The sequence below is a fragment of the Chromobacterium sphagni genome (genome assembly GCF_001855555.1).
Taxonomy (GTDB): domain Bacteria; phylum Pseudomonadota; class Gammaproteobacteria; order Burkholderiales; family Chromobacteriaceae; genus Chromobacterium; species Chromobacterium sphagni.
This window is the reverse complement of sequence record NZ_MKCT01000031.1, coordinates 1-55,404: the sequence shown is the minus strand read 5'-3', so window position 1 is coordinate 55,404 and position 55,404 is coordinate 1. Positions and strand designations below refer to the sequence as shown.

General features: G+C 63.2%; 57 protein-coding genes and 2 pseudogenes. 19 read left to right on the top strand and 40 right to left on the bottom strand.

Annotated features, from left to right (window positions below):
* Positions 1-124: 124 nt before the first annotated feature.
* Complete coding sequence (locus BI344_RS13660; protein WP_071113449.1) at positions 125-838, top strand: substrate-binding periplasmic protein; 714 nt, start codon at positions 125-127, stop codon at positions 836-838.
* A gap of 50 nt (positions 839-888) precedes the next feature.
* Here the strand turns inward: BI344_RS13660 and accD are convergent, their stop codons facing one another.
* The 6 genes from accD to BI344_RS13630 all read right to left on the bottom strand — a co-directional run bounded on the left by accD (position 889) and on the right by BI344_RS13630 (position 7,876).
* The gene (gene accD, locus BI344_RS13655; RefSeq protein ID WP_071113448.1) at positions 889-1,758 is read right to left on the bottom strand and encodes an acetyl-CoA carboxylase, carboxyltransferase subunit beta; all 870 of its coding nucleotides are present in this window, start codon (positions 1,756-1,758) and stop codon (positions 889-891) included.
* 76 nt (positions 1,759-1,834) lie between these two features.
* Positions 1,835-2,623: a tryptophan synthase subunit alpha gene (trpA, locus tag BI344_RS13650; protein ID WP_071113447.1), complete on the bottom strand. Its 789-nt coding sequence runs from the start codon at positions 2,621-2,623 to the stop codon at positions 1,835-1,837.
* A 9-nt stretch (positions 2,624-2,632) separates the two neighbouring features.
* Positions 2,633-3,835 (bottom strand): tryptophan synthase subunit beta, encoded by a 1,203-nt coding sequence (gene trpB / locus BI344_RS13645; RefSeq protein ID WP_071113446.1) that lies wholly within the window; start codon positions 3,833-3,835, stop codon positions 2,633-2,635.
* A complete protein-coding gene (locus tag BI344_RS13640) occupies positions 3,822-4,442 on the bottom strand; it encodes a phosphoribosylanthranilate isomerase (RefSeq protein ID WP_071113445.1) in 621 nt (206 codons plus the stop codon). The genes trpB and BI344_RS13640 overlap by 14 nt, the downstream gene beginning before the upstream one ends.
* 33 nt (positions 4,443-4,475) lie before the next feature.
* Positions 4,476-5,264, bottom strand: a complete 789-nt coding sequence (gene truA, locus BI344_RS13635; RefSeq protein ID WP_071113444.1) for a tRNA pseudouridine(38-40) synthase TruA — start codon at positions 5,262-5,264, stop codon at positions 4,476-4,478.
* Positions 5,265-5,440: 176 nt separating this feature from the next.
* On the bottom strand, positions 5,441-7,876 hold the full coding sequence (locus BI344_RS13630; RefSeq protein WP_071113443.1) for a FimV/HubP-related protein: 2,436 nt from the start codon (positions 7,874-7,876) through the stop codon (positions 5,441-5,443).
* A gap of 468 nt (positions 7,877-8,344) precedes the next feature.
* On the opposite strand from BI344_RS13630, the gene BI344_RS13625 reads away from it, so the two are divergent.
* Complete coding sequence (locus tag BI344_RS13625) at positions 8,345-9,277, top strand: IS5 family transposase (protein ID WP_071113442.1); 933 nt, start codon at positions 8,345-8,347, stop codon at positions 9,275-9,277.
* A gap of 178 nt (positions 9,278-9,455) precedes the next feature.
* Here BI344_RS13625 and BI344_RS13620 read toward each other — a convergent pair whose 3' ends face one another.
* The 4 genes from BI344_RS13620 to BI344_RS13605 form a co-directional block, all read right to left on the bottom strand.
* Positions 9,456-11,696 (bottom strand): motility hub landmark protein FimV, encoded by a 2,241-nt coding sequence (locus BI344_RS13620; RefSeq protein ID WP_071113441.1) that lies wholly within the window; start codon positions 11,694-11,696, stop codon positions 9,456-9,458.
* Between the two features lie 147 nt (positions 11,697-11,843).
* The gene (locus BI344_RS13615) at positions 11,844-12,854 is read right to left on the bottom strand and encodes an aspartate-semialdehyde dehydrogenase (protein ID WP_071113440.1); all 1,011 of its coding nucleotides are present in this window, start codon (positions 12,852-12,854) and stop codon (positions 11,844-11,846) included.
* Positions 12,855-12,989: 135 nt separating this feature from the next.
* The gene (gene asd / locus BI344_RS13610) at positions 12,990-14,102 is read right to left on the bottom strand and encodes an aspartate-semialdehyde dehydrogenase (RefSeq protein ID WP_071113439.1); all 1,113 of its coding nucleotides are present in this window, start codon (positions 14,100-14,102) and stop codon (positions 12,990-12,992) included.
* Between the two features lie 441 nt (positions 14,103-14,543).
* The gene (locus BI344_RS13605) at positions 14,544-15,041 is read right to left on the bottom strand and encodes a GNAT family N-acetyltransferase (protein WP_071113438.1); all 498 of its coding nucleotides are present in this window, start codon (positions 15,039-15,041) and stop codon (positions 14,544-14,546) included.
* A gap of 269 nt (positions 15,042-15,310) precedes the next feature.
* On the opposite strand from BI344_RS13605, the pseudogene BI344_RS26180 reads away from it, so the two are divergent.
* A pseudogene (locus BI344_RS26180) lies at positions 15,311-15,987 on the top strand (ice-binding family protein).
* 72 nt (positions 15,988-16,059) lie between these two features.
* On the opposite strand, the gene leuB reads toward BI344_RS26180, so the two are convergent.
* From leuB to leuC, 6 genes are all read right to left on the bottom strand, one after another.
* Entirely contained in the window at positions 16,060-17,130 is a 1,071-nt protein-coding gene (leuB, locus tag BI344_RS13595; RefSeq protein ID WP_071113436.1) for a 3-isopropylmalate dehydrogenase, read from the bottom strand.
* 12 nt (positions 17,131-17,142) lie between these two features.
* Complete coding sequence (locus BI344_RS13590; RefSeq protein WP_139167026.1) at positions 17,143-17,448, bottom strand: hypothetical protein; 306 nt, start codon at positions 17,446-17,448, stop codon at positions 17,143-17,145.
* Positions 17,445-18,209: a class I SAM-dependent methyltransferase gene (locus BI344_RS13585; protein WP_071113434.1), complete on the bottom strand. Its 765-nt coding sequence runs from the start codon at positions 18,207-18,209 to the stop codon at positions 17,445-17,447. Before BI344_RS13585 ends, BI344_RS13590 begins: the two co-directional genes overlap by 4 nt.
* A gap of 36 nt (positions 18,210-18,245) precedes the next feature.
* Entirely contained in the window at positions 18,246-18,884 is a 639-nt protein-coding gene (gene leuD, locus BI344_RS13580; RefSeq protein ID WP_071113433.1) for a 3-isopropylmalate dehydratase small subunit, read from the bottom strand.
* A gap of 32 nt (positions 18,885-18,916) precedes the next feature.
* On the bottom strand, positions 18,917-19,102 hold the full coding sequence (locus BI344_RS13575) for a lipoprotein (protein ID WP_052878044.1): 186 nt from the start codon (positions 19,100-19,102) through the stop codon (positions 18,917-18,919).
* A gap of 144 nt (positions 19,103-19,246) precedes the next feature.
* Positions 19,247-20,662, bottom strand: a complete 1,416-nt coding sequence (gene leuC / locus BI344_RS13570; RefSeq protein WP_071113432.1) for a 3-isopropylmalate dehydratase large subunit — start codon at positions 20,660-20,662, stop codon at positions 19,247-19,249.
* A 111-nt stretch (positions 20,663-20,773) separates the two neighbouring features.
* On the opposite strand from leuC, the gene BI344_RS13565 reads away from it, so the two are divergent.
* Entirely contained in the window at positions 20,774-21,550 is a 777-nt protein-coding gene (locus tag BI344_RS13565) for a helix-turn-helix transcriptional regulator (protein ID WP_071113431.1), read from the top strand.
* Here BI344_RS13565 and BI344_RS13560 read toward each other — a convergent pair.
* The 4 genes from BI344_RS13560 to BI344_RS13545 all read right to left on the bottom strand — a co-directional run bounded on the left by BI344_RS13560 (position 21,545) and on the right by BI344_RS13545 (position 24,189).
* Positions 21,545-21,928, bottom strand: a complete 384-nt coding sequence (locus tag BI344_RS13560) for a nuclear transport factor 2 family protein (protein ID WP_158021068.1) — start codon at positions 21,926-21,928, stop codon at positions 21,545-21,547. The two genes, BI344_RS13565 and BI344_RS13560, sit on opposite strands and share 6 nt — an antisense overlap.
* Positions 21,925-23,073: an MFS transporter gene (locus BI344_RS13555; RefSeq protein ID WP_071113429.1), complete on the bottom strand. Its 1,149-nt coding sequence runs from the start codon at positions 23,071-23,073 to the stop codon at positions 21,925-21,927. The genes BI344_RS13560 and BI344_RS13555 overlap by 4 nt, the downstream gene beginning before the upstream one ends.
* A 61-nt stretch (positions 23,074-23,134) precedes the next feature.
* A complete protein-coding gene (locus tag BI344_RS13550; RefSeq protein WP_071113428.1) occupies positions 23,135-23,539 on the bottom strand; it encodes an RNA-binding S4 domain-containing protein in 405 nt (134 codons plus the stop codon).
* The gene (locus BI344_RS13545; RefSeq protein ID WP_071113427.1) at positions 23,539-24,189 is read right to left on the bottom strand and encodes a fumarylacetoacetate hydrolase family protein; all 651 of its coding nucleotides are present in this window, start codon (positions 24,187-24,189) and stop codon (positions 23,539-23,541) included. The genes BI344_RS13550 and BI344_RS13545 overlap by 1 nt, the downstream gene beginning before the upstream one ends.
* 340 nt (positions 24,190-24,529) lie before the next feature.
* Here BI344_RS13545 and BI344_RS13540 point away from each other — a divergent pair, with 340 nt between their 5' ends.
* Both BI344_RS13540 and BI344_RS13535 read left to right on the top strand, forming a co-directional pair.
* On the top strand, positions 24,530-26,224 hold the full coding sequence (locus BI344_RS13540) for a PHA/PHB synthase family protein (RefSeq protein WP_095210826.1): 1,695 nt from the start codon (positions 24,530-24,532) through the stop codon (positions 26,222-26,224).
* Positions 26,225-26,298: 74 nt separating this feature from the next.
* The gene (locus BI344_RS13535) at positions 26,299-27,477 is read left to right on the top strand and encodes an acetyl-CoA C-acetyltransferase (protein ID WP_071113425.1); all 1,179 of its coding nucleotides are present in this window, start codon (positions 26,299-26,301) and stop codon (positions 27,475-27,477) included.
* A gap of 73 nt (positions 27,478-27,550) precedes the next feature.
* Here the strand turns inward: BI344_RS13535 and rfbC are convergent, their stop codons facing one another.
* The 5 genes from rfbC to soxR form a co-directional block, all read right to left on the bottom strand.
* The gene (gene rfbC / locus BI344_RS13530; RefSeq protein ID WP_071113424.1) at positions 27,551-28,096 is read right to left on the bottom strand and encodes a dTDP-4-dehydrorhamnose 3,5-epimerase; all 546 of its coding nucleotides are present in this window, start codon (positions 28,094-28,096) and stop codon (positions 27,551-27,553) included.
* A gap of 71 nt (positions 28,097-28,167) precedes the next feature.
* Positions 28,168-29,055: a glucose-1-phosphate thymidylyltransferase RfbA gene (gene rfbA / locus BI344_RS13525; protein ID WP_071113423.1), complete on the bottom strand. Its 888-nt coding sequence runs from the start codon at positions 29,053-29,055 to the stop codon at positions 28,168-28,170.
* A gap of 75 nt (positions 29,056-29,130) precedes the next feature.
* A complete protein-coding gene (rfbD, locus tag BI344_RS13520; RefSeq protein WP_071113422.1) occupies positions 29,131-30,045 on the bottom strand; it encodes a dTDP-4-dehydrorhamnose reductase in 915 nt (304 codons plus the stop codon).
* Positions 30,042-31,109 (bottom strand): dTDP-glucose 4,6-dehydratase, encoded by a 1,068-nt coding sequence (rfbB, locus tag BI344_RS13515; RefSeq protein ID WP_071113421.1) that lies wholly within the window; start codon positions 31,107-31,109, stop codon positions 30,042-30,044. The genes rfbD and rfbB overlap by 4 nt, the downstream gene beginning before the upstream one ends.
* Positions 31,110-31,269: 160 nt before the next feature.
* Positions 31,270-31,728: a redox-sensitive transcriptional activator SoxR gene (soxR, locus tag BI344_RS13510; protein ID WP_071113420.1), complete on the bottom strand. Its 459-nt coding sequence runs from the start codon at positions 31,726-31,728 to the stop codon at positions 31,270-31,272.
* Between the two features lie 76 nt (positions 31,729-31,804).
* Between soxR and BI344_RS24915 the strand changes: the two genes are divergently transcribed.
* From BI344_RS24915 to BI344_RS13500, 3 genes are read left to right on the top strand one after another with little or no spacing between them, the layout of a single operon-like run.
* A complete protein-coding gene (locus BI344_RS24915; RefSeq protein WP_206600397.1) occupies positions 31,805-32,011 on the top strand; it encodes a flavodoxin family protein in 207 nt (68 codons plus the stop codon).
* 1 nt (position 32,012) lies between these two features.
* The gene (locus BI344_RS24910; protein WP_206600396.1) at positions 32,013-32,387 is read left to right on the top strand and encodes a flavodoxin family protein; all 375 of its coding nucleotides are present in this window, start codon (positions 32,013-32,015) and stop codon (positions 32,385-32,387) included.
* Positions 32,384-32,803: a VOC family protein gene (locus tag BI344_RS13500; protein WP_071113419.1), complete on the top strand. Its 420-nt coding sequence runs from the start codon at positions 32,384-32,386 to the stop codon at positions 32,801-32,803. The genes BI344_RS24910 and BI344_RS13500 overlap by 4 nt, the downstream gene beginning before the upstream one ends.
* 162 nt (positions 32,804-32,965) lie before the next feature.
* Here the strand turns inward: BI344_RS13500 and BI344_RS24025 are convergent, their stop codons facing one another.
* The gene (locus BI344_RS24025; protein WP_139167025.1) at positions 32,966-33,298 is read right to left on the bottom strand and encodes a hypothetical protein; all 333 of its coding nucleotides are present in this window, start codon (positions 33,296-33,298) and stop codon (positions 32,966-32,968) included.
* Positions 33,299-33,571: 273 nt separating this feature from the next.
* Here BI344_RS24025 and BI344_RS13495 point away from each other — a divergent pair, with 273 nt between their 5' ends.
* The 4 genes from BI344_RS13495 to ampH all read left to right on the top strand — a co-directional run bounded on the left by BI344_RS13495 (position 33,572) and on the right by ampH (position 38,401).
* Positions 33,572-35,359 carry an aminopeptidase P family protein gene (locus tag BI344_RS13495; RefSeq protein WP_206600398.1) on the top strand — a complete coding sequence of 596 codons (1,788 nt, stop codon included), beginning with the start codon at positions 33,572-33,574 and terminating at the stop codon, positions 35,357-35,359.
* A 69-nt stretch (positions 35,360-35,428) separates the two neighbouring features.
* The gene (locus tag BI344_RS13490; protein ID WP_071113417.1) at positions 35,429-36,334 is read left to right on the top strand and encodes a LysR family transcriptional regulator; all 906 of its coding nucleotides are present in this window, start codon (positions 35,429-35,431) and stop codon (positions 36,332-36,334) included.
* A 57-nt stretch (positions 36,335-36,391) separates the two neighbouring features.
* Positions 36,392-36,694 (top strand): hypothetical protein, encoded by a 303-nt coding sequence (locus BI344_RS13485; RefSeq protein ID WP_139167024.1) that lies wholly within the window; start codon positions 36,392-36,394, stop codon positions 36,692-36,694.
* Between the two features lie 378 nt (positions 36,695-37,072).
* The gene (gene ampH / locus BI344_RS13480; protein WP_083370214.1) at positions 37,073-38,401 is read left to right on the top strand and encodes a D-alanyl-D-alanine-carboxypeptidase/endopeptidase AmpH; all 1,329 of its coding nucleotides are present in this window, start codon (positions 37,073-37,075) and stop codon (positions 38,399-38,401) included.
* 1 nt (position 38,402) lies between these two features.
* Here ampH and BI344_RS13475 read toward each other — a convergent pair whose 3' ends face one another.
* Genes BI344_RS13475 through BI344_RS13465 form a run of 3 tightly spaced genes read right to left on the bottom strand, consistent with a single transcriptional unit; the run spans position 38,403 to position 40,621 of the window.
* Positions 38,403-39,377, bottom strand: coding sequence for a polysaccharide deacetylase family protein (locus BI344_RS13475; RefSeq protein WP_071113414.1), 975 nt, complete (start codon positions 39,375-39,377; stop codon positions 38,403-38,405).
* A gap of 12 nt (positions 39,378-39,389) precedes the next feature.
* Positions 39,390-40,097, bottom strand: coding sequence for an SDR family oxidoreductase (locus BI344_RS13470; RefSeq protein ID WP_071113413.1), 708 nt, complete (start codon positions 40,095-40,097; stop codon positions 39,390-39,392).
* Positions 40,094-40,621, bottom strand: coding sequence for an ester cyclase (locus BI344_RS13465; protein ID WP_071113412.1), 528 nt, complete (start codon positions 40,619-40,621; stop codon positions 40,094-40,096). Before BI344_RS13465 ends, BI344_RS13470 begins: the two co-directional genes overlap by 4 nt.
* Before the next feature lie 361 nt (positions 40,622-40,982).
* On the opposite strand from BI344_RS13465, the gene BI344_RS13460 reads away from it, so the two are divergent.
* A complete protein-coding gene (locus tag BI344_RS13460; RefSeq protein ID WP_071113411.1) occupies positions 40,983-41,351 on the top strand; it encodes a LecA/PA-IL family lectin in 369 nt (122 codons plus the stop codon).
* Positions 41,352-41,631: 280 nt separating this feature from the next.
* Here BI344_RS13460 and BI344_RS13455 read toward each other — a convergent pair whose 3' ends face one another.
* Positions 41,632-41,817 (bottom strand): putative motility protein, encoded by a 186-nt coding sequence (locus tag BI344_RS13455; protein ID WP_071113410.1) that lies wholly within the window; start codon positions 41,815-41,817, stop codon positions 41,632-41,634.
* Between the two features lie 125 nt (positions 41,818-41,942).
* On the opposite strand from BI344_RS13455, the gene trxB reads away from it, so the two are divergent.
* The 4 genes from trxB to BI344_RS13435 all read left to right on the top strand — a co-directional run bounded on the left by trxB (position 41,943) and on the right by BI344_RS13435 (position 45,538).
* A complete protein-coding gene (trxB, locus tag BI344_RS13450) occupies positions 41,943-42,896 on the top strand; it encodes a thioredoxin-disulfide reductase (RefSeq protein ID WP_071113409.1) in 954 nt (317 codons plus the stop codon).
* Between the two features lie 16 nt (positions 42,897-42,912).
* The gene (locus BI344_RS13445; protein ID WP_071113408.1) at positions 42,913-43,548 is read left to right on the top strand and encodes a Smr/MutS family protein; all 636 of its coding nucleotides are present in this window, start codon (positions 42,913-42,915) and stop codon (positions 43,546-43,548) included.
* Positions 43,549-43,625: 77 nt separating this feature from the next.
* On the top strand, positions 43,626-44,078 hold the full coding sequence (locus tag BI344_RS13440) for a peroxiredoxin (RefSeq protein ID WP_071113407.1): 453 nt from the start codon (positions 43,626-43,628) through the stop codon (positions 44,076-44,078).
* Between the two features lie 56 nt (positions 44,079-44,134).
* Entirely contained in the window at positions 44,135-45,538 is a 1,404-nt protein-coding gene (locus BI344_RS13435) for a PhoH family protein (RefSeq protein WP_071113406.1), read from the top strand.
* Positions 45,539-45,823: 285 nt separating this feature from the next.
* On the opposite strand, the pseudogene BI344_RS13430 reads toward BI344_RS13435, so the two are convergent.
* The 5 genes and pseudogenes from BI344_RS13430 to BI344_RS13410 form a co-directional block, all read right to left on the bottom strand.
* Positions 45,824-46,117 (bottom strand): annotated as a pseudogene (locus BI344_RS13430) (type I secretion system permease/ATPase); the annotation flags it as partial.
* A 93-nt stretch (positions 46,118-46,210) separates the two neighbouring features.
* Positions 46,211-47,071, bottom strand: coding sequence for a methionyl-tRNA formyltransferase (locus BI344_RS13425; protein ID WP_071113404.1), 861 nt, complete (start codon positions 47,069-47,071; stop codon positions 46,211-46,213).
* A gap of 218 nt (positions 47,072-47,289) precedes the next feature.
* Positions 47,290-47,505: a sigma factor-like helix-turn-helix DNA-binding protein gene (locus BI344_RS13420; RefSeq protein ID WP_071113403.1), complete on the bottom strand. Its 216-nt coding sequence runs from the start codon at positions 47,503-47,505 to the stop codon at positions 47,290-47,292.
* 302 nt (positions 47,506-47,807) lie between these two features.
* Positions 47,808-49,475, bottom strand: a complete 1,668-nt coding sequence (locus tag BI344_RS13415) for an ABC-F family ATP-binding cassette domain-containing protein (RefSeq protein WP_071113402.1) — start codon at positions 49,473-49,475, stop codon at positions 47,808-47,810.
* Positions 49,476-49,741: 266 nt separating this feature from the next.
* Positions 49,742-50,230, bottom strand: coding sequence for an Lrp/AsnC family transcriptional regulator (locus BI344_RS13410; protein WP_071113401.1), 489 nt, complete (start codon positions 50,228-50,230; stop codon positions 49,742-49,744).
* Positions 50,231-50,354: 124 nt separating this feature from the next.
* Here BI344_RS13410 and BI344_RS13405 point away from each other — a divergent pair, with 124 nt between their 5' ends.
* Positions 50,355-50,972 carry a LysE family translocator gene (locus BI344_RS13405; protein WP_083370213.1) on the top strand — a complete coding sequence of 206 codons (618 nt, stop codon included), beginning with the start codon at positions 50,355-50,357 and terminating at the stop codon, positions 50,970-50,972.
* 528 nt (positions 50,973-51,500) lie between these two features.
* Here BI344_RS13405 and BI344_RS13400 read toward each other — a convergent pair.
* From BI344_RS13400 to BI344_RS13380, 5 genes are all read right to left on the bottom strand, one after another.
* Entirely contained in the window at positions 51,501-52,352 is an 852-nt protein-coding gene (locus BI344_RS13400) for a 3-hydroxyacyl-CoA dehydrogenase family protein (protein ID WP_071113400.1), read from the bottom strand.
* A 45-nt stretch (positions 52,353-52,397) separates the two neighbouring features.
* Entirely contained in the window at positions 52,398-53,078 is a 681-nt protein-coding gene (locus tag BI344_RS13395) for a GNAT family N-acetyltransferase (RefSeq protein WP_206600395.1), read from the bottom strand.
* 61 nt (positions 53,079-53,139) lie between these two features.
* Positions 53,140-53,964 (bottom strand): thioesterase II family protein, encoded by an 825-nt coding sequence (locus tag BI344_RS13390; protein WP_083370212.1) that lies wholly within the window; start codon positions 53,962-53,964, stop codon positions 53,140-53,142.
* On the bottom strand, positions 53,957-55,057 hold the full coding sequence (locus BI344_RS13385; RefSeq protein WP_071113398.1) for a cupin-like domain-containing protein: 1,101 nt from the start codon (positions 55,055-55,057) through the stop codon (positions 53,957-53,959). Before BI344_RS13385 ends, BI344_RS13390 begins: the two co-directional genes overlap by 8 nt.
* Before the next feature lie 13 nt (positions 55,058-55,070).
* On the bottom strand, positions 55,071-55,404 hold a 334-nt coding region (locus BI344_RS13380), incomplete at its 5' end, for a condensation domain-containing protein (RefSeq protein WP_139167023.1).

Here is a 55,404-nt window from a genome sequence, read left to right as displayed (position 1 = left end):
GCCCCCCGCCTGACCATCAAGAACAATGCGCGCAGAAAAGCCTTGTACTTTCCATCTTCCGCTCCTTAATCTGCATAAAGACAGCCCCCTCGCCGCTTGCGGCGCAATACCCGATGGAAACCCAATGCCGCAGCTGCATAGATTCCTGCTACTGCTTGCCCTCTCGCTACCGACCGCGCCAGCCTGCGCGGCGGCGGCATCCGAATCCATCCGCCTGAGCACCCACCTGCAGCCGCCGCTGTCCTTCGTCAGAACCAATGGCATTCCCGACGGGCTGGCCGTGCAGGTCGTCGACTGCGCGCTGAAAAGGATGCAGCGGAGCTACGCGCTGGAATTCCTGCCCTGGCCGCGCGCGCAGTGGCAGGTCCAGCACGGCCAGGCCGATGGCTTCTTTGCCGCCACCCCCTCCACCGAGCGCGACGGCTACGCGGTGCTGTCCGCCTCGTTGCTATCCTATCAGCGCCGCTGGTATCTGCTGAAGGACGCTCCGCTATCGCCGGCCGATCCGGGATTCAAGCAGCAGGCGCGCATCGGCGCCTTCAGCGGCTCGAACATGGACGGCTGGCTCAAAAGCCACGGCTACCGGCTGACCGCCATGCCGACCAGCAGCGAGCAACTGCTGCGAATGCTGCTGAACCATCACGTCGACGCCATTCTGGGCAACGCTTACGCGGTGGATTCGCTGATCGCCAGCATGGGCCTGCAAGCCGAATTGCGCAGCGAGCTGCTGGAAAGCCTGCCGCTGGGGGTATATTTCGGCAAGGCTTTCCTGGCCAGGGAGGGGCCGCAGTTCCTACCGCAATTCAACAGCGCGGTCGAAAGCTGCCGCGCCAAATAAAAATGCCGCCCCAATGGGCGGCATTGCGTCATGGCCTCGGCGAGCGCGACTTATACCGGTGCCGGCTCCCTCATCAGCAAGGTAATCAGGCTCGATATCTTGCGCTTGAGCTCGCGCCTGTCCACCACCATGTCCACCGCGCCCTTGTTCAGCAGGAATTCCGCGCGCTGGAAGCCTTCCGGCAGCGTTTCGCGCACGGTCTGCTCGATCACGCGGGCGCCGGCGAAGCCGATTCGGGCCTTGGGCTCGGCCAGCACCACGTCGCCCAGAAAGGCGAACGAGGCGGAGACGCCGCCCATGGTCGGGTCGGTCAGCAGCGAGATGAAAGGCAGCTTATTCTCGGACAGCAGCTGCAGCGCGGCGCTGGTCTTGGCCATCTGCATCAGCGAGTTCAAACCCTCCTGCATCCGCGCGCCGCCGGAGGCCGCCACGCAGATGAACGGCGCCTTGGCTTCAACCGCCGCCTGCACGCCGCGCACGAAGCGCTCGCCCACCACCGAGCCCATGGAGCCGCCGATGAACTTGAATTCAAACGAAGCCACCACTGCCGGCAGCGAATGGATGCTGCCCCGCATCACCACCAGCGCGTCGTCCTCACCGGTATCGCTCTTGGCGGCGACCAGGCGGTCCGGGTACTTCTTGCTGTCCTTGAACTTCAGGATATCTACCGGACGGACTTCCTCGCCTATCTCGCGCCGGCCTTCGTCGTCCAGCAGCAGGTTCAGGCGTTGACGCGCCGTCAACGGATGATGATGGCTGCACTTGGGGCAGACCTGCAGATTGCTCTCCAGGTCGGTGTAATACAAAACTGCTTCACATTCCGGGCACTTGCTCCAAAGCCCCTCCGGTACCGCCGAAGGCTTGTCAGCGCGGTTTTCGCGCTTGATCTTCGGCGGCAGGAGCTTGTTCAACCAGCTCATGCTGACTCCTTGAATCTTGAGTGTCCGGGACACATCCCGGCCACATTGCAACGGGGGCGCCGCCCCCGTCGATGTTCTAGCGGATGGCGGCCTTCAATTCGGCCACCAGATGAGTTAACTGCTCTCTGGCAGTTTCGGGTGTCGCCGCCTCGATTTCCTGTACCAGCCGGCTGCCCACCACCACCGCGTCGGCGGCGGTCGAGATGGCTTTGGCGGTCGCGGCGTCGCGAATCCCAAAACCCACCCCTATCGGCAACGGCAGTTGTTGTCTGAGGGCAGCAATTTTACGCGCTACGTCATCAATGTCCAGATGTCCGGCGCCGGTCACCCCCTTCAGAGACACATAATAAACGTATCCGCGCGCCAGTTTGGCGATTTCCGCCACACGCGAAGGCGGTGTGGTGGGGGCGATCAGGAATACCGTGTCCAGGCCTGCGGCATCCAGCGCCGCCTGCAATTCCGCGGCCTCTTCCGGCGGACAGTCCACCGTGAGCACGCCATCCACGCCCGCCGCCTTGGCTTTACCGGCAAATTCGGTATAGCCCATCGCGCACAGGGGATTGAGGTAGCCCATCAGCACCACCGGGGTCTCCGCATTGCTGCGGCGGAACTCGGCCACCATCTCCAGCACATGGCGCAGACCCACCTTGTGCTTGAGCGCGCGCTCCGAGGCGCGCTGGATCACCGGGCCGTCGGCCATCGGATCGGAAAACGGCACGCCCAGTTCGATGATGTCGGCGCCGCCGTCGACCAGGCCATGCATCAGCGACACGGTCAGTCCCGGGGTCGGATCGCCGGCGGTGATGAACGGGATCAGGGCCTTGCTGCCGGCCAGATCGGCGAAACACTTGGCAATACGTGACATACAGCCCCCTTACAGCGTGATGCCGGACAAGCCGGCCACGGTATTGATATCCTTGTCGCCGCGGCCGGACAGGTTGACCAGGATCACCTTGTCCTTGCCCATGGTCGGCGCGGTCTTGGCGGCCCAAGCAAGCGCGTGGCTGGATTCCAATGCCGGAATGATGCCTTCCAGGTGGCAACAGTCGTGGAATGCCCTCAATGCCTCGTCGTCGTTGATCGCCACATACTCGGCGCGGCCGATATCCTTCAGATGGCAATGCTCGGGACCTACGCCCGGGTAGTCCAGGCCGGCCGACACCGAGTGGGTTTCGATGATCTGGCCGTCGTCGTCTTGCATCAGATAGCTCTTGGAGCCATGCAACACGCCCACCGGCGCGCCGCCGGAGATGGGAGCGGCATGCTTGCCGCTGGCGATGCCGTGGCCGCCCGCCTCCACCCCCACCATGCGCACGCCGTCGACCCCGATATAGGGGTAGAACATGCCGATGGCGTTGGAGCCGCCGCCGACGCAAGCCACCACCAGGTCCGGCTGGCGACCGATGATTTCCGGCATCTGAATCTTGGACTCCTCGCCTATCACCGACACGAAGTCGCGCACCAGCATCGGATAAGGATGCGGGCCGGCGGCGGTGCCCAGAATGTAGAAGGTGGAATCGACGTTGGTCACCCAGTCGCGCATCGCTTCGTTGAGCGCGTCCTTCAGCGTCTTGGAGCCGGACTCCACCGGCACCACGGTGGCGCCCAAAAGCTTCATCCGGAACACGTTGGGCGACTGGCGCTTGACGTCCTCCGCGCCCATGTACACCACGCACTCCATGCCATAGCGCGCCGCCACGGTGGCGGTGGCCACGCCATGCTGGCCGGCGCCGGTTTCGGCGATCACGCGTTTCTTGCCCATACGCTTGGCCAGCAGGGCCTGGCCGATGGCGTTGTTGATCTTGTGCGCGCCGGTATGGTTGAGGTCTTCGCGCTTCAAGTAGATTTGCGCGCCGCCCAGTTGTTCGGACCAGCGCTTGGCGTGATAGATCGGGCTGGGACGGCCGACGTAATGCTTCAGCTCATGGTGGAACTCTTGCCAGAACGACGGATCGGCCTTGACTCGGGCGTACTCCGCCTTCAATTCGTCCAGCGCCACCATTAAGGTTTCCGCGACATAGACGCCACCATAAGGGCCGAAATGGCCCTGCGCATCCGGAAAATCATACCGATCCATGTCTTGCTCCTGATATGAACGCCGCCATTCTGGCGACATCTTTGATTCCCTTGGACGCCTCCACACCGCTGGAGACATCCACCGCCGCCGGTTGCACCCGGCGTACGGCTTCTGCAATATTGCCGTCGTCCAGGCCGCCGGAAAGCACCAGCGGCAAAGACAGTTTGTCGGGCAGCAAGGCCCAGTCGAAAGTGGTGCCGGTGCCGCCGTGCGCGCCCTCGACGAAAGCGTCGGTCAACAAACCGCGCGCATCTGAGTAGCGCCGCGCCCACTCCTGCAGATCCACTCCAGGCTTGACCCGCACCGCCTTCAGGTAAGGCCGGTGGAAAGAACGGCAGAATTCCGCCTCTTCCTCGCCGTGAAACTGCAATATGTCGATGGCGCAGGCATCCAGCACCTGCTCCACCCATTCCCGCGCGGGGTTGACGAACAAGGCCACCACGCTGACAAAGGGCGGCAGCGCCGCGATCACCGCCCGCGCCTGCTCCAGACTGACATTGCGCGGACTCGGTCCGTAAAACACCAGGCCGATGGCGTCGGCGCCCAGGCTAGCCGCCGACACGCCGTCCTCAGGCCGGGTAATGCCGCATATCTTGATTCTGACCATCGCTCATTACACCCTGATTATGACAATCAAGTATTACCACAAGACCAGCCGCTCTCCCGCCGATTGCGACGGCAGGGAGAACTGTTCTGGATAGCCGACCCCGGTCAAGTACAAGCCGTCAGGCATGAAGGTGGGCGGCGCGCTGGTACGGTCGCAAGCGGACAGCAGCGCCGACATGTCGTCGGGAGCCAGCGCGCCCTTGCCGACGTACACCAAGGCGCCGACGATGTTGCGCACCATATGGTGCAGGAAGGCATCGGCCTTCAGGTCGAAGCGCAGCAGACCGCCGTTGTCGTGGATCGCCAGCAACTGCAAGTCCTTGACCGGCGACTTGGCCTGACACTCCGAAGCGCGGAAGCTGGAGAAATCATGCCGCCCCAGCAGCCTGTCCGCCGCCGCGCGCATCGCGGCCACATCGAGCGCCTGGTGAAACCAGCCTATCTTGCCGGCCAGCAGGCAGGGCCGGACCGGGCTGGTCAGCAAGAAATAGCTGTAACTGCGGGAAAAGGCGGAAAACCTGGCGTGGAAAGACTCATCCACTTCCCGCGCCCACACCACGACGATCTCCGGCGGCAACAGCGCATTGACGCCGCGCACCCAGGCATTGAGCGGGCGTACGGCATCGGTATCGAAATGCACCACTTGCATCGCCGCGTGCACACCGGCGTCGGTTCGGCCAGCCGCCAAGGTGGCAATGCTTCGATTGCCTGCGATCCGGCACAGCGCCTGATTCAGCCTGTCCTGCACCGTATTGCCATGCGGCTGGGTTTGCCAGCCGGCAAACGCCCGACCGTCATACTCAATGCCGAGCGCGATTCTCATGCCCACTCTTTCATTCGTACCCTACATCCAAGACGCCATCCAGCGTCCGGAGCGACAAAACTGCCACTCTACCCTATCCGGCCCGGTTTGCGCCACGTCCAGACCCGCACAAAAGCAAATGGCACCGTCTGCCTGCCCGGTGCCATTTGCTTGCCGGCCTGCGCCGGTTGCCCTGCCTACCGTCCTTGCTGCGCCTCCCGCATCAGGATTTCGGCGGTTTCCTTGTCGCCCATTTCCATATAGAGCTTGGCCAGTTCAAGCTTCTCGCGGTCGACCTCCTCAGCCTGCGGCGCAGACTGCTCGGCCAATGGAGGCGGGGCCTCCAGAACTGTCCGGGTTTCCGGAACGACTGGCGGAGGCGTCCCCAGCTCCACCCGCAGGCTCACTCTAGGGTCCGCCTCCGGATCAGGATCCGGCACCCGAGCCGCGGCAACCGGCTGCATCGAGCCGACTGCGGGCATCACCACCGTCTGCGGCGTAGCGGCCGTCTCGAACAACGGATTGCCCGGCACCGCGGCGCGGCCCAGTTCGCACACTCTCATCCAGAAAGTGCTGTCCTTGCTGAACATGCCATGGGTGACAGAGGCTTCCTTGACGAACTCCTCCTTGTTGGGCTGCGCTGCCAGCACTTCCAGCAGCTTGTAGCGCAAGTCCTGCCGCATAGGCTCCTTGACCATGCCTTCCCGCAGGATCAGCAGAGCCTGATCGTCGCGGCCATAGGCGAGATAGACCTCGGCCTCCGCCATCACGTCCACCGACCCCAGATCGATGCCGTCACCCTTTTTCAGCGAACTCATCAGCGAAGTCAGCGGGCCCAGGGTCAGCATCGAGGCCGCCTTCTGGCGCGCGGCGTCATCGGACATCGGCGCCGCGCCGCCATCCTGCCGGCTGCGCTTTCTGCGCATCAGCAACAAGGCCACCAGCGCGAGCGCGGCGGCGGCTCCGCCCAGGCGCAACTGGATATCCCGGTCGCCCAGCGCCGACAGCGCGTCGTCCATCATGCTGGATTCGGCGGCTTTGGGCACCGGCTTGTTCTGCGCGGCCATCGCCGGGGCCGCCGGACGCGGCGCGGAGGAGACTACCGCCTTGACCTCTATCGGATACGTATCCAGCTCGTCGAGCTTGGCGGCCGGAGCGGCGATGCGATCCTTGGCCGCAGAGGCCGCCATCGCGGGCGCCGCCGGTTTTGGCGGCGTCACAGGAACCGGCTTGCTTGCCCGCGCCGTCGGCGCGGACTGCGGCTCGGGAGTTTTTTTCTTGTGCTGCTGGACATTGCGAATCTGCTCTTCCAGCGCCTTGGCGCGCGCTTCGGTCTGTTTCAGCGCCTTGTCCTGCATCACCAGCATGTCGTGCATGCGGCGCTCGGCGACCAGCGCCGCCGGCGAGGATGCCTGCGGCTTGCTTGCCGCAGGGGTAGGAGCCGGTTTCGCGGCTTCGGCCTTGGCCGACGCCGCAGGCCGCGCATCGGCCAGCAACTTGGCCATGGCACCGGGCTTGGCTGCGAGCTTGGAGGCATCGTCTGCCGCAGCGGCCTTTTCCATGGCATGGTGGCGCGCAGGCTCGCTGCGCAGCTTCCACTGCTCCGGATAATGCAAGGCGGCCCCAGCCAGCAGCCGGTTGGCGTCGCCGTCGATGAAGGCATCCGGATTGTCCTTCAACAATCTGCCCGCAACATTCTCGCCGGACTCGTGGCCGCGCACGCGCGCGGCTATCACCGACAGGCTGTCGCCCTTGCGGACCATATATGTCCGGACCGCCTCCTGCTTCGCCGCCGGCGGCTGTCCCGCGGGATGCGCGGCCGCGTCGGTCTTGGCCTGGGACGGGGGCGCGCTCTCCAGCATCAGCGCATAATCCTTCTGGACCTTGATGCCCGCCGCCCTCACCTCCACCCGGAAAGCCAGGCGCGGAACGGTGATGGGCAGAGTGGAGGCCAGCTGCAACACATGCCTGCCGTCGGCGGCACGGTCAAGCTTATGCATGATGGACGCCACTTGCTGCAATTGCTCCGGCACCGCCCCTCCTTGGGAGGCATCGGCGAAAATGGCCACCTGCACCTGGTCGGTCTTATCGAACACGGCCCCCAATAGATTCAGCTCAGCCTGCAACGGTTCGCCCAGCCGGGAGCTGACCTTGAGTTCGCCCAGGCCCGCGCCATCCAGCCGCGACCCCTGGTCCGATGACGCGACATGGCGCTTGCCGTCGTCGCCGCCGACCGGCGCCGGCTCTTTGCGGCGCGGGCCATCCCGTTTGTAATCGACCTCGAACTCGCGCACCAGCCGCCCGTCCGGCCAGCGCACCTCCACCGCGAAACGCAGCAGCGGCTCGCTGAAACTGGCCGGCCCCTTGACCAGGACTTTCTGGATATGGCCATCGCCGCCGCGCACTAGATTGAATTGCAATACAGCGGCCGAACCGCTGTAAGCGGACAACAAGGGATAATGGTTGCGGTCGGCCAGGTCGGCCTGAGCGAAATCCTCGATGTCTTCATTTACCACCGGAATTTCGGCTGAAAACGCCTCACCGTCGGCGGACAGCACATGGATAGGCCCCAACCCCGCCTGGGCCGCCGAGACTCCGCCCAGCCCCGCGATCAACAGAGCCAAGCTTGCCATGCGAAAGTTTGCAGCCTTCATGTACTTCCCCAACCTATTTGCTTACATGTTTTATCCAGGCCAGACAGATACGCTGCCCTCGCCGAAATCCGCCATGACCCCGCACTGAAATCAACAAACCCCAAGACGACTGACAATCCTGATAAACCCCTGCGATTAAACCTCAAGCCACTATTTGCTGACAAGCCGGCGACCGCACAATTTCAATGGCCGTCTTTTATAAAATAGGCCGGAAATTGTGCATAGCAAATCATCCGCCACTTAATTCCCTTTAGCGATAGATGGATTTACGCTCAACGAGAAATTGCGGCCCGCCTAGCCGCCATTGCCAGCGATCTCATTGCGCCATCCGCGACATCCGCGCCAATCAAAATACGGCGGCAATAAGCGGCGCGCTCGCGAAACCATCGCCCCGGCGCGGCTTTGTTGCACAAATACTCCCCCACCGCAGCTTGGTAAGATAGCGGCATGACCAAGCCCGCTCCAAAACGCTACCGAACGACCAACTGGAAAGCCTACAACCAAGCCCTGATCCGACGCGGCTCTCTGTCCGTCTGGTTCGACACAACCATGTCATGGCAGGCGACTCCGCAGGGCAAGCGCGGACGGACACAGACCTATAGCGATGTAGCTATTCAGTTCTGTTTGACCATCAAGAACCTATTTGGACTGCCTTTGCGGCAAACCATCGGTTTCATCCAAAGCCTGCTCAAGCTGGCGGGCCTGGACTGGAGCGTCCCCGACTACAGCACGCTATCCAGACGGCAGCAAACGCTGCAGGTCCAAATTCCCTACCAGAAAGGCTCGGGCGCGCTGCACCTACTGGTGGATAGCACAGGCATCAAGATGTTGGGCGAAGGCGAATGGAAAACCAAGAAGCATGGCGCGGAATATCGCCGGCAATGGCGCAAGGTGCATCTGGGCATCGATGCGGAAACCCTGCAAATCCGCGCGATCGAGGTGACAGACAACCGCCAGGGAGATGCGCAAATGTTGCCTTCGCTATTGGCGCAAATCCCGGCTGATGAGCCGATAGCCTGCGTGAGCGGGGATGGGGCTTTTGATACCAAGGCATGTCATGAGGCGATTGCCGCGCGAGGCGCAACCGGATGTATTCCGACCCGCAGGAATGCGAGACCGTGGAAAGGAAATTCGCTGGGTGTACTGGCTCGCAACGAGATTCTGCGGGCGACCAAGCGACTAGGCAGGGCAATCTGGAAACGCTGGAGCGGCTATCATCGCCGCAGCTTGGTGGAAACTAAGATACATTGCTTCAAACGGTTGGGGGAAAGGGTGACGGCACGGCGTTTCGATGGTCAAGTGGCAGAGCTGCAAGTGCGCGCAGCGATCTTGAGCCGCTTCAGCATGCGGGGCCGGCCGTGCACGGTGGCTATGGCATAAATCGGTTTGGGGAAAGGGGAAACTCGTCCTGCCTGGGATTTGTGCAACAGAGCCCCCCGGCGCCGAACAATCCATCCACGCCAGAGACATGCGGCAATGGGAACCTCCCGGATAAAAAATGGCCGGGTGTCGTTTCTGAAAACAGACACCCGGCCATTGAATCAATCCGCGGCGAAAATCAGGCGCTGATCCTGTCCAGCAGCGCTTTGGCCTCATCCTTCAATGGGCCCTGCGCCTCGCTCAGCAAATCCTGCAACACCTCGCGCGCGCCTTCGCGGTCGCCCATATCAAGATACACCTTGGCAAGATCAAGCTTGGTGGACAACGGGTCGTCCATCACAGACATGCCCTCGGCCTCAACCGCGGGCTCTGCCGCCGAAGCTGTCGCCTCGGCCGGAGTTTCAGCCAGCATGTCCTCGTAAAGCGACTCCAGCCCGCCGGCGGCTTCCGTGGCCGGCTTGGTCTCCTCCACCGCTGCAGCGTCCAGATTGAAGTCGAAGTCGAGCATGCCGGCGTCGGCCTCCGGCGTCTTTTCCTCGGCCTGCTCCGGCCCAGGCTCGGTCGGCAGCATGGCTTCCAAGTCGAAATCCAGCGCGCTGCCCTGGCCTTCCGGCTCAGCAACAGGCTGGCCCGCCGGCGTGTCGAACAAGGCTGCCAACGGATCCGCCTCCTCCAGCGCTTCCGGCGCGGCGGCGGCGACCTCGGCCACCGGGGCCTGCTCGCCGAACAACTCCTGATCCAGGTCGATGACACCGCCGCCTGCCGCTGCGGCCAACTCCTGCTCGGCCTCCGGAGCCATCTGGTACAGTGGATTGTCCGGATCGATGGCGCGGCCCAGGGTGATGGTCTTGGCCCACAGCGCGCCCTTGCCGTCGAAAGCGGCGTTCATCTCCCGGGCCAAACGCTCGAAACTGGCGGTATCGGGACGCGCGGCATACACCTCCATCAGCTTCATCCTGACCTCGTGCCGGGATGGGTCCTTCTGCAATGCATCCCTCAGGATTTCCTCGGCCTGCTGGTCGCGCCCATAGGCGATATACACTTCGGCCTCGGCCACCGGGTCCACTTCGGCCGCATCGATGGCGCCAGCCGCCTGCGTGAAGTTGCTCATGAAGGAATGGCTGCCGCCCACGGTGCTGGGGCCAGGCCCGGTAACGGTGGAGCGCGCCAGCGTGGCGCTGGCGGCCGACATGCCGCTCGCCGCCCCGCGGCGCCTGGCAATCATCACCCCCAGCAGCGCCAGCAAGCCCACGCCGGCGACACCGCCGCCTAGCAACGGCAAGTTGGCCATCAACCTGTCCAGCAACGATGGTTTGGCCGGAGGCATCGGCGCCGCATGGGCGAGAACCGACTTCTTGACCGGGTGCGGCGGTTCCGCCGGCTTGACCATCGGCTTGGGCGCGCTGGCCATCGGAGCGCTGGCCGCGGCCAGCGGGGCCGAAGCCATGGCCGGCGCCGCTGGCATCGGCTGGCCGCCTCTCATCGCCTTTAGTTCCTGTTCCAGCGCGGCAATCCGCGCCGAAGCGTCCTGCAAAGCCTTTTCGCGGGCATTGATCTGCTGCTGCAAATCGTTCAGCCGCGCGTTGTCTACACTGTCTCCCGGCACCAGCTTGAGCACGTCGCCCCCGCTCTTACCCGCCGGCGAAGCCGCTTGGCTGCCAGCGGACGCGGCCGAAGCCGGAGCGGCGTCGCCCAGAATGCTGGCTACCTGGACAGCTTTCAACGCCTTGATCTTGCGCGGCGACGGCACTTTCAGGATGGCGCCGGCCTTGGGATGCGTGACATCGCCTTCATCGAACGCATCGGGATTGGCCTGCACCAGCGCCGCCATGGTTTGACGCAGCGATGCTCCCTTCGGCCGCACCCGCTGCGCCAGCGAACGCAGGGTGGCGCCCTGCCTCACTTTCAACACGCTCGGTTCGACGGGCCGCACCCTGGCCGGCGGAGCCGCCTGATAGCGGCCAGCCTGGTCGCTGTCGGCATAGCTTGGCACGTCCTGCACGATATTTTGGCCGCCGGCATTGTAATTGGCCGGGTCCAGCAGCACCGTGTACTCGCGCACCGAGCGTCCGGACGGCGCTCTGGCCTCCACGACAAAACGCAGGTAGGGATCGGTGATCGGCTGGGTGGAACTGACGCGGATCAGCGCGCCGCGCGGATCGGGACTCAGCGCGAAGCGCAGTTGGGACAGCGAGGAGGCGTAATCGACATTCAGCGCCTGGAAGGTATCGATGCTGGCCAGCCCCACCCGGACGGCATCCAGCTCCCCGGACTGCACGCCTGTCATTTCGATATCAGCCTTCAGCAACTCGCCAAGATTGGAGCGGAGATGAATCCTCCCCAATCCCGCCCAGGCTCCGACAGAGCACGCCAGGCCAATCAACAGGACGCAAAGCTTGAGTTTTCCCTGATTTCTCACTGTCTACCTTCCGGCACGGTCTCATTTGATTTTATAGGCTATAGACCCGCTTGCGGGCTAATGGGCAACTGCTACGATCTTAGGCCCTGCCGTGGCGTTTAGCTAGACTTCATAACGATCCCTGGCCAAGCGGGCCGCGGACGCCGCTTACATCAGCGCGCTCTGCCCCGCCAAGATTTCCGCGATGCGCACGCAATGGATCGCCGCGCCGGCCTTCACGTTGTCCGCCGACAGCCACAGGCTTGCCACCTTGCCGTGCACGCGCAAGCGGCTCACCCAGACCACCTCGTTGCCGGTGGCTTCCATCGGCGTCACATAGCCGCCGTGCTGATCCTGCCCCACTACCTTCAATCCTGCGGCCTGCAGGCGCTTCTTCACTTGCTCGAGATCAAACTCCTTATGCAGTTCGACTTGAACCGCCCAGGAATGGCCAAAGAACACCGGCACGCGCGCGCAAGTGATTTCCAGCGATTCCGGCGCCAGTTGCAGCAAACGCGCGGTTTCGTCGCGCACCGAACGCTCTTCTTCCGAGTCGCCGTTTTCGTCCACCACGCCGATCTGCGGCAGCACGTTGAAAGCGATGCGTTTGTCGTAGGCTTTCACCTCTGCGTCGCGATGGGAGAACAGCGCGGTGGTCTGGTCGGCCATTTCCTCCATCGCTGCCTGGCCGCTGCCTGACACCGCCTGGTAGGTGGCCACGCTGACGCGCTTGATCTCCAACGGCAGCAGGGCCGCCAGCGCCAGCGCCAGCGGGGTGGTGGTGCAATTAGGCACCGCCACCAGCGGCGCGCGGCCCAGGTCGGTCAGCGCGGCGGGGTTGATGGCCGGCACCACCAGCGGCACGCCGGCATCGTTGCGAAAAGCGGAGCTGAAGTCGACCACCGCCGCGCCGGCATCGCGCGCCTGCGGCGCGTATTCACGGGCGATGGCGCTGCCAGCGGCGAAGATGGCCATGCCGACATTCTCGAAGTTGAACTCGTCCACCATATGCACGTCCAGCTCCAGATTGCCAAAGGATGCAGTGCTGCCGTCCTGGTCGGCGCTGTCCACCGCGAACACGCGGGCGGCCGGGAAATTACGCTCGGCCAGCAGTTCCAGAATGGCCTGGCCCACCAGGCTGGTGGCGCCCACTACGGCAAGTTGAAGGGATGTCGACATGATTGGTTTCCTATTCTTACTGCGCCAACCGAGTGAAAGCCGGCCGGCAAATCCACGCAAAAAGGGCACCTAAGTGCCCTTGTGTTCTGTGACGGCCGGCAAATGCCGGCCTCAGGCTGACGCCTATTCTACCTGTCAGCGCTCAATCAGGATACGCAGCATGCGGCGCAGCGGTTCGGCCGCACCCCACAGCAACTGATCGCCCACGGTGAAGGCGGACAGATACTCGTCGCCCATCGCCATCTTGCGCAGGCGACCTACTGGGGTGGCCAATGTGCCGGTCACCGCGGCCGGGGTCAGGTCGCGCATCGAGGCCTCGCGGGTATTCGGCACCACCTTGGCCCAAGGATTGGCGGCGGCCAACATGGCTTCGATCTCGTTCAGCGGCACGTCCTTCTTCAGCTTGATGGTCAGCGCCTGGCTGTGGCAGCGCATCGCGCCCACCCGCACGCACAGGCCGTCCACCGACACCGGATTGGCGCCGCGGCCCAATATCTTGTTGGTCTCCACGCCGCCCTTCCACTCCTCCTTGGATTGGCCATTGCCGAGGTCCTTGTCTATCCACGGAATCAGGCTGCCGGCCAGCGGCACGCCGAAGTTCTGGTCCGGGAAGGCATCGGAACGCAGGAAGTCGGACACCTTGCGGTCTATGTCCAGGATGGCGGAAGCCGGATCGGCCAGCAGATCGCCCACCTGACTGTGGATGGCGCCCATGCCGGACAAGAGCTCGCGCATGTTCTTGGCACCGGCGCCGGAAGCGGCCTGGTAAGTCATGGACGTGGCCCAGTCCACCAGATCGTTCTGGAACAACCCGCCCAGCGCCATCAGCATCAGCGAAACGGTGCAGTTGCCGCCGATGTAGTCCTTCACGCCGCAGGCCAGGCCCTGCTCGATCACGTTCTTGTTGACCGGATCCAGGATAATGATGGCGTTCGGCTCCATACGGAGCGAAGAGGCCGCATCTATCCAGTAGCCCTTCCAGCCAGCTTCACGCAGCTTGCCGTAGACTTCGGTGGTGTAGTCGCCGCCCTGACAGGTGACGACCACATCCATCGCCTTCAGCTCGTCGATATCGCCCGCGTCCTTCAATGCCGGCACGTCGCGGCCGATGTCCGGCGCCTTGCCGCCGACATTGGAGGTGGTGAAGAACACCGGCTCGGCGATCACCGCAAAGTCGTTCTCCTCGCGCATGCGCTGCATCAGCACGGAACCCACCATGCCTCGCCAACCTACAAAGCCTACTCTCACTGAAATTCTCCCGAGTCTGTCCTAAGTCCAAATTGCTGCCGCGCCAGGATCTGCGCCCCGGCAGCGATTGAATTTTTGTTAGCCCATTGTGCAGCGCGCCACGGCGGCAGGCAATGGGGTAAATCGTTTTTATTGTGAGGGTATGCAAAACAATAGATTAAGGCGCGATGAACACAACATGGAACAGCAGGGCATAAACAACGAAAACCTTCCACTCGGCAGGAACCAACTTACCGTCAATTATATTTTAACCATTGGCGCGATAGTGCCTGCCAACACCGCCAACGCCAGGTTGGCCATAATTTTGATGCCGTGCTTCAGAAATTCCATTGCCCGGACTCTATTCTCGCCACCCGCCGCGAAAATATCGCCAGCGCGGTAGCCATGCGCCAGCGCCTTCCTCCTCTGCTGCGCGCGTTCCAGCTATGGCCGCAGCATCCGCTAAGGCTGCGGCGCCCCGCTCAAAACCACGTAATCCAAACCATCCAGCGTGTAAGCCGCAACCTCGCGCATTCCCAGCTTGAAATGCGCGTTTAACGACGCGGCATTGTCCTTGCGTATGAAAAGAATCGCCTCTCGTCCCGGCAATTCTTGCTGCAAACGCGCATAGAGCTTGCCGGACAAACCCATGCCTCGCTCCGCTTGCGCCACGCAGACCGGCCCATAAACATAGGCGTCGGAACTGCCAGGCCAAGCCTGCCGCATGGCCCGCACCACCAAAGAGTCTGCAAGACGGCTGGCCTCGCTGCTGAACAGCGCCCCCGCCACCTTGCCTTCACGCAATGCCAGCACATTGCAAAGGCCTCCACGCAACATGGCCTCGACCTTGTCGGTCGAAAAATCCCCGGTCAGCGCGCCGCCGCGAGAAGACGAATTCTCCCGCAGCATCAAAGCAATGCCATCAAGATCGGCCAGGGTGGCGAGACGAATTACATACATGGAAGTCCTCCAGGAGCGCAACCGCGCCTGTTCATGATCTGTTTCCAACCTCCCCCTTCTTGAGGAATTCAATGCGAAGCCACGCGCAATGATGCGCCGCTTGTACGACAGCGCACAGAACATCGACAACGCGCAGCGAATAATTCTGAATAGCCCCGCACCTGCCGAAACGCCGGCCGTGCATTGATGCCTATCTGCCGAAGAGGAAAGGAGCAACACATGAGCAACACGGAAAATTTAGCCATTGCAAGCAAGAGGCTCCTGCTTTCATGCTTGCTTGGGATCGCGGCGCTATTCGCCGCCGCCAGCCCTGCCAATGCTCAAGTGACGCTGGGAGCTGCGGCGAAATTCGCCGTCCTGGGCGGCACCAACGTCACCTGCACCGCCGGCTCAGTGCTGGCCGGAAACATTGGCGTCTATCCCGGCGGTTTCACCAATACCGGCTGCACGATTGGCGGCGAAAGCCCCCTGCGACCAATGCGGCCGCAGATCAAGCGCAGGAAGACTTGCTTAGAGCCTACTCGGCGCTTGAGTCCCGCCCATGCACCGAGACCATCTCGACCCCGGCGTTTACCGGCAATCTGCCGGTGCTCGGCCCCCTGGCCCCGGGCGTCTATTGCTTCCCTGCCGCGGTCACCTTCACAGACACCACCCTGACGCTCAACGGCCCGCAAGCGGCGTCTGGATTTTCAAAGTCGGCGCCGCGCTTACCGGCACCAACTTCTCGGTGGTCATGACCGGTCGTGGACAACCATGCAAGGTGTACTGGGCGGTCGGCTCCGCCGCTACGCTGACCACCTCGAGCGTCAAGGGCAGCATCCTCGCCGGCAACAGCGGCGTAGGATCCATCACGCTAACCGGCGGAACGCTAACCGGCCGGGCCTTGGCCCGGGTCGCCAATACCGTCACGGGCACCAGCATTTTTGGTTGCAGTGCGCCCTTGTAGAGGCTCCGGGACAAACGAAACCGACAATGCCGCGCCAGCCCTGAACCAGGCGCGGCATCCGCATCGCGCAGCTTACAAGGCCGCCACCACCGCGTCGCCCATGCCGGAGCAGCTCACCCTCTCGCAGCCCGCCTCGAAGATATCGCCGGTGCGGTAGCCTTGCGCCAGCACCTTCTTCACCGCGCCCTCCACGCGCTGCGCGGCGGCTTCCTGGCCAAAGCTGTAGCGCAGCATCATCGCGGCGGACAGGATGGTGGCCAGCGGATTGGCCAGGTTCTGGCCGGCTATATCCGGCGCCGAACCGTGGCTGGGCTCGTACAGGCCCTTGTTGTTCTGGTCCAGCGAGGCCGAGGGCAGCATGCCGATGGAGCCGGTGAGCATTGAGGCCTCGTCGGACAGGATGTCGCCGAAGATATTGCCGGTCACCATCACGTCGAACTGCTTGGGATTGCGCACCAGCTGCATGGCGGCGTTGTCCACGTACATGTGGCTGAGCTCCACCTGCGGGTACTCGCCCGCCACGTCTATCATGATCTCTTTCCAGAATTCGGTGGTTTCCAGCACATTGGCCTTGTCCACCGAACACAGCTTTTTATTCCGTTTCATCGCGATGCCGAAGGCGACATGGGCGATGCGGCGCACTTCGCTTTCGCTGTAGCGCATGGTGTTGTAGGCCTCGCGCTCGCCCAGTTCGTTGACCGCGATGCCGCGCGGTTGGCCGAAGTAGATGTCGCCAGTCAGCTCACGCACGATCATGATGTCCAGCCCGGCCACCGCTTCCGGTTTTAGCGTGGAGGCGTTGGCCAGCTCTGGGTACAGAATGGCCGGGCGCAAGTTGGCGAACAGGCCCAGGTCCTTGCGGATGGCCAAGAGGCCGCGCTCCGGCCGCAACGGGCGCTCCAGCTTGTCGTATTGCGGACCGCCCACCGCGCCCAAAAGCACGGCGTCGGCTTCGCGCACCAGCGTTTGTGTGGCTTCCGGGTACGGCGCGCCGTACTGGTCGTAAGCGGCGCCGCCCAGCGGCGCGTGTTCGGTTTCCAGCTTGAGGCCGTCGCGGCGCAGCACGTCCAGCACGCGCTCGGCCTGGGCGATGATTTCCGGTCCGATGCCGTCACCCGGCAGAATGGCGATCTTCATGTTCATCCCTTTTCGGTTTTAATCGTCGCGCCGGGTCAGCCGTTCCACCAGCACCCGCTCGCAACATTTGAATACGATGTAGGCCGCCATCGCGGCGTAGCCCGATATCAGCAATTCCAGCAACTGGCGCAAGGCGCCGTCCATCGCGGCCTGCCACCCCACGTCCAGCCACAGTCTCAGATTGAGTTGCAGCAGCAGGGCCAGGTTGACGGTGGCGGCGCCGAACACCAAAAAGCTCAGGCCCAGCAACACAAAGGCCAGCCAGGGATGGCGGCACAGCCAGGCCAGCCAGCCGCGCCGCCCTTCCCGCCTGGCCGCGTTCACGCCGTGGCCCACAACACCAGCACGTCGGAACTGAAACTGCCGTCGTCGCCGATGTCGAAATAATCCCGCACCTCGCGCCCCATGCTCTGTTGCAAAACGCGTATCGCCTGCTGCATGAGCTGCGGCGTGCGCATCCGCTCCACCCAGGAAGAAAATTCCAGCCGCAGCCTGAGGCGTTGGCTGCGCTCGGCGTGCAGGCTGGCGGCGGCCAGCATGGCGTGCCATTCGGCATGAGAATAATTACGCACGTGGCTGGTATCCCGCAGCACCTCCACCGCTTGCAGATGGGTGTCCAGCAGCGGCGCCCCGGGCGAGGCAATATCGATGAAGGCGGCACGGCCGCCGGGCTTCAGCACCCGCCGCACCTCACGCAGCGCCAAGGGCACGTCGCTCCAGTGGTGGGCGGAATAGCGGCTGAAGACAAAGTCGAACTCGGCGTCGGCGAACGGCAGCCGTTCCGCCGCGCCCTGGCGGGTATTCACATTGAGCAGCCCGCGCCGCGCCGCCTCATCCGCCACGACCTGCAACATCAACGCCGACAGGTCATAAGCCACTACCTGCCCGGCCCGCTCGGCCACCTGAAAGCTGACGTGCCCCGCGCCGCAACCCAGGTCCAATACCTTGGCCCCAGCCTGCGCCGCCACCGCATCCCGCAACTGGGCGAACTCTTCGCCCTGGGCGTGGACGACGCTGGAAAGATAGGCCGCTGCCTGTTCGCCAAATTGCTGCTGCACCCGTTCTGCATGTCCGGCTTCGCGCATCGCGATCTCCTCCCGGCTGGTTGACGGACGATCCGCTCAGGCGAACAGCCAGGGCTGTTGCTGGCGGCGCCGGGCTTCAAACGCCTTGATCTCGTCGGCGTGCCGCAGGGTGAGGCCGATTTCGTCCAGGCCGCCCAGCAGGCAATGCTTGCGGTGTTCGGTGATGTCGAAAGAGAAGGTTTGGCCTGCCGGCGTGGTGACCGTTTGCGCCGCCAGGTCCACAGTCAACTGATAGCCGACCGTGGCCTCGCATTCGCTAAACAACTGATCCACGATGTCGGCGGCCAGCACGACCGGCAGCAGGCCGTTCTTGTAGCAGTTGTTGAAGAAGATGTCGGCGAAGCTGGGCGCGATCACCACCCGGAAGCCCTGGTCGTCCAGCGCCCACGGCGCGTGTTCGCGGCTGGAGCCGCAGCCGAAGTTCTCGCGCGCCAGCAGCACCTGCGCGCCCTGGTAGCGCGGCTGGTTCAGCACGAAGTCCGGATTGAGCGGACGCTTGCTGTTGTCCATGCCCGGCTCGCCATGGTCCAGATAGCGCCACTCGTCGAACAGGTTGGGGCCGAACCCGGACCGCTTGATGGACTTCAAGAACTGCTTGGGAATGATGGCGTCGGTATCGACGTTGGCGCGGTCCAGCGGACAGGCCAGGCCTTTCAAAGTGGTGAATGCTTTCATTATTGCGCTCCGTTAGGTACGGCAGCGGGGACTTACTCGGCGGTGCGCTTGATCGCTTCGCCGCCTTTTTCCACCGCGTTGCCGATTGCCTGGCCGGCCTTCTGCAGGCCATGGCCCACAGCCTGGCCGCCTTCCTTGGCGTCGGTCTTGATGCCCTGCACGGTGTTGCACGCCGCCAGCAGCAAGGCCAGGCCAATCCAGACAATCTCTTTTTTCATGATGCGATGCTCCATTCAAATCAACAGCCGGGCTGTCGGACAAAGAAAACGGAAGATTCTACCTAAGCCGGCCCTGCCGGTCTTCCCCGCTCTTCGACGCCACGTCCCGACGTTTGCTCCCGGCGCGCCGGAGCAAACCGCTACTTACTGAACGGACCACTGGCGCACGTCTACAAAATGGCCGGCCACCGCCGCCGCCGCCGCCATCGCCGGACTCACCAGATGCGTGCGGCCGCCCTGGCCCTGGCGGCCTTCGAAATTGCGGTTGGAGGTGGAAGCGCAGCGCTCGCCCGGCAGCAGGCGGTCGGCGTTCATCGCCAGGCACATCGAACAGCCCGGCTCGCGCCATTCGAAACCGGCGGCGGTGAACACCTTGTCCAACCCTTCGGCCTCGGCCTGCGCCTTCACCAGCCCCGAGCCCGGCACCACCAGCACCTGCTTGACGCTGGCGGCCTTCTGCCGGCCTTTCGCCACCGCGGCGGCCTCGCGCAGGTCTTCGATGCGGCTGTTGGTACAGGAGCCGATGAACACCACGTCCACCGGAATATGGTCTATCGGCGTGTCGGCCTGCAGGCCCATATAGGCCAGCGCGCGCTCGATGCCGGACTTCTTCACCGGGTCGCTCTCGCGCGCCGGATTCGGCACCTTGCCGCCCACGTGCACCACCATTTCCGGCGAAGTGCCCCAGGTGACCTGCGGCTGGATGGCTGCGCCGTCGAGCGCGACCACCGCGTCGAAATGCGCGCCGGCGTCGGAATGCAGGGTGTTCCAATAAGCCACCGCCTGCTGCCATTGCCCCGCCTTGGGCGCAAACGGCCTGCCCTGCACGTAATCTATGGTTTTCTGGTCCACCGCCACCAGCCCGGAGCGGGCGCCGGCTTCGATCGCCATATTGCACAGCGTCATCCGCCCTTCCATGCTCAGGCTCTGGATGGCCGCGCCGCCAAACTCGATCGCGTAGCCGGTGCCGCCGGCGGTGCCGATTTTGCCTATGATGGCCAACGCCACGTCCTTGGCGGTGACGCCGGCGCCCAGCTTGCCATCGACGCGCACCAGCATGTTTTTGGACTTCTTGGCCACCAGGCACTGCGTCGCCATCACGTGCTCCACTTCGGAAGTGCCGATGCCGTGCGCCAGCGCGCCGAAAGCGCCGTGGGTGGAGGTGTGGCTGTCGCCGCACACCACGGTCATGCCCGGCAGGGTGGCGCCCTGCTCCGGCCCCATCACGTGGACGATGCCTTGGCCGTGGTCCTTGAACGGGAAGTAGGCCAACGCGCCGAATTCCTTGATATTGGCGTCCAGCGTTTCCACCTGCTGGCGCGAGATCGGGTCCTGGATGCCCTGGTCCCAATGATCGGTGGGGGTGTTGTGGTCGGCGGTGGACACCACCGAGTCGATGCGCCACAGCTTGCGGCCGGCCAGCTTCAGGCCTTCGAAGGCCTGCGGACTGGTGACTTCGTGCACCAGGTGGCGGTCGATGTAGAGAAGCGCGGTGCCGTCGGCCTCCTCGCGCACCAGGTGGCTGTTCCACAGTTTGTCGTACAGGGTTTGTGCAGTCATGGCGTGTGCCCGTGAGTGGCGCCGCTGCGCCGTTGACTGCATCTTCTGCCAGCTTTGATCCTGTTACAAGATAAGCAGTTATACTGGTATAAAAACCAACAGGATGATTTCATGCCACGTACCTCCGCCTCGCCGCTGGGCGAATTCCTGCGCGCCCACCGCGAACGCCTCAGCCCGCAACAGGCCGGCCTGCCGGTGGGCGCGCGCCGCCGCGCCAAAGGCCTGCGCCGCGAAGAGGTGGCGCAACTGGCCGGCATCAGCCCCACCTGGCTCACCTGGCTGGAGCAGGGCCGCACCGAATCGGTATCGGCCCACACCCTCACCCGGCTGGCGGCGGCGCTGCAGCTGTCGGCGGCGGAAACGGACTATCTGTTTGATCTGGCAGGCCTGAAGAACCCTCAGGACAAGCGCGCCGATGCCCACCCACAGGCGCGCGAGCTGCTGGAGAAGACATTGCCGCACATCGCCATCGCGGCCTACGTGCTGGACCGCCATTGGCGGGCGGTGGCGTGGAATCCGCCGGCGGCGGAACTGTTTTGCGAGTGGCTGGGACGGCCGGACGCCAGCCGCAGCCTGCTGGACTTCATCTTCCTGATGCCGCAGGCGCGCGAATTCATCGACAACTGGCCGGAGCGCGCGCGGCGCATCGTGGCGGAATTGCGCGCAGACCTGGGACAGCAACTGGATGATGCTGAAACGGCGGCCATGCTGGCCAGGCTGCGCCGGAAAAGCGTGGAATTCGAGCGCTTTTGGCAGCAACAGGATGTGCTGGAGCGGGAAGGCGGCGAGCGCGCCTTCAATCATCCCGCCCAGGGCCGGCTGCTGCGCCAGCAGATCACGCTGCGGCCGGCGCAGGCGGCGGAATACAAGCTGGTGATGCTGTTATGACCGGGCCGGCGGTCCCAAATGCTCCTGCAGCAGCCGCCAGCCGTTCTCATCGCGGATCAGCGCGCAGCTGCCCCGACCGCTGCCGCTGGCCGTTTTGCCTTCCGCCAGGCCTTGCCAGTGGAAATCGTAGACGCAGCAGGCGAAAGCATCGTCCGCATGAACCCAATGCAGCTGGTCGATCCGGTATTCCTCGCTGCGTATCCAAGCGAAGGTTTGCCGGATCGCCTGGCACACCGCCTCCTTGCCCTTGAAAGTGCCGTCGGAAAACACGAAGCAGGCGTCTTCATGCAGCCATGGCGCCACCTGGCGCCAGTCATGCGAGGCCAAAGCTTTTTGGTATTGATCCAGCGCCTGTTGCGGCGTGGCGGCTGTCATCATTTCTGCTCCTGATATCCGGGCTTCAGCCAGCGCAGGCAGACGAATACTCCGATCAGCGCCGCGCAGGCGGACATGGCGAAGGTGGGCAGCACGCCGCCATGCGGCCATACCAGGCCGCCGATCAGGCCGCCGCCGCTGCCGCCCACGCCGAAGGAGGCGATGATGTACAGCCCCTGCGCCCGACCGTGGTGCTGCTCGGCGAACATGCGGTTGATCAATCCGACCGCCGAGGCGTGGTGCAGCGCGTAGGTCAGCGCATGCAAGGCCTGGGCGAACGCCGCCATTGCCGGCACCGCCAGGCTGGTGGCGATCAAGCCGAAGCGCAGCACCGCCGCCAGCAACGACGCCAGCATCAGCGTCTCCAGGCCGAAGCGGCGCATGATGCGCGGCATCAGCATGAAGATGCCCACTTCGAACACCACCCCCAGCGCCCACAGCACGCCCACCGCCGCCTTGTCGTAGCCAAACTGCTTCAGCCCCAGCGAATAGAAGGTGTAATACGGCCCGTGGGCGAAAGCCTGCAGGAAACAGCAGGCGAACAGCGCCATCACCGCCGGCTTGTGCAGCGTTTGCCAGATCGGCCCGGCCGGCTTGGATTTTTCCCGCGGCGTCACCTCCGGCACCTTGCAGGCCGCCAGCGCCACCCCGCCCAGCAGGGCGGAAGCGATCCACGGCAGCATGGCGATGCCCAGCCAGTCCAGCAGATAGCCGCCGCTCATCGCCAGGCAGACGAAGCCTATCGATCCCCACACCCTCACCCGGCTATAGCGCCCCGGCGCGGCCCGGGTCAGGTAGGAGGTGCTGGCCTCCACCAGCGGCAGTGCCGCCACCCAGAAGAAATGCGACACCGCCATGCTGACGAACACCCACCAGAAACCGTGGTGTAGCCCGACCAGGCAGAAGCTGGAGGCGGACAGGATGGAAGTGGTGACGATGATGTTGCGGCGCCGCCCGCTCTTGTCGGCCAGCCAGCCCCAGAAACCAGGGGCGATGATGCGGGCCAGCGTGGACAGCGCCATCAGGATGGAGATCTGCCAAGCGCTGAAGGACAGCGACTCCAGGTACAGGCCCCAGAACGGGCTGAACATGCCCTGGTAAGCGAAATAGGAAAAATAAAACCCGGCGAACGGCAACAGCGACTGCATCTAACGTGGTCTTTCTATCTCTGGCGCCCGGCGCCAGGCCGGGCTGGTGCAAGGTGTGCCGTCAGAAAGACGACTTGAAGCGGGATATCTCGCGGCGCGCCTTCTTGGTGGGACGGCCTTCGCCATGCGGAAAGCTGGCGTGCTCGGCCTTCAGCAGCAGGATCTTTTCCTCGCGCGCGGCGATGGATTCCTCGCTCTCGCGGTACAACAACTGCGCTTCCTTGGCCGGGCGGCGCTGGGTGGCAAGCTGCAGCACCTCGATACGGTATTCCAGCTGGTTGATGCGCAACAGCAGCGCGTCGCCCTCCTTAGCCGCCCTTGACGCCTTCACCCGATCGCCGTTCACCAGCACCCGACCCAGCTCCAGCGCCTCGTGCGCCAGCTGGCGCGTCTTGAAGAAGCGCGCCGCCCACAGCCATTTGTCCAGGCGGACCTTGCCGTCGTCCTGCTCGTCCGGCCCGGCCATCACGCCACCTTCCAGTGCGCCGACACCTGGCCGTGCAGGCTGAGGTCCAGCGCGTCGCCGCAACGGATCTGCGCCACGCCTTCCGGCGTGCCGGTGTAGATCAGGTCGCCGTCGGAGAGGCCGTATACGCGCGACAGATAGCTGATCTGCTGCGCCACCGTGAACAGCATCATGCCGGCGTCGCCCGCCTGGCGCAGCTGGCCGTTCACCCTCAACTCAAACTGCAGCCGTTGCGGATCGGCCACCCGCTCCGCCGGCACCAGCGCCGACAGGCAGGCCGCGCCGCGGAAGCCCTTGGCCTTGGTCCATGGGTGGCCCTTGCTCTTGGCCACGCTCTGCACGTCGCGAGCGGTCAGGTCCAGGCCTATGCCGTAACCGGCGACATGGCTCAGCGCCTTGTCCAACGGAATATCGCTGCCGCCCTTGCCTATCAGCGCCACCAGTTCGCACTCGTGATGCACGTCGGCGGAATAGTCCGGCAACCGAATGGGAGAGGACTCGTCAAGCAAGGCCGAGGTCGGCTTGAGAAACACCATGGGCTCGTTTTCCACCGGGTTGCCCAATTCAGCGGCGTGGGCGGCGTAATTGCGGCCGATGCAGAAAATGTTTTCAACGCGGATGGTATGTAAAGCCAGTTTTACACTCGCCATTGCAATTCCTCATAGCTAATCCGGTCAATTATCCCACAAGCGATGCGAAAGCCATAATCCGGCGCGAGGCATGCCGGCATTATTTTTGCGTATCGCAACAACAAATGGCCGCATTTACCGTCCCGCAGGCCTTTTCGGCAGCGGCAGGGCGTGAAAATGTCATGCAACCCTGTTACAGTTTGCAGATAGATCTGCTTGACCCTGCATTCCAAACAGACCGATTCAGACAGGCTTCGATAACGCTATATCAGTACGTATCAGGAGATTCATCTTGTCCCAGAATAATACCGCCTCGCTGGAAGACTTCTTCATCAATCTTTCCGAAGCCAACCAGCAATGGATGCAGCAGTTTGTCAATTCCCTGTCGCTGGGCGCCTGCCCCGACAACGCCACCCATGCGCTTTCCGACACCTGGTCTCAACTGATGAACCAGACCAACCAGTTGTTCAGCCTGCAGTCGGCCCTGTACCAGCAACAACTGAATCTTTGGTCGCAGTTTCTCGGCAAGACCACCGAGGCGACGACAGCCGCGCCGGCCAATGACCGCCGCTTCACTTCTCCGGAATGGAACGAACATCCGTTCTATAGCTTCCTCAAGCAAAGCTATCTGCTGACGTCCAAATGGATGACCGAACTGGTGGACCAAACCCAGATCGATGAAAACGCCAAGGACAAGCTGGCTTTCGCCACCCGCCAGTATCTGGACGCGATGGCCCCCAGCAACTTCATGCTGACCAACCCCGACGTGGTCAAACGCGCCATCGAAACCAAGGGCGAAAGCCTGGTGGAAGGCATGAAGAACATGATGGAGGACATCCAGAAGGGCCATATCTCGATGTCCGACGAGAGCAAGTTCGAGATCGGCGAGAACCTGGTGATCACCCCCGGCCAGGTAGTGTTCCGCAACGAACTGATCGAGCTGATCCAGTACACGCCCACCACCGAAAAAGTCTACGAGAAGCCGCTGCTGTTCATCCCGCCCTGCATCAACAAGTTCTATCTGATGGACCTGCAAGCGGACAATTCCATGGTGCGCCACTTCGTCGCCCAGGGCTATCGGGTGTTCTTGGTGAGCTGGCGCTCGGCGGTGTCGGAGATGAAGCATTTCACCTGGGAAACCTATATCGAACAAGGCGTGATCGCCGCGGCGGAGGCGGTGCGGAAAATCACCAAGCAGCCGGCGATGAACGCGCTGGGCTTCTGCGTGGGCGGCGTCATCCTCTCCACCGCGCTGTGCGTGATGCAGGCCAAGGGCCTGGACTACATCGACTCCGCCACCTTCATGACCTCGCTGATAGACCACGCCGAACCGGGCGAGATCTCGTTCTATATCGACGAGGCGGTGGTGGCCGGCCGCGAGGCCAAGCTGGCAGCCGGCGGCATCATCAGCGGCAAGGAAATCGGCCGCACCTTCGCCAGCCTGCGCGCCAACGACCTGGTATGGAACTACGTGGTCAACAACTACCTGCTGGGCAAAACCCCCACCCCGTTCGACCTCCTGTACTGGAACAACGACGCGGTCGACCTGCCGCTGCCGATGCACACCTTCATGCTGCGCCAGTTCTACCTCAACAACTCGCTGGTGAAGCCGGGCGCCATCACGCTGTGCGGCGTGCCTATCGACATCTCCAAGATCACGATTCCGCTGTATATGTTCGCCGCGCGCGAAGACCACATCGTGCTGTGGAGTTCGGCCTATTCCGGCCTGAAATACCTGAGCGGCGCGCCGTCGCGCCGTTTCGTGCTGGGCGCGTCCGGCCACATCGCCGGCTCCATCAACCCGGTCACCAAGGACAAGCGCAACTACTGGACCAATGAGCAGCTGCCCATCAGCTCCGACGAATGGCTGGAAGACGCGCAAAGCCACCCTGGCAGCTGGTGGAAAGACTGGGACGCCTGGCTCGCGCCGCAATCCGGCAAGCAGATCGCCGCGCCCAAGACGCTGGGCAACAAGGAACTGCCGCCGCTGCAGGCCGCCCCTGGCAGCTATGTGCTGGCCAAGGCGATGCCCAGCGTGGCGGCCAGCCTGCAATAGCCAACCCCGATTATCGATCCCGTACAGGACAGATGGCCCGCCGCGGTTGCGGGCCGCAAGCAAAGGAGAAGGACATGGAAGTAGCAATCGTAGCAGCGCAACGCACCGCGGTCGGCAGCTTTGGCGGCTCGCTGGCCAAGATTTCCGCGCCGGAGCTGGGCGCCACCGTGATCAAGGCGCTGCTGGAAAAAACCGGCGTCAAGCCGGAACAAGTCAGCGAAGTCATCCTGGGCCAAGTGCTCACCGCCGGCAGCGGCCAAAACCCGGCGCGCCAAGCGCTGATCAAGGCAGGCCTGCCGGTCACCACCCCGGCCACCACCCTCAACGTGGTGTGCGGCTCCGGCCTGCGCGCCGTGCACTTGGCGGCTCAGGCCATCCTGGCCGGCGACGCCGAGATCGTCATCGCCGGCGGCCAGGAGAGCATGTCGCTGTCGCCGCACATCCTGCCGGGTTCGCGCGACGGCTTTCGCATGGGCAACGCCCAACTGGTGGACAGCATGGTCCACGACGGCCTGACCGACGCCTACAACGCCTATCACATGGGCATCACCGCGGAGAACGTGGCCGCCAAATACGGCATCGGCCGCGAAGAACAGGACGCGTTGGCGCTGGCCTCGCAGCAGCGCGCCGCGGCCGCGCAGAAGGCCGGCAAGTTCAAGGACGAGATCGTTCCGGTGCTGGTGCCGCAACGCAAGGGCGATCCGCTGGCGTTTGAGCAGGACGAATTCATCAAGCACGACGCCAGCGCCGAAAGCCTGGCCAAACTACGCGCCGCCTTCAAGAAGGACGGCACCGTCACCGCCGGCAACGCCTCCGGCATCAACGACGGCGCGGCGGCGGTACTGCTGATGTCCACCCAAAAGGCCGACCAGCTGGGACTGAAGCCGCTGGCGATCATCAAGGGCTACGCCCTCACCGGCTGCGAACCGGAAATCATGGGCATAGGCCCGGTTTCCGCCACCCGCAAGGCGCTGGCCAAGGCCGGCTGGACCATCGACCAGCTTGACCTGGTGGAGGCCAACGAAGCCTTCGCCGCCCAGGCGCTGGGCGTGGCCAAGGAATTGGGTTGGAGCCAGGACAAGGTCAACGTCAACGGCGGCGCCATCGCCCTGGGCCACCCGATCGGCGCTTCCGGCTGCCGTGTGCTGGTAACCCTGCTGCACGAAATGCAGCGCCGCGGCGCCAAGAAAGGCCTGGCCACCCTGTGCATAGGCGGCGGCATGGGCGTGGCTCTGGCGGTGGAGCGTCCGTAACGCGCGTCATTTGCGCAAATGAAAACCGCCTGGCACACCAGGCGTTTTTTTCATCGCAAACGCCGGCTTAGCGCTAAAACAGCTCAGCCGATGCCAGCAGGGGCTGCGCCTTGTCCTTGCCGGACAACGTCAGCTCCCCGGCCTCGGGCCAGACGATTCCCAGCGCCTCGTCCGACCACAGAATGCCTCTATCGTATTCCGGCATGTAGTAATTGGTAGCCTTGTACAAGAACTCCGCCTCGTCGCTGAGGGTGAGGAAGCCGTGGGCGAAGCCTTCCGGAATCCAGAACTGGCGTTTGTTCTCCGCCGTCAGCAACACTCCGACCCAATGGCCGAAGGTGGGGGAAGACCTCCTGACGTCGACCGCCACATCGTAGACCTCGCCCGCCACCACCCGCACCAGCTTGCCTTGGGCGTAAGGCGGCAGCTGGTAATGCAGCCCCCGGAGCACGCCTTTGCTGGACTTGCTGTGATTATCCTGGACAAAGTCCACCGAACGGCCGACTCCCTCTTCAAACCTCTTCAGATTGAAGCTCTCATAAAAAAAACCTCTTTCATCGCCAAACACCATCGGCTCGATGATCTTGACATCCGGAATGCTGGTATCGATTACTTTCATGGGCTCCAAGCCTGGCAAATGGCCGACGACGATTGCCTCGCATTCCGCAAACCGTCATCCCGCCATGAAGTTCAACAGTTTTTTTCCCCGACCATCGCCAACAGATACTGGCCATAGCCGTTCTTCCGCAACGGCGCCGCCAACCGCACCATCTGTTCCGCATCTATCCAGCCGGACCGGTAAGCGATCTCCTCCAGGCAAGCCACCTTTAGACCCTGGCGGCTTTCTATCGTGGCGATGTACTGGCTGGCGTCCAGCAAAGATTCATGCGTGCCGGTATCCAGCCAGGCATAGCCACGCCCCATGGTCTGCACAGTCAAGGTCCCCTGCCGAAGATAGGCATTATTGACATCGGTAATCTCCAGCTCGCCGCGCGCCGACGGCTTGATCGATTTGGCGATATCCACTACCTGAGCATCGTAAAAGTACAAGCCAGTAACCGCATAATTGGACTTGGGCATCGCCGGTTTTTCCTCGATCGAACGCGCCAAGCCATCGGCGTCGAATTCGACCACGCCGTAACGCTCCGGGTCCTGCACATGATAGGCGAATACCGACGCGCCCTTCGTTCGGTTGCTGGCGTCAGTCAACAGCCTGGCGAAATCATGGCCGTAGAAGATATTGTCGCCCAGCACCAGCGCCGACGGCGCGCCGGCCAGAAACGCCTCGCCAATGATGAAAGCCTGCGCCAAGCCATCCGGGCTGGGCTGCACCGCATACTGTAGACTGAGGCCCCACTGGCTGCCGTCGCCCAGCAATAATTCGAAACGCGGCGTGTCCTGCGGGGTGGAGATGATCAGGATGTCGCGGATGCCGGCCAGCATGAGGGTGGACAGCGGATAATAAATCATCGGCTTGTCATAGATGGGCAGCAATTGCTTGCTGACCGCCAAGGTGGCCGGATACAGACGGGTGCCGGAACCGCCGGCCAGAATGATGCCTTTACGTGCTTGGGTCATTTTGAATGATATCCTGTGATGCCGAGATAGGTTTTGCGGCCGTCATCCGGCGCCCATTGCAAATTCGACACCGACTCAGACAGTGCCCTTGGCTTGCGATAACGCATAGAGCTGATCCACGACGCTATCCACCCCCTCCTCCCATCCTGGCAATGACAGGGAGAAAGCGCGCATCACTTTATTGCAATCCAGCCTGGAGTTGGCAGGCCGCTTGGCCGGCAAGGGATATTGATCGCTGCCTATCGCCTTGACCGCCTCTGCCGTCAAGCTCAACGGGAATCCGCGCTCGCCGGCCCGGCGAATGACGCGCTGCGCATAGCTGTGCCAACTGGCCTCCCCCTGCGCCGTCAAGTGATAGGTGCCGAACTCGAAATTATCGGGCCGCGCATGATGATGTCGAATCAGCTGCGCCGTCACATCCGCGATCAAGGCCGCGCTCGTAGGCGCGCCGACCTGGTCGCCCACCACATTCAGCGCATCGCGCTCCTGCGCCAGACGCAGCATGGTTTTCAGGAAATTGCCGCCATGCACGCCAAATACCCAAGAGGTGCGCAGGATCAGGTGATGGGGACACCCGGAGCGCACCGCCCGTTCCCCCGCGCACTTGCTGGCGCCGTAGACCGACTGCGGATCGACGGCATCCTCTTCGCCGTACGGACCCGCCTTATCGCCGGAAAACACGTAATCGGTCGAGTAATGAATCAGCAGCGCGCCGTTGGCCGCAGCCCAGCGCGCCAACACGCCCGGCGCGACGGCATTGACGGCGTAAGCCGCGTCCCGGTCGGTTTCCGCCTTGTCCACCGCGGTGTAGGCAGCCGGATTGACGATGACCTCGGGCCTCGCCGCATCCAGCGCAGCCAGGATGGCGGCCTCATCGGCCAGATCCATCTGCGCGCGGCCGCAGGCGGTCAGTTCCCCCAAAGGCGCCAATGCGCGCCTCAATTCGAAGCCTAGCTGGCCATCCGCCCCCGTCAGCAGCATGCGCATCATGCTTCCGCCTCGTATTGTTTGCTCACCCATTCACGGTACGCGCCGCTGGTGACATGGTTCACCCAATCCTGGTTGTCCAGATACCACTGCACGGTCTTGCGGATGCCGGTTTCAAACGTCTCGGCCGGCTTCCAGCCCAGTTCCCGCTCCAGCTTGCGCGCATCGATGGCGTAGCGGCGGTCGTGGCCCGGCCTGTCCTGAACGCAGCTGATCTGGTCGGAGTAGGCGCCGCCGTCGGTCTTAGGCTGCAATTCGTCGAGAATGGCGCAGATGGCGCGCACCACTTCCATATTCGGCTTTTCATTCCAGCCGCCGACATTGTAGGTCTCGCCCGGCCGGCCGGCCTCAAGCACCCGGCGAATCGCGCTGCAATGGTCTTTCACATAGAGCCAGTCACGAACTTGCAAACCATCGCCGTAAATGGGAAGGCTCTTGCCAGCCAAGGCATTCAGGATCACCAGCGGTATCAGCTTCTCCGGAAAATGATACGGACCGTAGTTGTTGCTGCAATTGGTGGTCAGCACCGGCAGGCCATAGGTATGGTGCCAGGCGCGCACCAGATGGTCGCTGGCCGCCTTGCTGGCGGAGTAAGGACTGTTTGGCTCGTAGCGCTTGCTTTCCGCAAACGGCGGATCCTGTTCCGCCAGCGTACCGTACACTTCATCGGTGGAAACATGCAGGAAGCGGAATGTCCCCTTTGCCGCGTCCGGTAGCCCGCTCCAGTAGGCGCGCACGCTCTCCAGCAGATTGAAAGTGCCGACGACATTGGTCTGGATGAAATCGCCCGGGCCATGAATCGAGCGGTCGACATGGCTTTCCGCGGCAAAATTGATCACCGCGCGCGGCTGGTATTCCGACAATAAACGCCCAACTAGCGCGCGATCGCCGATATCGCCATGCACAAAGGCATGCCGCCGGTCATTTTTAAGCGATGCCAGCGTGTCGAGATTGCCCGCATAGGTTAGCGCATCCAGATTGACAACCTGCTCATCGCTGCCAGCCAGCCAGTCGAGAACAAAGTTGGCGCCGATGAAACCTGCGCCGCCCGTCACAATAATTGTCATTATGGCATTCCGTTTTTGATGTCAATTTTCCGACCGGCAGGCGTCTCCGGTTCGCATCATTACATGTGAATCCGCGGCTCAGACCAATCTGCGCGGCAATCTCATCCAAGTATGCCAGTTCCTGACGCCGCCAGGATGCCCGTTCACGCGGAATTCGCGCTCACGCCATATCTTCCGGCCCATTCCCCAGCAAAAACCGCGGGCCATCGCCGAAGCGCGCCGCGCCGTCACCCGGATTGTTCAACTTGCAGTTTTGCAAGGACAGACAACCGCAACCAATGCAACTGTCCAATTGATCGCGCAATTGGCACAAGGTATCGATCCGGGCCTGCAGCATCGGCCGCCAGGCTGAGGATATCCGCGCCCAATCCCCGGCAGTGGGGGTTCGCTGCTGCGGCAGGCCGGCCAAGGCCTCGCCGATCTCATTCAGGCTCAATCCCAGCGTCTGCGCAATACGGATGAAAGACACTCGCCGCAAGGCATCCTTGCGAAACCGCCTGGGTTGTCCCGCCTCGCCTACGCTGTGAATCAAGCCCCTGACCTCGTAAAACCGCAAGGCGCTGGCCGTCACGCCGGAGCGCCTGGCCAATGCGCCTATGCCTATCCAATCCACAGACATTTCCGCCCCTTGACTTAAAGTTAACTTTAACTTTTATGATAACGCCGCATCATAACATTCCATGCAGGTAAAAATAATGACACGCATCCTGATTGTTTATTTCTCCGCCGGCAACAGCACTCACGAACTGGCATGCGCGATTCAGGAAGGCGCGGCGGAGTGCGGCAGCGTCGAGCTGCTGCGCATCCAGCCAGAACATCTGGCCCATGGCCGCTACTCGTTGCAGGAACACGCGGATCGGCTGTCCTCCGCCGACGCCATCATTTTTGGCAGCCCCACCTAATATGGGCGGACCGGCGGCGCAGTTCAAAGCGTTTGCCGACGCCAGCAGCGATGGCTGGCAAGGCCAAGCCTGGACGGACAAGGTTGCCGCGGGATTCACCATAGGCGGCAACCTGAACGGCGACCAGCAGGGCACCCTGGCCTACTTCGCCACTCTAGCCTCCCAGCACAGCATGCTGTGGTGCGGCCTGAACATCCCCGGCGGCAAACATATCGACGACCTCAACCGGCTTGGCTGCCAACTGGGCCTGTGCGCGCACAACCCGAACGGCAAAGCCCACCCCGCCGATCTGGCCACCGCCCGCCATCTGGGCAGGCGCGTCGCCCGCATCGCCGACCGCCTGCGCCACTGCGCTCAAGAGGAAAACCGGCCATGACTCCCAGAATCATGCGGATAGATCACATCCATGTGTACGTGCGCAACCGCGACGCGGCCGAAGCCTGGTATGCCCGGGTGCTCGGTTTTGAGCGCATCCCGGAACTGGCGCTCTGGGATGCCGACGGCGGCCCGCTTACCCTGGCCAACCGCGAACGCACTGTGAAAGTGGCGCTGTTCGAACGCAACCATGCCGCCCCCCAGGCCTCGGTGGCGCTGGAGGCGAGCGCGGACGCCTTCCTCGCCTGGCGCAACCATCTGCATCGGGTACAAGGCCATTTGCCGGAGTTGGCCGACCACTCGGCATCGTGGTCCGTCTACTTTTCCGACCCGGATGACAATCGTTACGAAATCACCTGCAATGACTACAGCGCGCTTGCGCAGCGCCTGCATCAGACACCAAACAGCCCGCAATGAAAAAACCTCCTGCCGCGCTGGTCAGGAGGTTTGTTTCGCTTGCCGGCCGCCGGCCGGACGATTCGGCTCTCCAGAGAGCCGTCAAAGGGTATCGACTGTCACCGCGCGCTAGCGCCACATCTCAAACATGGCGTCCACGCAGGTCAGACGCGCCGGGTGCATCTAATGGGGAACGATGATGGGTGCGCCTTCCGGCGCCTGCTTCTTCTGATGCTTGGCCGCGCGCTTTTCCTTGGGCGACAACAACGGTTGTTTCTTGGCTTCCTTGGTGCTGTGTCTTGATTTACTCATGATCCGCTCCTTGGTGAGCATCGGTAAAGCCCGATACAAGCCACAGTATAGTCCGATTGCCGATGGATAAGCGGCCCACATGCCGGCATTTACACGACATGGCCGTTGACGGAAATCAACCGCCATGCCAATAGGAACATCCGGCAAAATATTGCAAACAAATAAAATGCCTTTATCATTGGCAAGCAGGTCGATAAAAACCATCCATTCAAACCCGGCAATGCGCCAAGCTCAGGAGTCCACCCGCATGAAACATTTTCTGTCCCACTTCGCCCACCTGTGCAATCTGGCCGGCCGCCCCGGACTGCGCCGCCTGAAACAGCGTTGATCCGACGCAAGACCCGACACGGCCGCGCAAGCGGACGAGGCATGGCAGCCATGAGCCATTCTCATCCTCTTGCGCGGTCGTTCCATTGCCAACAGAATGCATGCAATATTTCCTCCGGAGCCGGCATGAACACCCTCGCAATCCCGCAACTGGACACCATCCCGCAACGCATCGCCTCCTTGCGCGCCGCCATGGAAAAAGCCGGCGTCGACGCTTGTCTGGTGCCGTCGTCCGACCCGCACCTTTCGGAATACCTGCCCAAACGCTGGCAGGCGCGCCGCTGGCTGTCCGGCTTCACTGGGTCGATGGGCACGCTGATCGTCAGCGCCGACTTCGCCGGCGTCTGGGCCGACAGCCGCTACTGGGTGCAGGCGGAACAGGAGCTGGCCGGTACCGGCATCGCGTTGATGAAAATAGACACCGCCGCCAGCAGCCTGCATCTGCAGTGGCTGGCCGACACCCTGCAAACCGGCCAGACGCTGGCGGTGGACGGCGACGTGCTGGGCCTAGCCGCGGCCAAGGCGCTGCAAGCGGCGCTTGAGCCGCGCGGCATCCTGCTGCGCACCGACATCGACTTGATGGACGCCGTCGACCCTAAGCGCGCGCCGCTGCCCGATGCCGCCGTATACCAGCATGATGCCGCCTTCGCGCCGCAGAGCCGCGCAGACAAGCTCTCCCGGGTGCGCGAGGCCATCCGCCAGGCCGGCGCCGAGCGCCACTTCATTTCCACGCTGGACGACATCGCCTGGCTATTCAATCTGCGCGGCGCGGACGTCAACTACAATCCGGTCTTCATCAGCCATGCGCTGCTGGAGCAAGACCGCGCCACGCTGTTCGTCGCGCCGGGTAAAGTGGACGCCGCGCTGGCCGCCGCGCTGGCCGCGGACGGCGTGCAACTGGCCGACTACGCCTCGGCCAAGTCCGCGCTGCACGCGTTGCCGGCCGGCAGCAGCCTGCTGCTGGACCCGCGCCGCGTGACGCTGGGCCTGCGCCAGGCGGTGGCCGACGGCGTCAAGGTGATCGAGGCCATCAATCCCAGTACGCTGATGAAGTCGCAGAAAACCGCCGCCGAGGCCGCCCACGTGCGCCAGGCGATGGAGCAGGACGGCGCGGCGCTGGCCGAGTTCTTCGCCTGGTTCGAGGCCAACATCAACCAGAGCCGCATCACCGAGCTGACCATAGACGAACAGATCACCGCCGCGCGCGCGCGCCGCCCCGGCTTCGTCTCCCCCAGTTTCGCCACCATCGCCGGCTTCAACGCCAACGGCGCGCTGCCGCACTACCACGCCACGCCGGAATCGCACTCGGAAATCAAGGGCGACGGCCTGCTGCTGATAGACTCCGGCGGCCAGTACCTGGGCGGCACCACCGACATCACCCGCGTGCTGGCGGTGGGCACACCGTCGGCCGCGCAAAAGCGCGACTTCACCCTGGTGCTGAAAGGCACCATGGCGCTGTCCATGGCCCATTTCCCGCGCGGCACGCTGTCGCCTATGCTGGACGCGCTGGCGCGCGCGCCCTTGTGGCAGCACGACATCGACTTCGGCCACGGCACCGGCCACGGCGTCGGCTACTTCCTCAATGTGCACGAAGGCCCGCAAAGCATTTCGCGCGCCATGCCGGAAGCGCACATGGCGATGCAGGAAGGCATGATCACGTCGATAGAGCCAGGCGTGTACCGCGCGGGCCAATGGGGCGTGCGAATAGAGAACCTGGTGCTGAACGTGGCGTCGGACAACAACCAGTTCGGCGACTTCCTCAAGTTCGAGACGCTGACGCTGTGCCCGATAGACCGCCGCTGCATCGACCTCGCGCTGCTGACCCGGCCGGAGATTGACTGGCTCAACGGCTACCATGCCGAGGTGCGCGCCCGGCTGCTGCCGCTGCTGGACGGCGCCGCCCGCGACTGGCTGCTGGCCAATACCGAAACGCTGTAAACTGCGGCCCCGCCGCGCGCAGGCCATGCCCGTGGGCATGGCCTGCTTTGTTTTCCAGAAAGCCCACCCATGCCGTTTGACCGACTCAACGATCTGCGCCTGTTTCTGGACGCCGTTCAATTGGGCAGTTTTTCCGCCGCAGGCCGCAAGCATGGCCTGTCTCCCGCCGCCGCCAGCGCCTGCATCCAACGGATGGAGGCGGCGCTGAGCGTCCGCCTGTTCCAGCGCACCACCCGCCAGCTCAAGCTGACCGAAGCCGGAGAAACCTACCGCGCCTACTGCCGACAGGCGCTGGAACTGCTGGAGGAAGGCGAGCGCCGGCTGCAACAGGAACAACAGGCGCTGAGCGGCGTCATCCGGCTGTCCGCGCCGTCCGACCTCGGCCGCAACCTGCTGCTGGATTGCCTGGACCGTTTTGGCGCGGAACACCCAGGCGTATACTTTTCGCTATCGCTCAACGACACCCCCGCCGACCTGATAGGCGAGGACATAGACCTGGCGATACGCTACGGTAGGCCGGCCGATAGCAGCCTGGTGGCGCGCCAATTGGCCGCCAGCCGCCGCGTGGTCTGCGCCGCGCCGCCGCTGCTGCAGAAGCTGGGCGCGCCGGCGCATCCGCAAGACCTGGCCAGCCTGCCCACACTCACCCTCACCACCGGCCATGGTCCGATGAACGAGTGGCGCTACCGCGAGCGCGGCGAAACCAGGACATTGCGGCTGGAGCGAACCCGCCAGAGCAACGACGGAGAAGTGATACGCCGCTGGGCGCTGCAGGGCCACGGCTTCGCCTACAAGTCGCAGCTGGACATCGCGCAGGACCTGCAAGCCGGCCGGCTGGCGACGGTGCTGGACGACTACTTCACCGAACCGGCGCCGCTGCACCTGCTCTATCCCGGCCACCGGCTGCAACCGGCGCGGATACGCAGGCTGATAGACCATCTGTTGGAAACATTTGCCGGGACGCCGCGAAAATGACAAAGTCATTTACATGACGCCATCGCTTCTCGCCACAAGCAATCTGCTGCCGCTTTCATGACTGTCTGGATCGCCATGGCCATCGGAGGCCTCGCGTTCTCCGCGCTATGCCGCGACGCGAAATTGAAAAGAAAAGTCACTCGGGTCCTGATGGTCTCCACGCCATTGCTGCTCTGCCTGTTCGCTTGGAATCGGGGCGAGCAAGCGGGCGAATTCGCCTTCCTCCTCCCGTTTCTGATGCTGATCACCTTCCTCAACCTGCGCAACACCCGTTTCTGCGACGCCTGCGGCGCCACGCAATACAGCCGCGGCGTCTCCAGGCCGCGCCATTGCTCGCGATGCGGCGCCTCCCTGTCCTGAGCGCCGCGACCAGGCTTCACGACATTTCCACCAACAAGCCGGCCCCCTTCCAGTCGGGAAACCCCTCCGCCAGCCGCCGCGCGTCCAGGCCGCCACCGCCTGGACGGAAAGCGCGCAAAACGGCCCGCGGCAATAGGCGATGATTTCCAGTCCGGCCGTCAGTTCCGCCAGACGCCGACTCAGCGCCTCCAGCGGGATGTTGAGCGCTCCGGGCAGCTGTCCCTAGGCAAACTCATCCGCCCGGCCGTACGCCATACTAGCCCGGCCGTAAGGCTCTAGAGCCTCCCGCCGAAGCGGCGCAACGCGCCTGGCCTGTCAACCAGATAACCCGGCGCGGATTAAACAGTGTACGAAGCGGGTGCAGACTGAATAGAATGCATGCCAACCGACGATTCCAACCAGACTGCTTCTCAATACAGCCAGGACAGAACAAGAGTGAAAAACGTGTTTTTGCTGGGGCTGGGCCTTGCCGCCGCCCCAGCCTTCAGCCCTGCCGCGATGCTGGCGGAGCCGCAAACCGCAGAGCAGCAAGTAGACCGCTACGCCAGTCAGATCTTCAGAAACAGCCGGGCCGTAGGCATGGTGATGGTGGTGGTCAACAAGAAGGAAACCCTGCAACGCTTCTATGGCCAAACCCGCCCCGGCAACCGCCAGCAACCGGATGCCGATTCGCTGTTGCGCATTGCCAGCATCAGCAAGACCATGACCGGCGAAGTGCTGTCGTCGCTGGCGCTGGAAAACCGCGTCAAACTGGACGACCCGCTGCAGAAATACGCGCCGCAAGGCCTGGCGTTGCCGATGACCGGCCAGCCTATCACCCTGCTGAACCTGGCCACCCATACCAGCGGCTTCCCGCGCGAAATGCCGGGGATCAAACCGCAGGACACCCCGGTGTTCGTCTGGCCCGATCAGCAGCAACGCTGGAACTGGCTGGCCTCCAGCAAGGCCCGCTTCATCGCCGGCCAGAAGGCGCAATATTCCAACTTGGCGTTTGATTTTCTGGCCGACGCGCTGTCCGTCGCCACCGGACGGCCATACGCCGCCCTGCTGCGCGACAAAGTCACCGCGCCGCTGGGCATGAAGGACACCACCTTCACGCCCACTCCGGCGCAGTGCGCGCGCCTGCTGGAAGGCTTCGGCGCCAGCCCCTGCGTCAACACCGTGGCGGCCAGCGGCAGCGGCGGCATCTACTCCACGCCGCGCGACATGCAGCGCTGGCTGCAGGACCTGGTCTACCCGCAGAATCCGGCGCGCAAGCAACTGCGCGACCAGATGTTCCACATGTACTTCAAGCGTGACCAGCTGCGCAGCCTCAGAGGCATGGACGTCGCCGGCCAAGCTGATGAACTCGGCCTGGGCTGGATCAGAATGCAGGAAAAGCCGGATGCGCCGGAAATCATCCAGAAGACCGCCGGCGGCGGCGGCTTCATCGGCTACGTAGCCATCGCGCCCAAGCATGATGTGGCGGTATGGGTGGCGCTCACCCGCAGCGGCGGCACCCACTACCAGAATATGAGCGGCGGCGTAAACAAACTGGTGGCCGAGTTGAGCGGCTACCAGCCGGTGGCGATCCACAAACCGCTTGCCGTGCGCAAACCAGCCGTGGCTCGCAAGCAGGCGGTCGCCCGCAAGCCGGCCGTCCACGCGAAACCGGCCGCGCGCAAAGCGGCGGCCGGCCATAAGCCGCGCAAGAAGAAACCGAGCTAGCTCAGGACGCCGGCACGTTCGGCGCCTGCAGCGCGAAGCGGGCGATCTCGTCCTTGCGCATGAAGCGCACGCCGGCGCGGCCCTGCGCGTAGCGGATGAAATCCTCCAGTACCTTCACCCGCGCCGGACTGCCGGAAATGCGGTCGTGGGTGCTGATGGACATCATGCGGCGGCGCTGGCCGGCTTCCTGGTACAGCAGATCGAATTCGGCCTTCAGGTCCGACAGATACGCGTCGTTGCTCAGCGCCGGCGAATCGTAGCGGACGATGTCGTTGTTGCGCAGCGTGTAAGGCACCACCACGAAGGGCCTGCCGCTCACCTGAACCGTGAACGGCTCGTCGCGGCTGACGTTGTCGATGTGATAGACGAAGCCCAGCTCCTGCAGGATACCCAGCGTGTTGGGCGTGCCGCGCAGCCAGAAGGCGTTGAAGCCTGTCGGCCGGGTGCCGGTGGCGCGTTCTATGCTGGCGATGCTGGCGCGGTAGGCTGCGCGCTCCTGCTCCGGCGTCATCGAATACTGCGGCTCCCAGGTCTGGCCATGGCCGGCGGCCTCATGGCCACGCTCGACAATCTCCCTGGCCAGCTGCGGATTGCGGTCCACCGCCTGCCCCACCATGTGCGAAGTCACCTTCACTCCGGCGCGGTCCCATAAATCCAGCAGGCGCGGGATGCCCTCCTTCACGCCGTAGTCGTACCAGCTTTGCATCGGCAGGTCGGCGTATTTCGGGTCCAGCGGCGGAAACGGCCCGCTTGCGCCGCGCTCCGGCTGCGCGCCGGCTTCGAACTGCATGGAAACGGAAATCACCAGCCGGGTGTCGCCCGGCCAAAAACCCGTTTTGCCACCTTGAAGTTGCATCATGGCCTTGCTCCCTCCGCTCGCTGCCAGCGCGTCGCCGTGCGCCAGCAACAGACTGGCGCTGCCGGCCGAGGCGCCCGCCAGGAACCCGCGGCGGTTGATTGAAAATGTATCGCTCATCGCGGGATCTCCCTACAGCAATCCACCGCCGTCCACATCCAGCACCGCGCCGGTGAGAAAGGCGTTGCCCATCGCAAACAGATAGGCTTGCGCCAGATCCTGCGGCCGCCCCACCCGGCCCAACGGCAGGTCAGCCGCGATGCGCGCCATCGCCGCCTGGCGCTTTTCCGCGCCGGCCGGCCCCCACAACTCGGTATCCACCACGCCCGGGCTCACCACATTGACGCGGCGCGGCGCCAGTTCCTTGGCCAGATTCTTCGCCGCCGCCTCCAGCGCGGCGTTGACCGTGCTTTTGAGCAGACCGCCCGCGCCATACTTGCGCGACAGCAGGCCGGAAGTGAAAGTCACCGACGCGTCCGCCGCCAGATAAGGCCGCGCCTGCTGCACCGCCAACAAATTGCCGAACAGCTTCACGCCGAAGGTCTGCTCGAAGTCGGCCCGCGTGGCCTCCTCCAGCCTGGGCGAGCCCACCCGCGCGCCGGCGGTCAGCACCAAGTGGTCGATGCGGCCGATTTCGGCAAACGCCGCACTGAGGCTGGCGATATCCGTGACATCGGCGCGCAGCGCCTGCCAGGGGCCGGAAACCGCAAGCGAACGCCCCAGCACAAACACCAGGGCGCCCGCCGCCGCGGCCTCTTCCGCCACCGCACGGCCAATGCCGGAACCGCCGCCCAGCACCGCCACATTGCGTTGCCGCAAAAAATCCGCATCCAGGCTCATGGCTTCACCACTCCCAGTTGTTTGAGCAGAGTCAGATTGTCTTCCAGGTGCCAGTTTTCCGCGATGCGGCCACTCTTCACCCGGTACAGGTCAAAGGCCTGGAAATCCACTACCTGGCCCCCTCCTTGGACCTCGCCGAACTTGCCGGTGAAGTGTCCGGTGAAATGCAGGCGCAAGGACACCCGGTCACCGGCCTGCATCATATCGGCAACCTCCACCGTCAAATCCGGCACCGCTGCATGGAAGGCGCGCGAAGCCTGCAACGGACCGGCGGTGCCCTGCGGGCGGCCCGCCGGCAAAGTGCGGTCGATGAAATCCGGGTCCAGCGCCAGCTCGGCGTAATGCGGATCACCGGTATTCCAGAATGCCGCATAGCGCAACGCGGCCAGCTTCGCCGCGGCGGCGTCGCCGCCATTGCGATCGGCAAACACCCGCGCTGGTTGCGGCAAGGCCTCCGCGGCGGCAACATTGCCAGCCAGCAGCGCCAGCAGGCTAGTGGTCAAAAGATAGGGCAAACGGTTCATAGCGACTCCTCGTATCAGACAGCGCCGGCTACCTGCCGGGCACTTGGGAGGCGATTATTGACCCAGCCTAGAAATTTGATAATTGGGGTTAGAATTGGAGGATTTTATTGCTGAATTTGAAAGAAAGAATTTGAAGGGCGTGGACAGGCGGCGCATCCGCAAAACAGTGCCCCTATCCCAAAACCGCGCATGCATCATGTCCGACCCCATCAAAATGGGCAGTGGCGGCGGCATCCCCATTGAGCTTCAATTCAAGCGGCATGATCATTGGACTTCCGGGGGAGCCATCCAACCATGGAACTGGACTCCTCGGCATTGACATGCAAGCCTCATCAGACTTCACCTTTCTCGGAGGTAAATCATGGCTTGGACTGGCACCGTCGCCGCAAACAATCCCAATGGGCAACCCACAACCATCACCTACAATCCCGGCGATGTCATCACGATCGTCGCCTCGGGATGGGCCGGCTATGGCCCGCAACCCAACTGGGGGCCGCAAGGCGACAAGACCCACCCGAATCAAGGCCTGATATGCGGCGACGCCTACTGCGGCGCGCTGGTGATGAAAATTGGCGCCAGCGGCTTCATCCCGGTGAACACCGGCTTGTTCCGCTGGACCGCGCCGGCCAGCGCGCAAGGGCTGATCACCTTGTTTTATAACGATGTTCCGAACACCTACGGCAACAACTCCGGCTCGTTTACCGTAAGCATCGGCAAAGACGCGATCTAATCCGGTCAGGTCCGAAAAACAGAATAGCCCCCGTTCGCGGGGGCTTTTCGCATCCAACGGCAAGCAATCCAAACCGACCGCCAGCCCACATCCATCCACGGAGTCAAAGCTGGGCCTGAGGATATTCGCCACTCCAGGCATCGGCGACCCGGCCCACCGTAAAATGACGGCGGCCTCGCCTCCAGGCAAACCGCTTGCATAGCCGGCTAGCGCCGACAAAAAAGGCGACCCGAAGGCCGCCCTCTTTATCCGCCCCGCATTGCGCGGGGTGCGCTCAGGCTTATGCCCGGACGTCCACATTGCTACCCAGATGCGCCGGGTTGGACGCCTGGATCTGCTCCGACGACTGCTCGGCGCCCTGGATCAGCGTCGCCGCCGCCTGCGATTGCGCCTGCATCGCCTTTTTCAGCACCAGCGCCTGCGCATTGGTGCTGACATTCGCGCTTACTTGACTTAATGCGTCCATAACCCCACCTCCTGGATAGTATGCATTTCTGATCTGCAGTTTAGCCCCAAGCTGGCCTCGTAGCATAGCAAAACTGCTAGAATATGTGCCAACTCCCACCCTTTTGACGACAGGAAACACACATCATGACCGCAACCCGTCATCACCCCCTGCTGATTCTTGGCTCCGGCCCGGCCGGCTACACCGCCGCCGTCTACGCCGCGCGCGCCAACCTGAAGCCGGTGCTGATCACCGGCATGGCCCAAGGCGGCCAGCTGATGACCACCACCGACGTGGACAACTGGCCCGCCGATGCCGAAGGCGTGCAGGGTCCGGAACTGATGCAGCGCTTCCAGCAACACGCCGAGCGCTTCGGCACTGAAATCCTGTTCGACCACATCCACACCACCCATCTGCGCGAGAAGCCGATCCGCCTGGTGGGCGACGCCGGCGAGTACACCTGCGACGCGTTGATCATCGCCACCGGCGCCTCGGCCCAATACCTGGGCCTGCCTTCCGAAGAAGCCTTCTCCGGCAAGGGCGTATCGGCCTGCGCCACCTGCGACGGCTTCTTCTACCGCAATCAGGACGTGGCGGTGGTGGGCGGCGGCAATACCGCGGTCGAAGAAGCGCTGTACCTGGCCAATATCGCCAGGCACGTCACCGTGATCCACCGCCGCGACACTTTCCGCGCCGAGAAAATCCTGGTCGACAAACTGATGAGCCGCGTCGCCGAAGGCAAGATCAGCCTGAAGCTGAACGCCACACTGGATGAAGTGCTGGGCGACGACTCCGGCGTGACCGGCGTCCGCGTCAAACTGCAAAGCGGCGGCAGCGAAGACCTGGCGCTGACCGGCGTGTTCATCGCCATCGGCCACAAGCCCAACACCGACATCTTCAAGGGCCAGCTGGAAATGGATGGCACCGGCTACCTGATCACCAAGGGCGGCCGCGAAGGCAACGCTACCCTCACCAGCATCGACGGTGTATTCGCCGCCGGCGACGTGCAGGACCACATCTACCGCCAGGCCGTGACCAGCGCCGCTTCCGGTTGCCAGGCGGCCCTGGACGCCGAGCGTTACCTCGACAACCTGAAGTAAGCCCCGACCTCGCATCATGAAGACCTTCAAGGATTCCCTGAAGGGACTTCGCCAGACGCTGCGCCAGGCCGCCCCTCCTCCGGCGGCCAAGGCGCGGCCCGCCGCGCCCGAAGAACCGGATTTCAAGCAGTTGTTCCGCGACGTCAAACCGCTGAAGCCCGACGGCCGCCACCACCCCAAGTCCGCCAAACCCAGTCCGCGGCCGCGCAAGCCCAGCCAGGGACCGGCATTGAGCACGGCGGCCTGCCAGGAGTTGCTGCAGCATCAGGTCGGCTGGTTCGAACCCGTCGCCCAGTTGCAGCAGTTCGCCCGCCCCGGCATGCCCGCGGCCACGCTCAAGCGGCTGCGCCAGGGCTACTGGCCGCAAGCCGCCCAGCTGGACTTGCACGGCCTGGACCGTTATCAGGCGCAGGACGCGCTGGCGCTGTTCATCCACCGCGCCCGATCGCGCGGCCAGTGCGTGCGGGTGATACACGGCAAGGGCTTTGGCTCGCAAGGCGAACCTGTGCTGAAAAAGATGGTGCGCAGCTGGCTGCAACATCATCCGGACGTGCTGGCCTTTTGCGAGGCGGAGAGCGGCATGGGCGGCAGCGGATCGCTGCTGGTGCTGCTGCGCCGCCCCAGCCATGCGGACAACCATGGCGACGATTAAGGATGACGTGACAATCCCAACCGGAATCCGCTAAGCTCAAAGCATGGCGGACCCCTGCACACTACCAGGAGTTATGCATGACAGGCACAACCTGCCCAGACTTCACCCTGCCCGGCACCGCCGGCGCCGAGTTTCAGCTTTCCGCCAGCCGCAAACCGCTGGTGATCTACTTCTACCCCAAAGACAACACCCCCGGCTGCACCAACGAGAGCATGGATTTCCGCGACCTTCACGCCGAATTCTCCGCCGCCGGCGCGGAGATTGTCGGCATCTCGCGCGACAGCCTGAAATCCCACCACAACTTCAAGGAAAAGCTGGCTTTGCCGTTTGAACTGTTGTCGGATTCGGAAGAAACTGTCTGCAATATGTTTGGCGTCATCAAGATGAAAAACATGTACGGCAAACAGGTAAGAGGCATCGAGCGCAGCACCTTCGTAATAGACGCCCAGGGCAATGTGGCGCGCGAATGGCGTGGCGTGAAAGTGCCCGGACATGCCTCAGAGGTGCTGGGGTTCGTCAAGACGCTGTAGGCAGCACCCCGCCCGGCCAGCCGGCCGGGCAACAACATGAACAAGGGGACCACATCATGGCCGGCCGCAAAAAGACCACCACGTGCAAGCTGTTTGTTCTGGACACCAATGTACTGTTGCACGACCCCACCTGTCTGTACCGCTTCGAAGAGCACGATGTGTTCATCCCCATCATCACCCTGGAAGAACTGGACACCCACAAGAAGGGTATGTCCGAAGTGGCGCGCAACGCACGCCAGGCCAGCCGTTTTCTCGACGACATCATCAGCGGCCAGGAACTGAACATCGCCGACGGCATCCCGCTGAAGAACGCCAGCCGCGACGCCGCCAGCGGCAAGCTGATATTGCAGACTCAGGCCATCAACGGCTCCCTCCCCCCGTCGCTGCCGGTCGGCAAGGCCGACAACCAGATACTCGGCATCGTGATGGCGCTGAAGGACCACTATCCGAAGCGCGCCGTCATCCTGGTGTCCAAAGACATCAATATGCGCATCAAGGCCCGCGCGCTGGCCTTGGAGGCGGAGGACTACTTCAACGACAAGGTGCTGGAAGACACCGACCTGCTTTATACCGGCACCCGCGAGATCGATCAGGGCTTCTGGGAGCGCAACAGCAAGGACATTAAGTCCTGGCAGGAGCACGGCCGCAGCTACTATCAGCTCACCGGCCCGGACGTGGCCAATTTGTATGTCAACCAGCACCTGTGGCAGGAAGGAGAGAAACCGTTCCAGGCGCGGGTGCTCAAGCTGGAAGGCAAGAGCGCGGTGCTGGAGACGCTGAAGGACTTCAGCCACAGCAAGAACAACGTCTGGGGCATCACCGCCCGCAACCGCGAGCAAAACTTCGCGCTCAACATGCTGATGGACCCGAACGTGGACTTCATCACCCTGCTGGGCCAGGCCGGCACCGGCAAGACGCTGCTGACGCTGGCCGCCGGACTGGCGATGACGCTGGAACAGAAACTGTACTCGGAAATCATCATGACCCGCGTCACCGTGCCGGTGGGCGAGGACATCGGCTTTTTGCCGGGTACGGAAGAAGAAAAGATGGCGCCGTGGATGGGGGCGCTGGAGGACAATCTGGACGTGCTCAACAAGAGCGACGACGACGGCGGCGACTGGGGTCGCGCCGCCACCCGCGACCTGATCCGCAGCCGCATCAAGGTGAAGAGCCTCAACTTCATGCGCGGCCGCACCTTCCTCAACAAATACCTGATCATAGACGAGGCGCAAAACCTCACGCCCAAGCAGATGAAGACGCTGATCACCCGCGCCGGCCCCGGCACCAAGGTGGTATGCCTGGGCAACGTCAGCCAGATCGACACCCCCTACCTGACCGAGGGCAGCTCGGGCCTGACCTACGTCGTTGACCGCTTCAAGGGCTGGCAGCATTCCGCCCACATCACGCTGCAACGCGGCGAACGCTCGCGGCTGGCCGATCACGCCGGCGAAGTGCTGTAACCCCCATCAAACGACAACGGCGCCATCCCTGCGGGTGGCGCCGTTATTCATTCCGGCTGTCGGGACTGAGCAGCGCGGGTAGCGCCTGCCCCTACACGGCATGGCGGCAATGTAAAACAGCCCGGCCGGCTTGCACCGACAAGGCTGTCTGATCAGATCGCAATACCCATGGCCTGCTTATTTCCAGCGGAAGGTCACCGCCGGCTGCAGCGCAGCCTGGTAATCGGCGAACACCACATTGTTCACCATGGCACCGCGGGCGCGCTCCCAATCGAACCCGCCGTGAATATGGGCGCGCAAGACCGACAACGCGATATTGAACAGCGACAACAGCAGCAGGTCGGCGGCGATCACATCCAGCGTGTTGAAGACGCGGTTGACCAGCACCTTGTCCATCACCTTCAGGAAGAACAACGGCGTCACCCGCGCGAACAGTTGCAGCACGAAGAACACGCCCAGCACTTCCAACAGCAACTTGCGGTATTTGACGACGGCGGGAATAAACCAGGGGCAGTCGAATTTGGCCAGCGCTCCGCTGGCGGAGGCGCGCGAGGCAAGCATCAGCAGCCGGCCATCATAGCCCGCCCGGTTTCAGATCGTGGATCAGGACTTTATCGCCGTCGCGGCGGGCAATGATGAAACGCTCACTGGACGGAGCATCCGCAAATCGAGTCACCGCCGCTGCCTGCCGACAATCGCGTCCGGCCCGTACAGGCTCCACTCGCTGATCAGCAGCATGCCGTCGCAGGTGGCCACCAGCAGCTGTTCGGCCTGGGAATAGATCAAGCTACCCGGCGCGAAGCCGTGGCTCTCCACCCAGCCTTCGGCGCGGTGGATGAAGATGGTGATCTTGTTGATGGTGGCCGCGCATTCAAAATCGCCGAAAGCACGCAACTGGCGCAACAGATCGGCCAGCGGCCGGTTGAAGTCTAGCGTTCGGTCCTGATCGGTCCACAATGGCCAATAGCTGCCGCCCTCGCCTTGCGGCGCCGCCTCCCGCCACAACGGCTCGAAGTTGTTCGCCACCGCCCGGCTCAAGCGGTGCAGCGCCAGTTGTAGTTTGATGTCCAAGGTTTGATGGCTTTCCGTTTCCGACAGCGGAAAACGCTCCTGGGCCAACATGTCGCCGGTATCGAAATCCACCCCCACCTTGTGGCAGGTACAGGCCCATTCGCGATGGCCCTCCAGAATGGCGCGCACTTGCGGATACGGGCCGCGACCGATCGGCAACGGCGAAGGATGGAAATTGACCGCGTGCTTAAGATATGGCGTCCAGTCCGGGATGCGCCAGTTATAGCTGGCCACCAGCAAGGCCTCGCAGCCCTGCTCGGCCAGATCCTGCAGATCGCGCGGCTGCATCGGCGACAGCTGCAACGGCAGCTTTCTCTGCTCGGCAAAGGCGAGAGAAGCCTTGTGATGGTGCATCCGATGATCCACCGGCGTGCAGAACAGCTTCACCGGCTGCCAGCCTGCCTGCAGGAAAACGTCCAGCACAGGCTTGAAACGGTCGGAAAGGGTAATGGCAAAACGCATAGCATCCACTCATAGTCGCAGCGGGGCCAGTCCCGCTCCTCAGGCTTGTTTATACCAGCAGCCTCGCCTGCGCCAGGCGCGATGACACGCAAATTAACAGAAGCGCGTGGACGCCAACACAAGCCATCCTTCCCCACCAATCTCCCGCTTTTTTCGGCTCGACAAAAAGCCCGGAGAGGATGAACCACTCCGGGCCAATCGCTGCAATGAACGTCTATTCAACGCAGGGGCAGATGCCCCGCCAAAGTATTGACCTGTTTGATGGCGCGGCGAAAGCGCGCATGGGCCCGCGAGACCGTGGATTCGCTGATGTCCATCTGCTGCGCCGCGCAGTAGCCGGTCATGCCCTCCACTTCCATCAGCCATACCGCCTCACGCGGGCGCTTCTTCATGCCGATCAGGTCGGCCACCAAGTTGAAATCGTCAAGCTTCATCCATGTCTCCCCCATGCGGTCGCGCTTTCAGCCATGCCGGGCGCTGTGTGATGCAAAACATGCGGTTGTAAACTCAGCATAGATGCTTGCAAAAAAAATGCACGCACACCAGCCTCAGGAGCGGCGGAGGGAAGACGGCCGTTGCTCACCCGCACCGGGCCGGCGATGGTCTTTATCCGTTTTGACGCGCCAACGAGACAAAACCCAAACAGGCAGTGGCACCGCGATTACGCGGGCAGCACCGCCCTTTATGACTTTCAGGGCGCAAGCCCCGGTTATCCGGGGCGTGCCGCCACTGCCGCTTAGCGCTTGCCGGCCGCCTGTTCGCGCCGGCGCTTGGCCTCTTCCAGCAGGTAAACCTGGTAGTCGTCCAGATCGCCGTCAAAATCGCTGACCCCACCGCGCGACACCATCCAGAACTCGTCGCACACTGCGCGCAGCAGGGCCCGGTCGTGGCTGACCAGCATCACCGAGCCTTCAAACTCGTTCAGCGCCACACTCAGCGCCTCGCGCGTGGCCAGGTCCAGATGGTTGGTCGGCTCGTCCAGCAGCAGCAGATTGGGACGCAGCCAGACAATCATGCACAGCACCAGTCGCGCCTTCTCGCCGCCGCTCATGCTGCCCACCGCCTGCTTGACCATGTCTCCGCTGAAATTGAAGGTGCCCAGGAAATTGCGCAGGCCCTGCTCGCGGCAGTCGTTGGCCGGCGGGCGCAACTGCGCCGGCGTTTCGCGCGCCAATCGAAGCATGTGCTGCAGCGGGTCGTCTTCCGGCCGCAACACGTCCAGCTCCTGCTGCGAGAAGTAGCCGATATTCAAGCCCTTGCCGCGGATGATCTCGCCGCCGGTGGCCACCAGCGCCTCAGCCACCGTTTTGACCAGCGTGGACTTGCCCTGGCCGTTGGCGCCGAGTATGCCGATACGCTGGCCGGCCAGCACCGAGCGGTTGACGCCTTTGACAATCACGGTAGGCGGCGTGCCTGCTGCCGCATCTTCCGGCGCCGGATAGCCGAACGAGGCCTGCGACATGGTCAGCATCGGGTTGGGCAGACTGCTCGGCTCCTTGAATTCGAACTGGAATTCGGCATCGGCCAGCACCGGCGCGATCTTCTCCATCCGTTCCAGCGCCTTGACGCGGCTTTGCGCTTGTTTGGCCTTGCTGGCCTTGGCCTTGAAACGGTCGATGAACTTTTGCAGGTGCGCCATCTTTTCCTGCTGCTTGGCCTGCGCTGCCTGCTGCAGAATCATCTGCTCGGCGCGCATGTCTTCGAACTTGCTGTAGTTGCCGCCGTAACGCACCAGCTTGCCGTGGTCGATGTGCAGGGTGACATTGGTCACCGCGTCCAGGAATTCGCGGTCATGGCTGATCACCACCATGGTGCCGGCGTACTGCTTGAGCCAGGCCTCCAGCCAAACCAGCGCGTCCAAGTCGAGGTGGTTGGTCGGTTCGTCCAGCAGCAAGAGATCAGACGGACACATCAGCGCACGCGCCAGCTGCAAGCGCATGCGCCAGCCGCCGGAGAAGCTGTTCACAGGCTGCTGCAGCTCGGCCACGCTGAAGCCAAGGCCCAGAATCAGCGCCTGCGCCCGGGCGGGAGCGTCGTGCTCGCCGGCGTCATTCAGCGCGGTATAGGCATGCGCCATCCGCATGTAGTCTTCGCCGGCCTCGGCTTCGGCCACTTCGCGCCGCGCCGCCAGCAAGGTGGTATCGCCTTCCACCACAAACTCGGTGGCGGTCTGCGACGTCTCCGGCATGTCCTGCGCCACCTGCGCCATCCGCCACTGGCTGGGAATGGAGAAGTCGCCGCCGTCTTCGTGCAGGCTGCCGTTCAGCACCGCAAACAGCGAGGATTTGCCCGCGCCGTTGCGCCCTACCAGGCCGACTTTTTCGCTGGGATTGATGGTGACTGTCGCGCCGTCCAGCAAGACTTTGGTGCCGCGACGCAAAGCCACGTTTTTCAGAATGATCATTGGGAATAGCCGTGCTACAAAATTTTAGGGAGCGAGAAAATAACAGCCCGGCGACCACTTGCGTCCCGACGGAATGCCATGAATAAACAGCGCCTTCAGACAAAAGTCCAGGCCAAGCGGGGATTATACTCAGATGTAAGCTGCCAGAGGGGAAGCGGTTCCGCCACAGCCCGGGCGGCGGGATGATGCCACCCAGCTCACTCTGGACTATCCAGGTCATCAATGGGCGCCAATCTCGTCTCCAACGTCGGCATCCAGGACAACCGTCAGCGACCACCCGCTCCCACTGGCAGCCGGCCGGACATCTTCACTTCGCGTAGAGACAGGCTGGAACGGATCGACGACACACCGGGCAGTTCGCGCAGCACATCGCGCACGAAGACGCCAAACGCCTCCAGATCCTCGGCGACCACCTGCAGCAGGTAGTCGCACTCGCCGGTCAGGTTGTGGCAGGACAGCACCTCCGGAATCGCTTGCACCTGCTCCTCGAAGCGCAGCGGCGCATCGCCGGTATGGCTGCCGAAGCCGACTTGCACGAAGGCGAGAACCCCGTAGCCGAGCTTCTTGCGGTTCAGCACCGCCTGATACCCCTCAATATAGCCGTCGGCCTCCAGCCGTTTCAGCCGGCGCCAGCACGGCGTCTCGCTCAGCGCCACATGCTCGGCCAACTTCGCATTGGACAACCTCCCATCCTGCTGCAGCAAGGCCATCAGGGCACGGTCCACATTGTCCAGCTCAAATTTTGGAAGATTCATTTGCACAAGCCAAAAATAAGGAAAGAGTCTTTCCAAATCTAGCCCAATAGCGCAAGAGAAAGCAAAGCAATTTCACCCTGCCGGGAGCACACTAAGCGCATCGCCCCCTATGCCGGAGCCCGCCATGCTGCCCTTGTCTGCGCTGTCGCTGTATCTTGCCGCCCTGGTCGCCGTCTACGTATTGCCGGGGCCCGACATGGCCTTGGTGATGGCCACATCGGCGAGCCGCGGCGTCGGTACCGGCCTGTTGACCGCGCTCGGCATCGCCGCCGCTCGATTCCTGCATGTGATGATGTCGGGCTTGGGCCTGGCCGCCTTGATGTCCGCCCATCCCTTGCTGTTCGACACTGTGCGCTGGATCGGCGCGGGCTATCTGTTGTGGCTGGCGTGGAAGGTGATCCGCGCCAAGCCTGCGCCAGAAGACTCGCCGCAAGCGACCGAGTCTGGCCGCGCGGCGATCGCCCGCGGCTTCCTGACCAATTTGCTCAATCCCAAGGCATTGATGTTCTGCGCCCTGCTCCTGCCTCAGTTCGTGTCGCCGACGTACGGCGCTGTGCCGCCGCAGTTCGCGCTGCTCGCCGCCATCTTGGTCGCGGTCGGCTTATGCTTCGACACCGCTTACGCATTCGCCGCCGGCGGCCTCGCCCGCCGCCTGAAGGGGCGCCGCCCGATGGTAAAGCTGCAGAAGGGTTTGCTCGGCGGCGTGTTCGTGGCGATGGCCGGACGCCTGGTCTTTGGCTAATCGGCCATAGGAAGCCACTTGATGGCACCTGGCCTCGGCAGCCCACATCGATTTTTCAGCGCGGGCGCAAAAACAAAAAAAGCCTCGCCAGGCAAGGCGGCTTTCTCACTGGCGGCGCGTCCCTACAGCTGTAGTGAATCGCTTGCCAAAACAGCGGATAGCCATGCGCAAACTGTGCGATGGGCAGTACTGGCGGGATCGAGAAATGCCATGTGATCCGAATCGGGCAGTTCGGTAAATGTGACCGAGTCGCCAGTTGCAATGGCCGCCGCCGAATATGCTTTAGACATTTCAATCGAAACGGCATCGGAACCATGGATCACAAGCTGGGGCAGATTGAGAGGCAATAGCTTGAACGGGGTAGCGGCAGCATAATATTCAGGCCGCTCTTATGGCGTTGCGCCCAATAGCTCCACCACCGCGCCACGCCCAAGTCCCATTTTGGCAGCGCCTTGAAGGTCTGAAACCGAGTATGCATGCGCCAGCCATCTGGCCGGCGCATGCATCCTTTACTGCGACGGAAACCACTCAGTAGGTGTAAAAACCCTTGCCGGACTTACGGCCCAGATGGCCGGCGTCAACCATGCTCCTCATCAGCGGGCAGACCCGGTATTTCGAATCCTGGAATACCTGATAAAGCACGTCCAGCGAGTTCACCACCGTATCGACGCCGATCAGGTCCGCGGTTTCCAGCGGCCCCATCTTGTGGCCGAAACATTCCTTGAATATGGTGTCCACATCCGCCGGCAGGGCGATGCCGTCCTGGATGGAGAACGCCGCTTCATTCATGAACAGATGGGAGATTCGGTTGGAAACAAAGCCGGGGCCGTCCTTAACCACCACTGCCTTCTTGCCCAGCAGCGCCAGCATTTCCAGACAGCGGTCCCGGGTTTGCTCGGTGGTGTTGAGGCCCACAATCACCTCGACGGTATGCTTCATGTAAACCGGGTTCATGAAGTGCACGCCGATGACCTGCTCCGGTCTTTTGTGAAACGAACCCAGCTTGGTGATGGGAATGCAGGAGGTATTGGCCGCCAGCACCGCATGGGGAGCGATGAATCCGGCCATGCCCGCGTACAGCGCCTGTTTCAGCTCGATATTCTCCGGGATGTTCTCCACCACGAAATCGCAATCTGACACTGCCTGCAATTCGGTGGCCCAGGCGATATTTCCCAGAATGTCTTCCGGCTTCCGGCCCTTGGCCAGCGGGCTGAACAAGGGCGCGTAGCCGGCGGTTTCCGTCACCCGCGCCCGGCTCTGCTCGCAAGACTGCTCGTCCTTTTCGATCACCACCACATCCTGGCCCCGCAATGCGCAATCGAAAGCCAGGCTGGAACCGATATTGCCACCGCCAACCACTGCGACTTTAAGCTTTGACATAGATATTTCTTCCTTGCTGTATTGAGAAAATCGTTCCGCAATCATTCACTCGCCGGCATCGGGGGAAATCACTTCCCACTTGCCGAACAAGCTCAGTCCAGCCGCCTCGGCCAGCGCGGCGGAAGCTTGGTTATCCAGCTGGCAGCGGTATTGCGGTTCATAGCCCTGCTCGCAGGCGTGCCGGCTGATGGCGCGCACCACCTTGCGGGCATGGCCTTGGGCGCGGAACGGCAGCAGCGTCAACACGCCAAGGTCCGCGACGCGGGCGTTTTGCCAGGGATACATGCTGGCGGCGCAGACCAGCCGGCCCTGTTCGAGAGAGCCGAACACCGCCCAGTGGTCCAATTCCACATAGGCGTCGTCCAGGTCCTGCTCCGAGGCGGAGGACTGAAATCCGGCAAACGCCGCCTCGTCCTCAGCCGTCAGCCGGCGCACCACGCCCGCCGGCGTTTCCTGCCCCAGGGCGCGCTTGGCGGCCTCGGAAAAATAGAAAATGTAATCGGCGCCGTGCAGGACGATGCCCGCCTCCCGCAACGTCCCGCGCAGCAGCGGCTCGGACAGGCCTGACTGCCGATGCAGCCCCAGCCTATCGGCCAGCGCCGGAGTCATGACCGCCATGACGCTGCCGTCTGCGGTCTCCAGAACCATCAGCCTGCGGTCTTCGCTCAGCCCGGGGTTGACGGCGAGCGTGAACTTGCCGTTGCGGCACAGGACTTCGCCGCTCAAAAAGGTCGCCTGCCAGAAATCCGTAATCATCGGTGAAAATAAGGACATGCTTTTACTCGACTTAGTTGGAGCCAGCGAACGCGGGGGAAAAGCGCTCGGCCAAATTATCCAGGGAAGGAGGCGCGGAGGTCCGCTCCGCCAGCTCCCTGGCTCGTTCTTCAATCCATGGAATCACTTGCTCGCTGGCGAACAGGTAAAAATGCCCGCCAGTGAAAATCTCCTGCCCCACCGGCGCGCTAAACGCCCGGCGCCATCCCGACAGACGACAGACGGGAACCCGGCTGTCGCAGTCGCCTCCCGCCAGATGCGCGCGGACATCCAGCGCCGGCTTGGGCAACCGGCTTAGCCTCGCCAGCAGCGACAAGTCATTGCGCATGACCCCTATCACATATTTTTTCATCTCGGGGTCGGCCAACACCTCAGGCGGCGTGCCCTCGTACTGCTCCAGCAGGCGCACGATTTCCACATCGGACAAGTTTTCGCCGGGCCCCTCGCCCGGGACATCCGGATCGACAAAGCCGCGCGCGGAAAGAATCAGGCCCAGCCTCATCCGCGGCGATGCGCGCCGCAGCCGGTGCGCCAGTTGATAGGCAAGCTCCCCTCCCAGGCTGTGGCCGAACAGCAGCAGCGGCTTCTTCCGGCCCAATTCCTGCCGCTGGATCGCGGCGAGAATATCCGCCAGCGTTTGTTCGGCATCCGCTTGGAAAGGCTCCACGAAACGCCCTCCCCTGCCCGCCAACTCTAGGCAGAACACTTCGATCGATCCGGAAAGTTTTTGCGCCAGTTGCAGATAGGGGTAGCTGGAACCGCCCGCATGATGCAGGAACAGCAGTTGAACCGCGGCGTCCGGTCGGCGTTTCGCCGCGGTTAGAACGGAATCAGACAAGATGCAGCCCTCCGCTGGTTTCGACGCGCAACGGGCTGCCCCGGTAGATGCGCGCGAATTCCGGCACTGCGGCGATAGGCGCACCGGCGATCCAGCCGGGCCCGCGCTCGGCCTTGAACTGGAAATAATCCCGGTATTCCGGATTGGTGACAAAGTTGTAAGTCAGGGAAATGCTGGGCGACAAGGTGTGCACCTCGTGCGTCAACCCCTTGGGAATCAGCATGATTTCGCCCGGCGCCAGATCAAACCGCCAGATCCGGTCCGCCTGGCCTCGCGGCTCCGGCCCGGCGGCTGACGGCGCGGAAGTGGCTTGGCCATCGGCGGCGCTTCTGGCGGCATCCTCCAGCGAGGCGGAAAAAATCCAGCCCGCCTTCCTGCCCGCCACCTGGCACAACACCGCATTGCTGCGCATGCCGTCCACATGCAGGCGGGTGCAAGCACCTGGGGCGGAAAAATAAAGGCCCCAGTCCTGACACATTCGCTGGTTGGGGTGCAGCTCTCCCGCCTGCACCCAAGGAATCCGGTAGCCGCCTGCGGGCAGGAAATAAGGCCTGCGCCAGTGCTCCCGGAGGCGTTGAAACGCCAGAAAGCTGAAAGAGCGGGTGTTCACCAGATGGCCGAATCCCCAGGTGAACAGCAAGTGCTTGAAGAACGAATCATAGGTGTAGCGCAAGTAGTCCAGCTCCGCGCCTATTTGCCCCAGCTCCACAGCGGGCAGCGCAGCGATTTCGCGCAGATAGGCGCGCAGCTCCGCCCTGGCGCCGGGCCTGAATCCGGCATCCTGCAGTTGCACGGACATATCGCCGAACTCGCGGCAAAAGTAGTCGAAGCTCCAGATTTCCCGCGCCGGCCAGTCCCGTAGTCCGTCGCTGATGATTACCGGCTCGTTCCGCATCAGATAGCGTTCGCGGAACTCGGCGACGGAAATATCCACCACCCGCACCACATTGCGGTACTCGGCCGCCGCCAGCCGCGCCAGCGCGTCGCCATGCGCGGGCTGCGCGCCTCGTTTGCGGCGATAGATGCTCGCCTCCTCGAATGCCCACAGCCCGACGTCGCCCAGCGCATTCCATGTCTTACCGAAAAAACCCATTTCCCGCCCTTCCCTAGAAATCAAATTCCAGATCCACATCCTGCTCCGCCGCCTGCGCGCGCGGGTCCAGCTGGACACCGAGGCCCTGCAGCAGGTCGCGCACTTCCGCTTCCGGATCGGCAAGCACCTCGTCTATCAAGGCAAAGTAGTAGTCGAACACCGCCGCGATGGTCGCCTCGGCGAACAAGCGCTGGCGATACTGGATCGTGCAGTCGAAAGCCTCTGCGGTTTCGGACACTTCCATCACCAGATCGAACTTGGCGGTATTGGCCGCCAGTTCCAGCCGGGAGAAATCGCTTTCCCGCTCCGCCTCGTCGGCGCCGTTCAGGCTGAAGGGCAAATAGCCG

Excerpts from the sequence above, each read along its gene's own strand:
- BI344_RS13660 (WP_071113449.1), top strand. The coding sequence starts at position 125 with ATGCCGCAGCTGCATAGATTCCTGCTACTGCTTGCCCTCTCGCTACCG.
- accD (WP_071113448.1), bottom strand. The coding sequence starts at position 1,758 with ATGAGCTGGTTGAACAAGCTCCTGCCGCCGAAGATCAAGCGCGAAAAC.
- trpA (WP_071113447.1), bottom strand. The coding sequence starts at position 2,623 with ATGTCACGTATTGCCAAGTGTTTCGCCGATCTGGCCGGCAGCAAGGCC.
- trpB (WP_071113446.1), bottom strand. The coding sequence starts at position 3,835 with ATGGATCGGTATGATTTTCCGGATGCGCAGGGCCATTTCGGCCCTTAT.
- BI344_RS13640 (WP_071113445.1), bottom strand. The coding sequence starts at position 4,442 with ATGGTCAGAATCAAGATATGCGGCATTACCCGGCCTGAGGACGGCGTG.
- truA (WP_071113444.1), bottom strand. The coding sequence starts at position 5,264 with ATGAGAATCGCGCTCGGCATTGAGTATGACGGTCGGGCGTTTGCCGGC.
- BI344_RS13630 (WP_071113443.1), bottom strand. The coding sequence starts at position 7,876 with ATGGCAAGCTTGGCTCTGTTGATCGCGGGGCTGGGCGGAGTCTCGGCG.
- BI344_RS13625 (WP_071113442.1), top strand. The coding sequence starts at position 8,345 with ATGACCAAGCCCGCTCCAAAACGCTACCGAACGACCAACTGGAAAGCC.
- BI344_RS13615 (WP_071113440.1), bottom strand. The coding sequence starts at position 12,854 with ATGTCGACATCCCTTCAACTTGCCGTAGTGGGCGCCACCAGCCTGGTG.
- BI344_RS13605 (WP_071113438.1), bottom strand. The coding sequence starts at position 15,041 with ATGTATGTAATTCGTCTCGCCACCCTGGCCGATCTTGATGGCATTGCT.
- leuB (WP_071113436.1), bottom strand. The coding sequence starts at position 17,130 with ATGAACATGAAGATCGCCATTCTGCCGGGTGACGGCATCGGACCGGAA.
- BI344_RS13585 (WP_071113434.1), bottom strand. The coding sequence starts at position 18,209 with ATGCGCGAAGCCGGACATGCAGAACGGGTGCAGCAGCAATTTGGCGAA.
- leuD (WP_071113433.1), bottom strand. The coding sequence starts at position 18,884 with ATGAAAGCATTCACCACTTTGAAAGGCCTGGCCTGTCCGCTGGACCGC.
- BI344_RS13575 (WP_052878044.1), bottom strand. The coding sequence starts at position 19,102 with ATGAAAAAAGAGATTGTCTGGATTGGCCTGGCCTTGCTGCTGGCGGCG.
- leuC (WP_071113432.1), bottom strand. The coding sequence starts at position 20,662 with ATGACTGCACAAACCCTGTACGACAAACTGTGGAACAGCCACCTGGTG.
- BI344_RS13565 (WP_071113431.1), top strand. The coding sequence starts at position 20,774 with ATGCCACGTACCTCCGCCTCGCCGCTGGGCGAATTCCTGCGCGCCCAC.
- BI344_RS13560 (WP_158021068.1), bottom strand. The coding sequence starts at position 21,928 with ATGATGACAGCCGCCACGCCGCAACAGGCGCTGGATCAATACCAAAAA.
- BI344_RS13555 (WP_071113429.1), bottom strand. The coding sequence starts at position 23,073 with ATGCAGTCGCTGTTGCCGTTCGCCGGGTTTTATTTTTCCTATTTCGCT.
- BI344_RS13550 (WP_071113428.1), bottom strand. The coding sequence starts at position 23,539 with ATGGCCGGGCCGGACGAGCAGGACGACGGCAAGGTCCGCCTGGACAAA.
- BI344_RS13545 (WP_071113427.1), bottom strand. The coding sequence starts at position 24,189 with ATGGCGAGTGTAAAACTGGCTTTACATACCATCCGCGTTGAAAACATT.
- BI344_RS13540 (WP_095210826.1), top strand. The coding sequence starts at position 24,530 with ATGCAGCAGTTTGTCAATTCCCTGTCGCTGGGCGCCTGCCCCGACAAC.
- BI344_RS13535 (WP_071113425.1), top strand. The coding sequence starts at position 26,299 with ATGGAAGTAGCAATCGTAGCAGCGCAACGCACCGCGGTCGGCAGCTTT.
- rfbC (WP_071113424.1), bottom strand. The coding sequence starts at position 28,096 with ATGAAAGTAATCGATACCAGCATTCCGGATGTCAAGATCATCGAGCCG.
- rfbA (WP_071113423.1), bottom strand. The coding sequence starts at position 29,055 with ATGACCCAAGCACGTAAAGGCATCATTCTGGCCGGCGGTTCCGGCACC.
- rfbD (WP_071113422.1), bottom strand. The coding sequence starts at position 30,045 with ATGATGCGCATGCTGCTGACGGGGGCGGATGGCCAGCTAGGCTTCGAA.
- rfbB (WP_071113421.1), bottom strand. The coding sequence starts at position 31,109 with ATGACAATTATTGTGACGGGCGGCGCAGGTTTCATCGGCGCCAACTTT.
- soxR (WP_071113420.1), bottom strand. The coding sequence starts at position 31,728 with ATGTCTGTGGATTGGATAGGCATAGGCGCATTGGCCAGGCGCTCCGGC.
- BI344_RS24915 (WP_206600397.1), top strand. The coding sequence starts at position 31,805 with ATGACACGCATCCTGATTGTTTATTTCTCCGCCGGCAACAGCACTCAC.
- BI344_RS24910 (WP_206600396.1), top strand. The coding sequence starts at position 32,013 with ATGGGCGGACCGGCGGCGCAGTTCAAAGCGTTTGCCGACGCCAGCAGC.
- BI344_RS13500 (WP_071113419.1), top strand. The coding sequence starts at position 32,384 with ATGACTCCCAGAATCATGCGGATAGATCACATCCATGTGTACGTGCGC.
- BI344_RS24025 (WP_139167025.1), bottom strand. The coding sequence starts at position 33,298 with ATGGTTTTTATCGACCTGCTTGCCAATGATAAAGGCATTTTATTTGTT.
- BI344_RS13490 (WP_071113417.1), top strand. The coding sequence starts at position 35,429 with ATGCCGTTTGACCGACTCAACGATCTGCGCCTGTTTCTGGACGCCGTT.
- BI344_RS13485 (WP_139167024.1), top strand. The coding sequence starts at position 36,392 with ATGACTGTCTGGATCGCCATGGCCATCGGAGGCCTCGCGTTCTCCGCG.
- ampH (WP_083370214.1), top strand. The coding sequence starts at position 37,073 with ATGCCAACCGACGATTCCAACCAGACTGCTTCTCAATACAGCCAGGAC.
- BI344_RS13475 (WP_071113414.1), bottom strand. The coding sequence starts at position 39,377 with ATGAGCGATACATTTTCAATCAACCGCCGCGGGTTCCTGGCGGGCGCC.
- BI344_RS13470 (WP_071113413.1), bottom strand. The coding sequence starts at position 40,097 with ATGAGCCTGGATGCGGATTTTTTGCGGCAACGCAATGTGGCGGTGCTG.
- BI344_RS13465 (WP_071113412.1), bottom strand. The coding sequence starts at position 40,621 with ATGAACCGTTTGCCCTATCTTTTGACCACTAGCCTGCTGGCGCTGCTG.
- BI344_RS13460 (WP_071113411.1), top strand. The coding sequence starts at position 40,983 with ATGGCTTGGACTGGCACCGTCGCCGCAAACAATCCCAATGGGCAACCC.
- BI344_RS13455 (WP_071113410.1), bottom strand. The coding sequence starts at position 41,817 with ATGGACGCATTAAGTCAAGTAAGCGCGAATGTCAGCACCAATGCGCAG.
- trxB (WP_071113409.1), top strand. The coding sequence starts at position 41,943 with ATGACCGCAACCCGTCATCACCCCCTGCTGATTCTTGGCTCCGGCCCG.
- BI344_RS13445 (WP_071113408.1), top strand. The coding sequence starts at position 42,913 with ATGAAGACCTTCAAGGATTCCCTGAAGGGACTTCGCCAGACGCTGCGC.
- BI344_RS13440 (WP_071113407.1), top strand. The coding sequence starts at position 43,626 with ATGACAGGCACAACCTGCCCAGACTTCACCCTGCCCGGCACCGCCGGC.
- BI344_RS13435 (WP_071113406.1), top strand. The coding sequence starts at position 44,135 with ATGGCCGGCCGCAAAAAGACCACCACGTGCAAGCTGTTTGTTCTGGAC.
- BI344_RS13425 (WP_071113404.1), bottom strand. The coding sequence starts at position 47,071 with ATGCGTTTTGCCATTACCCTTTCCGACCGTTTCAAGCCTGTGCTGGAC.
- BI344_RS13420 (WP_071113403.1), bottom strand. The coding sequence starts at position 47,505 with ATGAAGCTTGACGATTTCAACTTGGTGGCCGACCTGATCGGCATGAAG.
- BI344_RS13415 (WP_071113402.1), bottom strand. The coding sequence starts at position 49,475 with ATGATCATTCTGAAAAACGTGGCTTTGCGTCGCGGCACCAAAGTCTTG.
- BI344_RS13410 (WP_071113401.1), bottom strand. The coding sequence starts at position 50,230 with ATGAATCTTCCAAAATTTGAGCTGGACAATGTGGACCGTGCCCTGATG.
- BI344_RS13405 (WP_083370213.1), top strand. The coding sequence starts at position 50,355 with ATGCTGCCCTTGTCTGCGCTGTCGCTGTATCTTGCCGCCCTGGTCGCC.
- BI344_RS13400 (WP_071113400.1), bottom strand. The coding sequence starts at position 52,352 with ATGTCAAAGCTTAAAGTCGCAGTGGTTGGCGGTGGCAATATCGGTTCC.
- BI344_RS13385 (WP_071113398.1), bottom strand. The coding sequence starts at position 55,057 with ATGGGTTTTTTCGGTAAGACATGGAATGCGCTGGGCGACGTCGGGCTG.